General features: G+C 71.2%; 41 protein-coding genes, 1 tRNA gene and 1 pseudogene. 24 read left to right on the top strand and 19 right to left on the bottom strand.

Features of this window, described 5'->3' with window-relative positions:
- The 11 genes from VT50_RS27685 to VT50_RS27635 form a co-directional block, all read left to right on the top strand.
- Positions 1-852, top strand: an 852-nt coding sequence (locus VT50_RS27685) for a carbohydrate ABC transporter permease (protein ID WP_079343901.1), incomplete at its 5' end; no start/stop codon positions are given.
- Complete coding sequence (locus VT50_RS27680) at positions 849-2111, top strand: 6-phospho-beta-glucosidase (RefSeq protein ID WP_046088902.1); 1263 nt, start codon at positions 849-851, stop codon at positions 2109-2111. The genes VT50_RS27685 and VT50_RS27680, both read left to right, overlap by 4 nt.
- A gap of 74 nt (positions 2112-2185) precedes the next feature.
- Entirely contained in the window at positions 2186-3226 is a 1041-nt protein-coding gene (locus VT50_RS27675) for an N-acetylglucosamine kinase (protein WP_046088943.1), read from the top strand.
- A gap of 134 nt (positions 3227-3360) precedes the next feature.
- Positions 3361-4770, top strand: coding sequence for a hypothetical protein (locus VT50_RS27670; protein ID WP_046088901.1), 1410 nt, complete (start codon positions 3361-3363; stop codon positions 4768-4770).
- Positions 4771-4790: 20 nt separating this feature from the next.
- Positions 4791-5804, top strand: a complete 1014-nt coding sequence (locus VT50_RS27665) for a glutamate ABC transporter substrate-binding protein (protein WP_240529334.1) — start codon at positions 4791-4793, stop codon at positions 5802-5804.
- A gap of 172 nt (positions 5805-5976) precedes the next feature.
- Positions 5977-7302, top strand: coding sequence for a coiled-coil domain-containing protein (locus tag VT50_RS27660; protein WP_046088899.1), 1326 nt, complete (start codon positions 5977-5979; stop codon positions 7300-7302).
- Positions 7299-9875 (top strand): serine/threonine-protein kinase, encoded by a 2577-nt coding sequence (locus VT50_RS27655; RefSeq protein WP_075200480.1) that lies wholly within the window; start codon positions 7299-7301, stop codon positions 9873-9875. Before VT50_RS27660 ends, VT50_RS27655 begins: the two co-directional genes overlap by 4 nt.
- A 3-nt stretch (positions 9876-9878) precedes the next feature.
- Complete coding sequence (locus tag VT50_RS27650) at positions 9879-11393, top strand: PP2C family protein-serine/threonine phosphatase (RefSeq protein WP_046088898.1); 1515 nt, start codon at positions 9879-9881, stop codon at positions 11391-11393.
- Between the two features lie 22 nt (positions 11394-11415).
- The gene (locus VT50_RS27645) at positions 11416-12831 is read left to right on the top strand and encodes a vWA domain-containing protein (RefSeq protein ID WP_046088897.1); all 1416 of its coding nucleotides are present in this window, start codon (positions 11416-11418) and stop codon (positions 12829-12831) included.
- A 69-nt stretch (positions 12832-12900) separates the two neighbouring features.
- Complete coding sequence (locus VT50_RS27640; protein WP_046088896.1) at positions 12901-14031, top strand: FHA domain-containing protein; 1131 nt, start codon at positions 12901-12903, stop codon at positions 14029-14031.
- Between the two features lie 113 nt (positions 14032-14144).
- Positions 14145-14549: a globin gene (locus VT50_RS27635; RefSeq protein WP_046088895.1), complete on the top strand. Its 405-nt coding sequence runs from the start codon at positions 14145-14147 to the stop codon at positions 14547-14549.
- A 76-nt stretch (positions 14550-14625) separates the two neighbouring features.
- On the opposite strand, the gene VT50_RS27630 is transcribed toward VT50_RS27635, so the two are convergent.
- The 7 genes and pseudogenes from VT50_RS27630 to VT50_RS27595 all read right to left on the bottom strand — a co-directional run bounded on the left by VT50_RS27630 (position 14626) and on the right by VT50_RS27595 (position 23951).
- Positions 14626-15480 carry a DUF8185 domain-containing protein gene (locus tag VT50_RS27630; protein WP_046088894.1) on the bottom strand — a complete coding sequence of 285 codons (855 nt, stop codon included), beginning with the start codon at positions 15478-15480 and terminating at the stop codon, positions 14626-14628.
- Between the two features lie 122 nt (positions 15481-15602).
- Positions 15603-16013, bottom strand: a pseudogene (locus VT50_RS27625) (acyl-CoA thioesterase); the annotation flags it as partial.
- A gap of 4 nt (positions 16014-16017) precedes the next feature.
- Complete coding sequence (ettA, locus tag VT50_RS27620; protein WP_046088892.1) at positions 16018-17682, bottom strand: energy-dependent translational throttle protein EttA; 1665 nt, start codon at positions 17680-17682, stop codon at positions 16018-16020.
- Positions 17683-18009: 327 nt separating this feature from the next.
- A complete protein-coding gene (locus tag VT50_RS27615) occupies positions 18010-19407 on the bottom strand; it encodes an LAETG motif-containing sortase-dependent surface protein (RefSeq protein WP_046088891.1) in 1398 nt (465 codons plus the stop codon).
- 216 nt (positions 19408-19623) lie between these two features.
- Positions 19624-20094: a single-stranded DNA-binding protein gene (locus VT50_RS27610; protein WP_240529335.1), complete on the bottom strand. Its 471-nt coding sequence runs from the start codon at positions 20092-20094 to the stop codon at positions 19624-19626.
- Positions 20095-20366: 272 nt separating this feature from the next.
- The gene (locus VT50_RS27600; protein WP_046087268.1) at positions 20367-22334 is read right to left on the bottom strand and encodes a GTPase; all 1968 of its coding nucleotides are present in this window, start codon (positions 22332-22334) and stop codon (positions 20367-20369) included.
- A 6-nt stretch (positions 22335-22340) separates the two neighbouring features.
- Entirely contained in the window at positions 22341-23951 is a 1611-nt protein-coding gene (locus tag VT50_RS27595) for a dynamin family protein (protein WP_046087277.1), read from the bottom strand.
- A gap of 381 nt (positions 23952-24332) precedes the next feature.
- Here VT50_RS27595 and VT50_RS27590 point away from each other — a divergent pair.
- Both VT50_RS27590 and VT50_RS27580 read left to right on the top strand, forming a co-directional pair.
- Positions 24333-24408: transfer RNA gene (locus VT50_RS27590), tRNA-Arg, on the top strand.
- Between the two features lie 967 nt (positions 24409-25375).
- On the top strand, positions 25376-25654 hold the full coding sequence (locus VT50_RS27580) for a hypothetical protein (RefSeq protein ID WP_053048634.1): 279 nt from the start codon (positions 25376-25378) through the stop codon (positions 25652-25654).
- A 151-nt stretch (positions 25655-25805) separates the two neighbouring features.
- On the opposite strand, the gene VT50_RS27575 is transcribed toward VT50_RS27580, so the two are convergent.
- Positions 25806-26429 carry a hypothetical protein gene (locus VT50_RS27575; RefSeq protein WP_240529333.1) on the bottom strand — a complete coding sequence of 208 codons (624 nt, stop codon included), beginning with the start codon at positions 26427-26429 and terminating at the stop codon, positions 25806-25808.
- 314 nt (positions 26430-26743) lie between these two features.
- Positions 26744-28555, bottom strand: coding sequence for an aa3-type cytochrome oxidase subunit I (ctaD, locus tag VT50_RS27570; RefSeq protein WP_046087266.1), 1812 nt, complete (start codon positions 28553-28555; stop codon positions 26744-26746).
- Between the two features lie 573 nt (positions 28556-29128).
- Between ctaD and VT50_RS27565 the strand changes: the two genes are divergently transcribed.
- On the top strand, positions 29129-30151 hold the full coding sequence (locus tag VT50_RS27565; RefSeq protein WP_046087265.1) for a sporulation protein: 1023 nt from the start codon (positions 29129-29131) through the stop codon (positions 30149-30151).
- 85 nt (positions 30152-30236) lie between these two features.
- On the opposite strand, the gene VT50_RS27560 is transcribed toward VT50_RS27565, so the two are convergent.
- Both VT50_RS27560 and VT50_RS27555 read right to left on the bottom strand, forming a co-directional pair.
- The gene (locus VT50_RS27560; protein ID WP_046087264.1) at positions 30237-31508 is read right to left on the bottom strand and encodes a cation:proton antiporter; all 1272 of its coding nucleotides are present in this window, start codon (positions 31506-31508) and stop codon (positions 30237-30239) included.
- Between the two features lie 4 nt (positions 31509-31512).
- The gene (locus tag VT50_RS27555) at positions 31513-31983 is read right to left on the bottom strand and encodes a cation:proton antiporter regulatory subunit (protein ID WP_046087275.1); all 471 of its coding nucleotides are present in this window, start codon (positions 31981-31983) and stop codon (positions 31513-31515) included.
- Between the two features lie 176 nt (positions 31984-32159).
- Between VT50_RS27555 and VT50_RS27550 the strand changes: the two genes are divergently transcribed.
- Complete coding sequence (locus tag VT50_RS27550) at positions 32160-32582, top strand: hypothetical protein (RefSeq protein ID WP_046087263.1); 423 nt, start codon at positions 32160-32162, stop codon at positions 32580-32582.
- 285 nt (positions 32583-32867) lie between these two features.
- Entirely contained in the window at positions 32868-33278 is a 411-nt protein-coding gene (locus tag VT50_RS27545; protein WP_046087262.1) for a VOC family protein, read from the top strand.
- A gap of 94 nt (positions 33279-33372) precedes the next feature.
- On the opposite strand, the gene VT50_RS27540 is transcribed toward VT50_RS27545, so the two are convergent.
- Both VT50_RS27540 and VT50_RS27535 read right to left on the bottom strand, forming a co-directional pair.
- The gene (locus tag VT50_RS27540) at positions 33373-34362 is read right to left on the bottom strand and encodes a zinc-binding alcohol dehydrogenase family protein (protein WP_046087274.1); all 990 of its coding nucleotides are present in this window, start codon (positions 34360-34362) and stop codon (positions 33373-33375) included.
- A gap of 146 nt (positions 34363-34508) precedes the next feature.
- Positions 34509-34727 carry an MbtH family protein gene (locus VT50_RS27535; protein WP_046087261.1) on the bottom strand — a complete coding sequence of 73 codons (219 nt, stop codon included), beginning with the start codon at positions 34725-34727 and terminating at the stop codon, positions 34509-34511.
- Positions 34728-34915: 188 nt separating this feature from the next.
- Between VT50_RS27535 and VT50_RS27530 the strand changes: the two genes are divergently transcribed.
- From VT50_RS27530 to crcB (VT50_RS27520), 3 genes are all read left to right on the top strand, one after another.
- Positions 34916-35947 carry a polyprenyl synthetase family protein gene (locus VT50_RS27530; RefSeq protein ID WP_046087260.1) on the top strand — a complete coding sequence of 344 codons (1032 nt, stop codon included), beginning with the start codon at positions 34916-34918 and terminating at the stop codon, positions 35945-35947.
- A gap of 108 nt (positions 35948-36055) precedes the next feature.
- Positions 36056-36574 carry a fluoride efflux transporter CrcB gene (crcB, locus tag VT50_RS27525; protein ID WP_046087259.1) on the top strand — a complete coding sequence of 173 codons (519 nt, stop codon included), beginning with the start codon at positions 36056-36058 and terminating at the stop codon, positions 36572-36574.
- Positions 36571-36933 carry a fluoride efflux transporter CrcB gene (gene crcB / locus VT50_RS27520; protein WP_046087258.1) on the top strand — a complete coding sequence of 121 codons (363 nt, stop codon included), beginning with the start codon at positions 36571-36573 and terminating at the stop codon, positions 36931-36933. The genes crcB (VT50_RS27525) and crcB (VT50_RS27520) overlap by 4 nt, the downstream gene beginning before the upstream one ends.
- Before the next feature lie 123 nt (positions 36934-37056).
- Here crcB (VT50_RS27520) and VT50_RS27515 read toward each other — a convergent pair whose 3' ends face one another.
- A complete protein-coding gene (locus VT50_RS27515; protein ID WP_046087273.1) occupies positions 37057-37992 on the bottom strand; it encodes a LysR family transcriptional regulator in 936 nt (311 codons plus the stop codon).
- Between the two features lie 78 nt (positions 37993-38070).
- Positions 38071-39114 carry a sulfotransferase gene (locus VT50_RS27510; RefSeq protein ID WP_046087257.1) on the bottom strand — a complete coding sequence of 348 codons (1044 nt, stop codon included), beginning with the start codon at positions 39112-39114 and terminating at the stop codon, positions 38071-38073.
- Positions 39115-39794: 680 nt separating this feature from the next.
- Between VT50_RS27510 and VT50_RS27505 the strand changes: the two genes are divergently transcribed.
- Complete coding sequence (locus tag VT50_RS27505; RefSeq protein WP_075200398.1) at positions 39795-42596, top strand: helix-turn-helix transcriptional regulator; 2802 nt, start codon at positions 39795-39797, stop codon at positions 42594-42596.
- 38 nt (positions 42597-42634) lie between these two features.
- Positions 42635-44293, top strand: coding sequence for a flavin monoamine oxidase family protein (locus tag VT50_RS27500; protein ID WP_046087256.1), 1659 nt, complete (start codon positions 42635-42637; stop codon positions 44291-44293).
- Positions 44294-44356: 63 nt separating this feature from the next.
- Here the strand turns inward: VT50_RS27500 and VT50_RS27495 are convergent, their stop codons facing one another.
- Together VT50_RS27495 and VT50_RS27490 are read right to left on the bottom strand one after the other, a co-directional pair.
- The gene (locus tag VT50_RS27495; RefSeq protein WP_046087255.1) at positions 44357-45766 is read right to left on the bottom strand and encodes a class I adenylate-forming enzyme family protein; all 1410 of its coding nucleotides are present in this window, start codon (positions 45764-45766) and stop codon (positions 44357-44359) included.
- A gap of 57 nt (positions 45767-45823) precedes the next feature.
- Positions 45824-46480, bottom strand: coding sequence for a thioesterase II family protein (locus tag VT50_RS27490; RefSeq protein ID WP_046087254.1), 657 nt, complete (start codon positions 46478-46480; stop codon positions 45824-45826).
- A 325-nt stretch (positions 46481-46805) separates the two neighbouring features.
- On the opposite strand from VT50_RS27490, the gene VT50_RS27485 reads away from it, so the two are divergent.
- The 3 genes from VT50_RS27485 to VT50_RS27475 are packed head-to-tail and all read left to right on the top strand — an operon-like array spanning position 46806 to position 50438.
- Positions 46806-47834: an ABC transporter ATP-binding protein gene (locus VT50_RS27485; RefSeq protein ID WP_078840781.1), complete on the top strand. Its 1029-nt coding sequence runs from the start codon at positions 46806-46808 to the stop codon at positions 47832-47834.
- Positions 47831-49447, top strand: coding sequence for an ABC transporter permease (locus VT50_RS40630; protein WP_240529332.1), 1617 nt, complete (start codon positions 47831-47833; stop codon positions 49445-49447). The genes VT50_RS27485 and VT50_RS40630 overlap by 4 nt, the downstream gene beginning before the upstream one ends.
- Positions 49448-49487: 40 nt before the next feature.
- Complete coding sequence (locus tag VT50_RS27475; RefSeq protein ID WP_046087253.1) at positions 49488-50438, top strand: ACP S-malonyltransferase; 951 nt, start codon at positions 49488-49490, stop codon at positions 50436-50438.
- 11 nt (positions 50439-50449) lie between these two features.
- Here the strand turns inward: VT50_RS27475 and VT50_RS27470 are convergent, their stop codons facing one another.
- Positions 50450-51292 (bottom strand): SAM-dependent methyltransferase, encoded by an 843-nt coding sequence (locus VT50_RS27470; RefSeq protein WP_046087269.1) that lies wholly within the window; start codon positions 51290-51292, stop codon positions 50450-50452.
- A 117-nt stretch (positions 51293-51409) separates the two neighbouring features.
- Positions 51410-54991 (bottom strand): type I polyketide synthase (locus tag VT50_RS27465; protein WP_143645281.1); only part of this gene is annotated, 3582 nt, incomplete at its 5' end.

Below are 54991 nucleotides of genomic sequence, written 5' to 3'. Positions count from 1 at the left end.
GGCCGCTCCCCCGCCCCCGCCGCCCGCCGCCGCGCCGCGCTGCACTGGATCGCCGTGCACACGGTCGCCATCGCCGCCGCGCTCTTCTTCGTCCTGCCCTTCGTCTTTGTCTTCCTGACCTCGGTGATGAGCGACGACCAGGCGCTGAGCGGCGAGCTGTGGCCCACCGAATGGAACTGGTCGAATTACGCCGACGTCTTCAACACCCCGGGCTTCCTGGACTGGTGGCGCAATTCGCTGATGTACGCCGGACTCGGCACCCTCTTCACCGTCTGTTCCTCCATTCCGGTGGCCTACGCCCTCGCCAAATTCCGCTTCCGCGGCCGCCGCACCGCCATGATCCTGGTCATCTCCACGATGATGCTGCCGCCGCAGGTGATCGTGATACCGATGTATCTGGTCTGGGCCCAGCAGCTCCATCTGTCGGGTTCGCTGTGGCCGCTGATCATCCCGATGGCGTTCGGCGACGCGTACTCCATCTTCCTGCTGCGCCAGTTCCTGCTGACGATTCCCCGGGAGTACCTGGAGTCGGCGAAGGTGGACGGCAGCGGAGAACTGGGCACGCTGCTGCGCATCGTGGTCCCGATGGCCAAGCCGGGGATCGCGGCCGTGGCGCTGTTCCAGTTCTTCTACTGCTGGAACGACTACTTCGGCCCGCAGATCTACGCCGCGCAGAATCCGGGCGCCTGGACGCTCAGTTACGGCCTGGAGAGCTTCAAGAGCGCGCACAACGTCAACTGGAATCTGACGATGGCCGCGACCCTGCTCGTCATGGCCCCCGTCATCATCGTCTTCTTCTTCGCTCAGAAAGCCTTCGTCGAAGGCGTCACACTGACAGGAGTCAAGGGTTGAAGCTCGCAGTCGTGGGGGGTGGGTCCACCTACACCCCCGAACTCATCGACGGATTCGCCCGCTTGCGGGACGTCCTCCCGCTGGAGGAGCTGGTCCTGGTCGACCCGGCCGCCGAGCGGCTTGAGCTGGTCGGCGGGCTGGCGCGCAGGATCTTCGCCAAGCAGGGCCACCCGGGCACCATCTCCTGGACCGACGACCTGGACGCGGGCGTGGACGGCGCGGACGCGGTCCTGCTGCAGCTGCGCGTCGGCGGCCAGGCCGCGCGGAACCAGGACGAGACCTGGCCGCTGGAGTGCGGCTGTGTCGGCCAGGAGACCACCGGGGCGGGCGGGCTGGCCAAGGCGCTGCGCACCGTCCCGGTGGTGCTGGACATCGCCGAGCGGGTGCGCCGCCGCAATCCCGACGCCTGGATCGTGGACTTCACCAATCCGGTCGGGATCGTGACCCGGGCGCTGCTCACGGCCGGGCACCGGGCGGTCGGGCTGTGCAATGTGGCCATCGGCTTCCAGCGGAAGTTCGCCAGGCTGCTGGGCGTGGAACCCGGCCAGGTGACGCTGGAGCACATCGGCCTCAACCACCTCACCTGGGAGCGCGCGGTGCGCGTCGGCGGCACCGACGGCGAGGACGTGCTGCCCAAACTGCTCGCGGAGCACGGCGAGGCGATCGCCGAGGACCTGCGGATGCCGCGCACGCTGGTGAACCGGCTCGGCGTCGTCCCCTCCTACTACCTGCGCTACTACTACCAGCACGACGCGGTGGTGCGGGAGCTGCGCAGCAAGCCGTCCCGGGCGGCGGAGGTCGCGGCGATCGAGAGGGAGCTGCTGGAGATGTACGGCGATCCGGCGCTGGACGAGAAGCCCGAACTGCTCGGCAAGCGCGGCGGGGCGTTCTACTCGGAGGCGGCGGTCGATCTGACCTCGTCCCTGCTGGGTGACTCCGGTGAGGTGCGGATCGTCAATACGTTCAACGGGGGCACGCTGCCCTTCCTGCCGGACGACGCGGTGATCGAGGTCCCGGCGGCCGTCAACGCACAGGGCGCGAAGCCACTGCCGGTGCGCCCCCTCGAGCCCCTGTTCACCGGTCTGGTCGCGAATGTCACCGCGTACGAACACCTGGCGCTGGAGGCGGCGTTGAAGGGCGGCCGGGAGCGGGTCTTCCAGGCGCTGCTGTCCCACCCCCTCATCGGCCAGATCGAATACGCCGAGAAGCTGACCGACGACCTCATCGCGCACAACCGGGAGCATCTGGCGTGGGCCTGACCCAGTCCGTATCGACCCCTTCTCCTTCCTCTTCTTCCGCCTCGTCCTCGGCGTCCCCGCCGGACGGGTCGGTCCTGGCGATCGACGCGGGTAACACCAAGACGGATGTGGCGCTGATCGGCCAGGACGGCTCCGTGCTCGGCGCGGCCCGCGGCGGCGGCTTCCGGCCGCCCGTCGTGGGCGCCGAGCGTGCCGTCGGCTCCCTCGCGCCCCTGGTGGAGGAGGTGGCGCGGCAGGCGGGCCGGTCCGGCCCTGCGGGCGCGGGGCATGTCTCGGCCTGTCTGGCCAACGTCGATCTGCCCAGCGAGGAGGAGGAGTTGACGGGGGTCCTGGCCGGGCGCGGCTGGGGCGCCACCGTCACGGTCGCCAATGACACCTTCGCCCTGCTGCGGGCCGGGGTCGGGGACGACGGCGAGCCGACCGGCGTCTCCGTGGTCTGCGGCGCGGGCATCAACTGCGCCGGGATCGGGCACGGCGGCCGGGTGGCCCGCTTCCCCGCGATCGGCCGGATCTCCGGCGACTGGGGCGGCGGGGGCTATCTGTCGGAGGAGGCGCTGTGGTGGGCGGCGCGCGCGGAGGACGGCCGCGGCGAGCCGACCGGGCTGGCCCGCGCCCTGCCCGCGCACTTCGGCCTCACCACCATGTACGAGCTGATCGAGGCGCTGCATCTGGGCCGTCTGGAGCCGGGGCGGCGGCATGAGCTGACGCCGGTGCTCTTCGCGGTGGCCGAGGCGGGCGACGAGATCGCGCGGGCGATCGTCGACCGCCAGGCTGAGGAGGTGGTGACCATGGCCGCGGTCGCCCTCGGCCGGCTCGACCTGCTGGGCGAGGAGACCCCGGTGGTGCTGGGCGGCGGGGTGCTCGCGGCCCGCCATCCGCTGCTGGACGACCGGATCCGCGAACTGCTCGCGGAGCGCGCGCCGAAGGCCGAGCCGCGGGTGGTCACCGCACCGCCGGTGCTCGGCGCCGCGCTGCTGGGCCTGGACCGCACCGGCGCGCCGGAGTCCGCGTACGCCCGGCTGCGCGCGCACTACGCCCCGGCCGACGACACGGAAAGTCACTGCGCCCCGGCCGATGACGCGGAAAGTGGAACCGAAAGTCCTTCCGGAGCGTAATGAAAAGGGGAGGAAAGATCGCGATACGAACAAGATCCAGGCCCGACCGGTGACCTCTCCTGGCGCCGCGGTCCATACTGCTGCGACACCGACCGCGACACCAACCAGGAATCCGGGCTGAAGGGGGAGGTCTTGTGTCATACCCGCCGACCACCGGCAGAGCCGCGCCGCCGCCCGCGCCCGCGGCCCCGCCGCGTACCGCCTGGGCCGAGGGGCTCGACCGGGCGCGGGCGGCGGCGACGACCGAGCCCGGACGGCTGCGCGTCATCGGGGCGGTGCTGGCCGCGCTGGTGATCGCGTTCGGCGCGGTCACGGCCTGGCAGGTCTCCGACCGGCAGACCGCGGCGGACGCCGTGGCCGAGCGCAGCCAGCCGCTGAGCGCCGACGCGGCGCAGATCTACCGCTCTCTGGCCGACGCGGACACCACCGCCACCGGAGGCTTCCTGGCGGGCGGCCAGGAGCCTCCCCAGGTCCGGCAGCGGTTCGTCCAGGACATCGACACCGCGTCCAAGCTGCTGGTGCGGGCCGCGGCCAATACGGAGGGCTCGTCCTCCGCCCGCCATGAGATACAGAAGATCAATCAGCTGCTGCCGGTCTACACCGGTCTGATCGACTCCGCGCGCGCCAACAACCGCCAGGGGCTGCCGCTGGGCGGCGCGTATCTGCGCTATGCCAACGACACCATGCGCGACCAGCTGCTGCCCGCCGCGGGCAGGCTCTACCAGGCGGAGACCGCCCGGCTCGGGGAGGACTACGAGGACGCCGAGGCATGGCCATGGGTGGCGATCGCCACCGGGCTGGTCGCCCTGGGCGCGCTGGGCTGGGCGCAGCGCCGTGAGTTCCAGCGGACCAACCGGGTGGTCAACCGCGGTCTGCTCACCGCCACGGCCGCCTCCACGGTGGTGATGCTGTGGCTGGTGGTCGGCCACGCGGTCGCCAGCACCCGGCTCAGCGACTCCAACGACCACGGGGCGAAGTCCCTCCAGGTGCTCAACGAGGCGCGGATCGACTCCCTGCGAGCCCGGGCCGACGAGAACCTGACCCTGGTGGCGCGCGGCGCGGTCGTCGTGGACAAGGACGGGGCCAACAAGGGCAAGGACGCCTACGAGGTCAGCTATGGCTCGCGGATGTCCGCGCTCGTGGGCGAGGCGTCCGGCGACCGCCCCTCGGACGGCAGCCTGCTGGACAGGGCGAGCGCCCTCGCCGACGACGACGAGGGCCGCGAGCCGGTGGAGAAGGCCGGCGACCGGATCCACGAGTGGCAGGTGCGGCACAAGGCCGCCCGCGCCGCCGACGACGGGGGCGACTACAAGGCGGCGCTGACGAAGGTCATCGGCGCCGAGGACAGCACCGGCGAGTCCTTCGACGCGGTGGACGGCCAGCTGGCCAAGGCCCTCGACCATGAGCAGCGGGAGTTCCAGCAGGCCGCCGACGACGGACGCGGCGCGTTCACCGCCATGGCGCTGGGCGCCGGGGTGCTGACCGTGCTGGGAGCCGCGGGCGCGGTGCTGGGCATAGGCCGCAGACTGTCGGAGTACCGATGAGGACGATGGGGGGCGGAAGCATGCGATCGCTGCGATCGGCCGCCGCGGTGACGGTGTGCGCCCTGGGCGTGGCCACGGCCATCGCGGTCCCGGCGATGATGGACGACGGCGGGGGCGGCGGTGAGAGCGGTGCGCGGCAGCCGCGTACGGTGCGGGCCGGCGCCGAGGCCGCGTCGGCGGACAGCTGCCGCGATCCCGAGGCCAGCCTGCGCCCGTCCAGTGCCAGCGGCCCGGCCATCAAGCGGATCAAGAACCGTAAGGTCAATGGGCACAAGCTCAACAAGCTGATCGCGGGCGTCGACCAGAACAGCTACCGCTGGGGATACCGCGATCCGGCCACCGGCGACCTCACCGGCTTCGACATCGACCTGGTGCACGCCATCGCCGACGACATCTTCGGCGATCCGGACGCGGTCATCTTCCGCACCATACCCACCAGTCAGCGCATCAAGGCCCTGCAGCAGGGCAAGGTCGACGTCGTGGTGCGCACCATGACCATCAACTGCGACCGGATCAAGGACGTGGCGTTCTCCACCGCGTACTTCCAGGCCGGGCAGCAGGTGCTGGCCCCCGACGGCACGTCCATCACCGGCTACAACAAGACCCTGCGCGGCAAGAAGGTCTGCACCGCGCAGGGTTCCACCGCCGAGGCCGAGCTGGACAAGCCGGACACCGGGGCCGAGCATCTGGGCGCGATCAGGGTGAAGCCCGTCCCCAACCAGCTGGACTGCCTGGTCAGACTGCAGCTCGGCCAGGTGGACGCGGTGATCACCGACAATGCGCTGGCGGCCGGCCAGGCGGCCCAGGACCCCTCCGTCAAACTGGTCGGCTCACGATTCACCGATGAGTTGTACGGCGTGGCGATGAACAAGGACGACGACGACCTGGTACGCCGGGTCAACAAGGTTCTGGAGAACTACCGCCAGGGCGGGGCGGGCAGCCCTTGGATGAAGGCCTACCAGAAGTGGCTCGCCAAGGACTTCAGCACGGCGCAGGAGAACCCGGCGCCGCCCGCCCCCGAATACAAGGACTAGCGCGGACGGGAACCAGCGCGGCTGAGACCCCGCGAGCATGAGCCTGACGGACCCGGACACATCGGGTAAGAGCAAGGATCACGGACCGGCAAGGATTAGCGCCCGCCTCACACGCGTAGGGATGACGCAGCAGACGGATCACACAACGGTTACGGACATGGAGAGGTGATCGATGGGGGTCCCGGGACCCTTCCCCAGTTTCGCGGGGGCACCCGACGGCCCGGTCATGGGCCGGGAGGAGGTGGACCGCGCACTGGCGAAGCTCGCCGCCGAACACGAGGCGATCGAGTCCTCGCTGCTCGCCCTCCAGGACCACGCGGGCAGAAGGCTCCTCGAGGGCGCCGAGCTCACGGGCGTCACCAAGAGCCGCTGGTCCACCACCGAGCAGGCCATCTCTCTGCTGTGGAGCTACTTCGACGCGTACACCGAGGCCCTCACCCGGGCCCGTGAGGTGCGCTCGCGCCACCGCTGGCCGACCCAGGACGAGTTGGCCGAGCTCACCGAGTTGCTGTGCGGCACCGCGATCACCCTGCCCAGCAGCGCCACCCTCGGCGGTTCGCCCCTGCTCAGCGAGGAGTTGGGCCTGGACCGGCTGGTCGACCGGATGAACCGCTGGTACGCGGAGGCCATCGACGTCATCGTCAGCGCCGACGCCGTGTGGTCCGCGCTGCCCGCCCGGATCGACATGCTCTCCGCCGAGCTGCACCGCACCCGGTCGCTCGCCCACTCGGTGGGGGTCCGCCCCGGTGAGCACCCCTCGGGGGACGATCTGGAGCAGATCACCGCCGAGCTCACCGCGCTGCGCGCCGAAGTGGTCTCCGACCCGTTGGCCTTCTGGAAACCGGCCAGCGGCAGCTCCGCGCCCGGCGGCGGCAGTCCCGACACCGAGCGCTATGACCGCTCCGCCCGCGCCCTGGAGGATGTGCGCCGGGAGATCGAGGCGGTCCTGGATGTGCGGCAGGACGCCGAGCGGCGGCTGATGCGGCTGCGGGATGTACTCTCCCGCGCCGACCGCACCCTGGCCGAGGCGCGCCAGGCGCGCGGTGAAGTGCTCGCGAAGATCGCGGCGTCGGAGGTTCCGGCCGTCAGCGGCCCGCCGACCGCGCTGCACGAGCAGCTGGTCGCCGCCGCCGACTACCGCAGGCGCTCGCAGTGGCACCGGCTCTCGCCGCTGCTGGAGAGCCTGGAGCAGCGCGCCGACGACGAGCTGCTGCGGGCCCGCGAGTCGTTGACCGCGGTCACCGCACCGCTCGCGGTCCGCGCCGAGCTGCGCGGCCGTCTCGACGCGTACCGGGCGAAGGTCGCCCGCCATGGCATGGCGCGGGATCCGTTCCTGGTGGAGCGGTATGACGTGGCCCGCCGGATGCTGTGGAGCGCCCCATGCGATCTGCGGGCGGCCGAACAGGCCGTACTGCGCTATCAGCAGGCGGCGGCCGAGGCCCTGGTGCCACGCCAGACGGGCCCGGCCGGGCAAGGCATCGAGGGAGGCACGGAATGAATGCGGCGGTCGTCGCCTGCCAGCGGCGTGACTGCGGCGGGTCCTACGAGGACGTCGGCGGAGGCGAGCTGTACTGCGATGTCTGCGGTATGGCCCCGGTCGTCTCACCGGAGGGGATGGTGGCCTCACCGCCCACCGGGATCACCGGCCAGCCCGGGCCGGGCGGCAACTCCTCGGCGCGGAGCGGGGGGTCCTCAGCACGGAGCGGAGGGTCCTCGGCGCGGAGCGGAGGCTCCTCGGGGACCGGGCGGGACTCCTCGTCCGGCACCTCGGGCCGGTCGCGTTCGGCACGCTCCTCCACGTCCCGGCGCTCGGTGTCCGGGCGGCTGTCCCGCTCCCTGTCCGGGCGGGCCTCCTCCCGTTCGGTCTCGGTGCGCAGCTCCCGCTCCGCCACCTCGGCCTCCTCGGCGCGGAACGCCCTGGGTGCCGGTCTGGTCAGCGTCCCGGACGTACCGCGCCCCGACCCCCGTACGGCGGTGCTGGCCGACCCCGAGGTCCCCGAGCGCAAGCGGTTCTGCAGCCGCGGGGACTGCGGCGCCCCGGTGGGCCGCGCCCGCGGTGAACGGCCGGGCCGTACGGAGGGTTTCTGCACCAAATGCGGCCATCCGTACTCGTTCGTACCGAAGTTGACCCCCGGTGACATCGTCCACGGCCAGTACGAGGTCGCGGGCTGTCTGGCGCACGGCGGGCTCGGCTGGATCTATCTGGCCATCGACCGCGCGGTGTCCGACCGCTGGGTGGTCCTCAAGGGCCTGCTGGACACGGGCGATGAGGAGGCCCTGGCGGCCGCCGTCTCCGAGCGCCGCTTCCTCGCCGAGATCGAGCACTCCAACATCGTCCGGATCTACAACTTCGTCGAACACCTCGACCAGCGCACCGGCAGTCTCGACGGCTACATCGTCATGGAGTACGTGGGCGGCAAGTCCCTCAAGGACATCGCCAACGCCCGCCGCACCCCCGAGGGCCGCCGCGATCCGCTGCCGGTGGAGCAGGCGTGCGCCTACGGCATCGAGGCCCTGGAGGCCCTTGGCCATCTGCACAGCCGCAATCTGCTCTACTGCGACTTCAAGGTCGACAACGCCATTCAGCAGCAGGACCAGCTGAAACTGATCGACATGGGCGCGGTCCGGCGGATGGACGACCACGACAGCCCCATCTACGGCACGGTCGGCTACCAGGCCCCCGAGATCTCCGAGTCCGGCCCGTCGATCTCCTCCGACCTCTACACGGTGGCGCGCACCCTGGCCGTGCTCACCTTCGACTTCCAGGGCTATACAAACGTCTATGTGGACAGCCTGCCGGACCCCGAGCACATCGAGGTCTTCCGGGCGTACGAATCCTTCTACCGGCTGCTGGTGCGGGCCACCGACCCCGACCCGGGACGCCGCTTCGCCTCCGCGCGGGAGATGGCCGACCAGCTGACCGGGGTGCTGCGGGAGGTCGTGGCGCTGCAGACCGGGCGGCCCCGGCCCGCCCTGTCCACGCTCTTCGGGCCGGAACCACGCATCGTGGACACCGAGTTGTTCACCGACGACGGAAAGGATCCGTCCCTGCTGGGCGCCCGGTCCATCCGCGGCGGCGGCACCGCGCCCGTGATCCCCGCGCAGCGCCCGCCGGGCCCGCTGGCCCTGCCGCTGCCCGCCATCGCCACGCTGGACGGACGGGCCACCGCGCTGGCGCTCCCGGTGCCGCTGGTGGACCCCGACGACCCCAACGCCGGGTTCCTGGCCGGTCTGCTGGCCGCCGACCCCGCCGAGATGAGCGCCGCGCTGCGCACCGCGCCCGTGGACTCGGTCGAGCTGCGGCTGCGCCGGGTGCGCGCCCAGCTTGAGCTGGGCCAGGAGCATGACGCGGGCGTCGCGCTCACCGGTCTGGAGGCCGCCTACAGCGATGACTGGCGGATCGTCTGGTACCGGGGGCTGCACGCGCTGACCACCGGCGACCGCGAGACGGCCGCGCTCTCCTTCGACGCCGTCTACGACGCGTTCCCCGGCGAGCCCGCGCCGAAGCTGGCGCTCGGTGTCTGCGCCGAGGTGCTGGGCCAGTTGGACAACGCGGCGGAGTACTACCGGCTGGTCTGGGCCGCCGACCCCAGCTTTGTGAGCGCCGCCTTCGGCCTCGCCCGGGTCCTGCTGTGCGCCGGGGACCGCCCGGGCGCGGTGCGGGCCCTGGAGTCGGTGCCGGAGTCCTCGATCCACTACACCGCGGCGCGGGTCGCCGCGGTACGGGCCCGGCTGCGCCAGCGCGCCCCGTACGACGCCCTGCTGAGCGATCTGACGGCCTCGGCGGCCCAGGTCGAGCGGCTGGGCGAGTTCGGTCTGGACGCGGTGCGGCGCGAGCGACTGCGTACGGAGGTCCTGGGCAGCGCCCTGGATTGGGTACTGTCCGGCAGCAGCGGGGCGCCCCCGGGACACAACCGGCCGACTCTGCTCGGCAGCAGCCTGGACGAGCGCGGGCTGCGCTTCGGCTTGGAGCGCTCGTACCGTGTACTCGCCAGACTCGCGCAGCGAGGCGAGGAGAGGATCGAACTGGTGGAGCGGGCCAACCGTTTCCGCCCCAGGACGTGGGTGTGATCGATGTCGCAGATGCCGCAGCCGCCCCAGCTGTCAGCCTGCCCGACCTGTACTGAGCCGCCGCAGGCGGGGGACAGATACTGCGATCAGTGCGGTGCCGACCTGACGGTGGCCTCCGCGCTGGCGGCGGAGGCCGCACTGTCGGCGGAGGCGATCGCCGACCGGTCGGACGCGCGCGGCAACCTGCAGGAGGCGCGCGGCGACCTGCCGGAGGCACCGCGGGCGAACGGGGCGGCGTGGTCCACCCACCCGGGGCCGGAGCCGGACGGCTACGAGCCAGACGGCCACGAGCCGGACGACTACGAGTTGGCCGCCCCGGCCTCCGGCGGGTACGGCCAGGTGGCCGATCCCCGGGCCGCGGCGGCGCTCGGCGCACCCGAGGCGCCATTCGGCGCGCCCGAGGCACCCCAAGTACCCCAAGTACCCCAAGTACCCCAGGCATCGCAGGCACCGCTCGGCGCGCCCGAGCCGCCCGGCGGGACCGGCGGCCACCCGGAGACCAACGCGAGTACGCACACCAGCGCGGCGAGCAGCACCGGCAGCGGGACCGGCCCCGGCACCGGGGCGGACCCCCGGCTGCCCGGCGGCGAGCACCGCCTCCGGTGCGCCGCGTGCCAGGAGGGCACCATCGACCAGGACGGATACTGCGAGCGCTGCGGACACGCCCAGGCACGCGAACGCGACCATATGGAAAGCGAGTTGGACGGGGTCGCGGCGGCCAGCGACCGCGGGCTGCGCCACCACCGCAATGAGGACGCGTTCTCGGTGTCCGCCTCCGCGCTGCCCGACGGCGCGCCGGTCGTGGTCGCCGTGGTGTGCGACGGGGTCTCCTCGGCCACCCGCCCCGACGAGGCCTCGGCCGCCGCCGCCCTGGCCGCCAGCCAGGCGCTGGGGGCCTCGCTGCCGCGCGGCGCCCACCCCCAGCAGGCCATGAACGAGGCGATCATCGCCGCCGCAGACGCGGTCAACTCCCTGGCCCTGGACACCGGCGCGGCCGCCCCCCGCCACGAGGGGCAGCGCCATCAGAACGCACCGGCGTGCACCATCGTCAGCGCCGTCGTCACCAGCGACATCCTCACCATCGGCTGGATCGGGGACAGCCGGGCCTACTGGGTCCCCGACGACCGTACGACCCCGCCCGCGCGACTCACCGAGGACGACTCCTGGGCGGCCCAGATGGTGGCCGCGGGGCTGATGTCGGAGGCGGAGGCGTACGCGGACGAGCGCGCCCACGCCATCACCGGCTGGCTCGGGGCGGACGCCTATGAGCTGGAGCCCCACACCGCCTCGTACAAGCCGGACCGGCCGGGCGTCGTGGTGGTGTGCACCGACGGGCTGTGGAACTACGCGGAATCAGCGGAGCAGATGGCCCGCGCGGTGCCGCCGGACGCCCGCTCCCGCCCGCTGAACAGTGCGCAGGTCCTGGTCGGCCACGCCCTGGACGGCGGGGGCCACGACAACGTAACAGTGGCGATCGTGCCGTTCCCCGCTGCCCCGGGCCGGGCAGGATCCGCCTGACGGTCGCCAAGGAGCGGATGACATGGCCCACTTCTCCACGCCCGACGCGCCGCGGTTCTCGGTCGAGGTCTACCAGAACGCGTGCCTCCCCGAGGGAGGGCGCGAGGTGAACGCGATCATCACCGTCACCTCATCGGCAGGCGGCGGAGCCACGGCGGGGCCGCCGATACCCGGCCCCGCCCATGAGCCGATACCCGCGTACGAGGGCGTCCTTGGTGGGTACGAGGACGCTCCCGGCGCGTCCGGCCGGGGCTGCTCCCCCCGCGCGGCCGTGGTGATCATGGTGGACTGCTCCGGCTCGATGGACTATCCGGCGACGAAGATGCGCCACGCACGGGACGCGACCGCCGCGGCGATCGACACGGTGCGCGACGGCGTGGCCTTCTCCGTGGTGGCCGGCACCCACAAGGCGGTCGAGGTCTTCCCCGGCGACGGGCAGTTGGCCATCGCCGATCCGCTCAACCGCGCCCGGGCCAAGGAGGCGCTGCGGAGCCTGAGTCCGGGCGGCGGCACCGCGATCGGCACCTGGCTGCTCCAAGCCGACCTGCTGCTCGGCTCCACCGATGCCGCGATACGGCACGGCATCCTGCTCACCGACGGGCGGAACGAGCACGAGGAGCCACAGCGGCTGAGGGCCGTGCTCGACGCCTGCGCGGGCCGCTTCACCTGCGACGCCCGCGGGGTGGGCACGGACTGGGAGGTCGAGGAGGTCACCGGGATCGCCGCAGCCCTGCTCGGAACGGCGGACATCGTGGCCGATCCCGCCGGGCTCACCGCGGACTTCACGCGGATGATGGAGACGGCGATGGGCAAGGAGGTCGCCGACGTCAGCCTCCGGCTGTGGACCCCCAAGGGCGCCGAGGTGGCGTATGTGAAACAGGTCGCACCGACGGTGGAGGACCTGACCGCCCGGCGCGTGGAGGCCGGTCCGCGCGCGGGCGACTACCCCACCGGGTCCTGGGGCGATGAGTCCCGCGACTACCACCTCTGTGTGCGGGTTCCGGCGGCGGAGGTCGGCCAGGAAATGCTCGCGGCCAGGATCTCCCTGGTCCGGCCGGTGCCCGACGGGGTCGGCAGCCCGCCGAGTTCCCTGGCGCGGGGGCTGGTGCGCGCGGTGTGGACCAGCGATCTGGCCGCCTCCACCGCGATGAATCCGCAGGTGGCGCACTATACGGGCCAGGCCGAACTGGCACAGGCCATTAAACAGGGCATGAATGCGCGCAAATCCGGCGATACCGAACAAGCGACCGCGAAGCTGGGACGTGCCGTACAACTGGCGGCCGCATCGGGGAACGAAGACACGGCGAAACTGCTCGCGAAGGTGGTGGACGTGCTCGATGTGGCGGCAGGTACTGTGCGACTTAAGGCGAAGGTCGCGGAAGCGGACGAGATGACACTCGAAACGCGCTCCACCAAGACAGTTCGCGTCAAGAAATAGCACACAACCAGCACTCACGTAGCTCTTTCTCGGCAGAAACGCCAAGAACGCCTCAGAGGGGGATCCGACATGCCGACCTGTCCCAACGGCCACCAATCGGCGGCCGACGACTGGTGCGAGGTGTGTGGGCACCGGATGTCGGGGACACCCATGCCCTCCGGCGCCGTCCCGCCACCTCCGCCCATGCCGAACGGCCCCGGTGTTCCCGTGCCCCCGGGTGGTTACGGGAGTCCGGGGCCGGGCGGCCCACCGCCGCCCGGCGGCGCGGGCGGCTATGGCTATCCGGCACAGCAGCAGGAGCTGTGTCCGCAGTGCCGTACGCCGCGTGAGGCGCAGGCCCCGTTCTGTGAGGAGTGCCGCTTCAACTTCCAGACCCACACCCCGTCTCCGTACGGCCCGCCGCAGGGCGGTTACGCGCCGCCGCAGCAGCCGGGGCCGCCGCAGCCCGGGCACGGGGGGCCGCACGGTTCGCACCCGACGCAGGGCGGCGGTCAGCCCTCCGGCTTCGGCGGCGACAGCGACTGGACGCTGCCGCCGCCGCAGGGGGGCGCACCACACCCCGGCGGGCCCCCGCACGGCGGCCCGGGCCACGGCGCGCCCCAGCCCCCGCAGTACGGCTACGGCTACCCCCAGGCCCCGGCGCCCCCGGCCCAGCCGTACGGGAACGAGGGATACGCCCCGCCCCAGCAGCAGGGGCCGGGGCATCGGCCGCCGCAGCAGCACCCCGGCGCTCCGCAGCAGCAGCACCCCGGCGGCGCCCAGTTCGGCCAGGGCGGCGCCCCGGTACAGGCGCCCGGGAACTGGATAGCCGTCGTCGCCCCGGACCGTGAGTACTTCATGGCGATGATGAACCGCAGCGGCCCGGAGGCCGCCGGGCTGAACCTCCCGGCCTACTCCCCCGAGCAGCAGCTTCCGCTCAACGGCCACCAGATCACCATCGGCCGGCGCCGCCACAGCACCGGTGAGGCCCCCGACATCGACCTCGGGCGGCCGCCCGAGGATCCGGGCGTCTCGCACCAGCACGCGCTCCTGGTCCAGCAGGCCGACGGCGTCTGGGCGGTCGTCGACCAGGACTCGACCAACGGCACGACGATCAACGGCGGCGATGAGCCGATCCAGCCGTTCGTGCCGGTCCCGCTCCGGGAGGGCGACCGCGTCCACGTCGGCGCCTGGACGACGATCACGGTGCGCCGGGGCTGAGGCCCCGGAAGGGCTCAAGACGGCCGGGAGGGCCCAGCGGCCAGCCGTAGGGGCCCTCCAGGTCGTCCAGCCGGGCCCATTGGCACTCGCCCCGTGTCTGAGAGCATGGAGGCGTGAAAGAGATTCCGCGCGGCACACTTCAGGAGCAGACCTTCTACGAGCAGGTCGGTGGCGAGCAGACCTTCCGGCGTCTGGTCCACCGCTTCTACCAGGGGGTCGCGGAGGACCCGCTGCTCCGGCCGATGTACCCCGAGGAGGACCTGGGACCGGCCGAGGAGCGGCTCACGCTCTTCCTGATGCAGTACTGGGGCGGCCCCCGCACCTACAGCGACAACCGCGGCCACCCCCGGCTCCGCATGCGCCACTCCCCCTTCACCGTGAACCGCGCAGCCCATGACGCCTGGCTGCGTCATATGCGCGACGCGGTGGACGAGCTGGAGCTGGCCCCGGAGCTCGAGCGCCAGCTGTGGCACTACCTCACCTACGCCGCCGCCTCCATGATCAACACGGAGGGCTGACCCGGCGGGTTGGCCCGGAGGGCTGCCCTGGCGAGTTGATCTGGAGGTCTGCCCCGGAGGAGCTGACCCGGCGGGCTCAGGCGGGCGTGACGGACAGCCCGGACAGACCGCCGGACGGGCCCTGTGTACGCACCGCGATCGAGCCGTACGGCGTGCGCAACCGCAGCCAGCCGCCCGCGGCGAGCAGCGCCAGGGGCTCGGGCGACGCGGTGGCCACACCGCTCCCGTGGGCGGTGACGGCCGGTACCGCCGCCCGGACCGTTCGCAGGAAGCCCAGCGACTGCGCGGCATGCACGGCGCGCAGCGGAAGCCCGGTGTCGCCGAGGGTGCGGGACCAGATCTCATGGCCGATGCGATCGCGCTCGGCGCGCGTGCGGCTCTCCTCGGGGAGCGCCGCGTCGCGGGCCCGGAACTCGGCGACGGCGGCGGCGACCGCCCCGTGCACCTCCTGCACGCCCGGCAGCCCGTTCACCCGGCGCCAGCCGCCGCGCGGCGGCAGCACCCCGGCCCATGGCGGACCGGTGACCGCCTGCGGCACGGTGACCACCAGGCCCCGGTCACCCCGGTCGCGGCCGTCGGGCCCGTCGGCGGTCTGCGCGGCCCGCGCCGTGTCCAGCGCGTCCGCGAACTCGCCCGCCGAGACCGTCGTATCCAGCGCGCCCGGCCCGCCCGCCGCCCCGACCGGCGCGTCCGATGTCTCCGACGCGTCCGACGCCACCGCCTCGGTGCTGACGATCGCCTCGAGCCGCGCCGTACGGATGGCGAGGACCTCGAAGGAGGGCGGACGGCCGAAGACGGCGAGCACACCGCCGCCCGCCTGCAGCCGCACCGCCGCCGCCCGGTCGTAGTGGATCAGCCGGGCCAGGAAGGCGGCGAGATCGGCCGCCTCCCCGGCGTCGGCGAAGTGGAGCTCCTGGCTGGAGGCCGTCATACCGAGACGGCCCCCTCCGCCCGTTCGGCGCCATCGGCGGATCCGGCGGGCTTCGTGGACTCCTCGGATGCCTCGGGCGTCTTGGACGCCTTGGACGCCTTCTTGGCGGCGCCCTTCGTCACCGGGTCCGGCTCCAGGTACTCGGCCAGGAACTTCTCCTCCTCCGGGGTGACCCGACGCGGGCGGCCCTGGTCGAGGTCATAGGGCACGATGCGGGTGGTGGCACGCACATACAGGGCGTCCTCGTCCTTGATCTCATAGCGCAGGGTGAGATACGCGGCCCCGATCTGCGTCACCCAGGTCTCGATCGTCACCGGACGGTGCCGGTGGACCAGGGGCTTCAGGTAGTCGATCTCATGCCGGGCCACGACCACGCCGCCGGTGAACGCGTCACTCCCGCTCCCCGGCGCCAGCCGCCACATGAAGTCGACCCGGGCCTCCTCCAGATAGCGGAGGAAGGTCACGTTGTTGACGTGGCCGAACGCGTCCATATCGGACCAGCGCAGGGGACAGGAGTAGATATGGCGTGCCATCCACTCAGCCCCGGGTCAGCTTCTTGTAGGTGGCGCGGTGCGGACGGGCCGCGTCCGGGCCGAGCCGCTCGACCTTGTTCTTCTCGTACGACTCGAAGTTGCCCTCGAACCAGAACCACTTGGAGTCGCCCTCGTACGCCAGGATGTGGGTGGCGACGCGGTCGAGGAACCATCGGTCGTGGGAGACGACCACGGCGCAGCCGGGGAAGTCGAGCAGCGCGTTCTCCAGCGAGGAGAGGGTTTCCACGTCGAGGTCGTTGGTGGGCTCGTCGAGGAGCAGCAGATTGCCGCCCTGCTTGAGGGTGAGCGCGAGGTTGAGGCGGTTGCGCTCACCGCCCGAGAGCACCCCGGCCGGCTTCTGCTGGTCCGGGCCCTTGAAGCCGAAGGCGGAGACATAGGCGCGGGAGGGCATCTCGACCTGGCCGACGTTGATGTAGTCGAGCTCGTCGGAGACGACCGCCCACAGCGTCTTCTTGGGGTCGATATTGGCGCGGCTCTGGTCGACGTAGGAGATCTTGACGGTCTCGCCGACCTTGATGGAGCCCGCGTCGGCGGTCTCCAGGCCCTGGATCATCTTGAAGAGCGTGGTCTTACCGGCGCCGTTGGGGCCGATGACGCCGACGATGCCGTTCCGCGGGAGGGTGAAGGAGAGGTCGTCGATCAGGACCTTCTCACCGAACGCCTTGGAGAGGTTCTTCACCTCGACCACGACATTGCCCAGCCGCGGGCCCGGCGGGATCTGGATCTCCTCGAAGTCCAGCTTCCGGGTCTTCTCGGCCTCGGCGGCCATCTCCTCGTAACGGGTCAGCCGGGCCCGGGACTTGGCCTGGCGGCCCTTGGCGTTGGAGCGGACCCAGTCCAGCTCGTCCTTGAGCCGCTTGGCGCGCTTGGCGTCCTTCTGGCCCTCGACCTTCAGCCGGGCCTGCTTCTTCTCCAGGTAGGTGGAGTAGTTGCCCTCGTAGCCGATGGCACGGCCGCGGTCGAGCTCCAGGATCCACTCGGCGACGTTGTCCAGGAAGTACCGGTCGTGGGTGATGGCCACGACGGTGCCCGCGTACTTGGCGAGGTGCTGCTCCAGCCAGTTGACGGACTCGGCGTCGAGGTGGTTGGTGGGCTCGTCCAGCAGCAGCAGGTCGGGCGCCTCCAGCAGCAGCTTGCAGAGCGCGACACGGCGCTTCTCCCCGCCGGAGAGGGTGGTGACCGGCCAGTCGCCGGGCGGGCAGCCGAGGGCGTCCATGGCCTGCTCGAGCTGGGCGTCCAGGTCCCAGGCGCCCGAGTGGTCCAGGTCCTCCTGGAGCTTGCCCATCTCCTCCAGCAGCTCGTCGCTGTAGTCGGTCGCCATCTGCTCGGCGATCTCGTTGAAGCGGTCCAGCTTGCCCTTGGTGACCGCCACGCCGTCCTGGACGTTCTCCAGCACGGTCTTGGACTCGTCCAGCGGGGGCTCCTGGAGCAGGATGCCGACGCTGTAGCCGGGCGAGAGGAAGGCGTCACCATTGGACGGCTGCTCCAGACCGGCCATGATCTTCAGCACCGTCGACTTACCGGCGCCGTTGGGGCCCACGACACCGATTTTCGCGCCGGGCAGAAAGCTCAGCGTGACATCGTCGAGGATCACCTTGTCGCCGTGCGCCTTGCGCGTCTTGCGCATGGTGTAGATGAACTCAGCCAAGAGAAACCGTCCGGCAATCTGGTAGGTATCGAGGTGCGGCTCCGCCGCGGTATCCGTATCCGTGGCGGCTCCACCGCGTGAGGGCAGATACAGCCATCTTGCCGTACGCCGCGCCCGAGGCGGAAACCCGTTTTGATCCGGCGCGCGGCCCGGGTCCGGCATGCGCCGTCCCCCGCAACGCGCTATGCGCCGTCCCCCGCGACGCGAAGGGCCGGAGCCTCCACGAGGCTCCGGCCCTCCATCACCGCGTTCTTCGATGATCACCACATCCGGTGACCGTCGCTTCACTCAGCGATCACTGCTGCCCTGGCGTCGCCGCCCTGGGGTTCACTCGCCCGCGGGAGCCTTCTTCTTGCGGACGAAGAAGACCGCGCCGCCGCCGACCACGACCAGCGCCGCGGCGATGCCCGCGATCATCGGGGTGTTGCTGCTGCTACCGGTCTCGGCGAGGTCGCCACCGGAGGTGTCACCGCCGGTGCTGCCCCCGGCCGACGCGGGGCTCGGCTGCGAGGAGGGAGTGTCGCTGCCGCCGCTGCTGGAGGTCTTGCAGTCGAGAACGCCGGAGAAGGTCGTCTTGAAGCCGTTCGCACCGGTGATGGTGAACTTGTAGCTCTCGTCCTCCTTCACCGGGGCGGTCACGGTCTTCGACTGACCCGCCTCGACGGTGTACTTCTTGCCCAGCAGCTCGAAGGTGAACGCCTCGTCGCCCTTGTTGGCTGCCGTGATGTCCACGCCGCCCTTGGCGCAGTCCTTCTCGGCGGAGACCGCCGGGACGGCACCCTTCTTCGCCCAGTTCGCGGTAGCGGTGGCGGAGACGGTGCTCTCGCTGGACCCGGCCAGGATCTGCGTCTGGCTCTTGGTGGCGCTGGCGAACGCGCGGCCCACCGGAACCTTGGTGGCGGCCTGGGCGGTCAGCGTGGCGGAGCCGTCCGACGCGCCCTCCGGGACGTCGAAGTACACCTCGCCGCCGTCGGCGGCGCTGGTGATGGTCTTGCCGGTCTTGTCCACGAGCTTGACGCCACTGCCCGCGGAGTCGGTGCCCGGGGCCAGGGTGACGCTGTCGGCGTTGGTGTGGACCTTGACCGGGCCGAGCCGCTCACCGGCCTTGCCGGAGACGGCCGGCGGGTCCAGGCTCAGCGACGCCTTGGGCTCCTGGAGGTTCTGCGCGCTCTTCTCCAGGTAGTCGGCCAGCTTCTCGGCCTGCGGGTTGGCCGCGTCGACCTTCGCGTTGTCGGAGAAGCGCCAGATGGCGACCTGCGTGCCCGCGGCGGCGGTCTTCTCGGTGAGGGCGCCGTCGACGCCCGCCTTCTTCGCCAGCGCGCCGAGGTCGTTCACCTGCGGGTAGGAGTTCTGCAGAACCCAGTTGATCTTGCCCGCGTTGGGGTTGTTGGCCAGGGACGTCTCGGCCCAGGACTTCTCCTCGTACTTCGCCTTGCTCTGCGTCGGGTTGTGCAGATCAATGCAGTACGTCTGGATGGAACCGCCATTGTCGACCGACATCTCGAAGAGACCGGCGCCGACCTGCTGGTCCTTGCCGTTGTCGTGAATGATGGCCTTGTCGAACGTCTTGAGACCGCCCAGCGTGGCGGTCGCGCCACCCCGGCTCGGCGGCGCGTCATCGGCGGCGGCGGTACCGGCGGTGACCATCGCACCCGCCGCGACCAGGCCGGACGCCAGAACGGCGGCCGCAAGGCGGGCAGCGCCCCGCCTCCTTACAGAAATCATGGTTTTCCCTCCGGGCGAGCGCCAGTCAGTTGGTGCGCCTCGCCAGCGAACTCAAAACTCAGGAACCCCCGTTGGGCACGCAGGGATCCTAGGGAGAAAGGAACCGCACACTCCCCCTGAATACCTAGACCCAACCGATCCGAATCGGAATCGTTATCTAAGCCCAGATCTCATATGACCTGGGATTATCGACAAATCACCCGTGGGCGCGGCCATTCACGGGGAAGTTGCCCTGGTCGGTGTGTTTAGAAGCGGTTTGGCCTGTGAAACCCGACGAAATGCTGATGTACCTCGCGCGAGATCGTGTCCGACCGCCAGCGCGTCGATCTCCGCGGTGACCCAGCGCCTGGGCTGATGCGCCCCGCCACCGGGGTCCCCACCCGGGGCCGGAGGGGCGCCCGCCCCTCCCCCTTCCCCATCTCCCTGAAGCGGCCGGTCCCGCTCCCATTCGCGCTCCCGCACCCGCAGCGTCCCGTGAACGACGAGCGGTTCACCGAGCGAGACCGACCCGGCGACATTCGCGGCCAGCGACCGCCACGTCCAGACCGTGTAGAAGCTCGTGTACGCGTCCGCCCACGCGTCCCGCCCGCGGTCCCAGCGGCGCACCGTCGCCGCCAGTCGGAACCGGGCCACCGCGACACCCGCCGCCGTCTCCCAGAAGTCCGGCCGCGTCGCGGCATTCCCCACCACGGTCACCCAGCTCTCGTTCACCGGCTACGCCTCCCCCATCACTTCGCGGCTCTGTCATGCCGTTCGAGGACCATGCTGCCCGGCATCACAAAACCCCGCCGGGGCCTGTGCACGACCCCGCAATTGTGGACAACTCGGCCACCCGGACGAGTGACCCCCCGTCACGCCCCAGCCCCGACACCCCACACCCCGCACCCGGCACCCGGCACCCGGCACCCGGCACCCGGCACCCGGCACCCGACACGCACCCGACACGCCGAGCGGGCCCGTCACGTCCCGCCCGCCGCGGCCACGTACTGCGCCCGTACCTCCCCGTACCGCGCCAGCTCCGCCTCCACCGGCTCCAGCACCCGCCTGCGCCCGCACTCGGCCGCCACCTCCCGCAGACGGCCCTCCACCGACCGGCCGTGGCGCCGGGCGGGCCCGCGCGCGGCTGCCCGGGAGCCCCACGCCAGTGCCGGGCCGACCGCCGCGCCGCCGACCACCACCAGCACCGGCATCCACCGCTCCGGCCCGCCGAACACCCCGGCCATGGCGCCCAACAGCCACAGCACCCCCATCACTTGCACCAGCAGCACGGTCACCTGAGCCGCCGTCACCATCGACCACCACACGGGCCGGACCGCCCGCCGGTGCGCCGTCTCGGCCGCCACCGCCTCGTCGACCGCCTCCGCCAGCCCCCTGCCGCCCCACCCCGCCGCCTCCCGGACCGCCTGGGCCCACGGGCCGGGCAGCCCGGCCGTCGCCTCGTCCCCGATCGTGCGTACCGCCTCCTCCACCGCGGGGCGCGCGGTGACCGCTTCCACCGCCATCGATCGCGCCCGCGCGCCCGGGATCTCCGTCCACTCCCCGGCCCCGGAGGCTCGCGACCCCCGGGAGCCGCCCCGAGAACTCCCTGGGGGGCGGCCTTTCCTCGCCCGCAGCCGCCCCCAGGGCGTTCCGCACGCCCACTCCGCGTCCCTCAGCCAGGTGCGCTCGGCCGCCTTCCCGGCCGCCCCCGCGCCCGCCGCCTCGGCCAGCCGGTCCTCGAACTCCGCCCGTGCCCGCTCGGTGAGCCCGACCGGCCCGCCGTCCGCCACATACTGCGGCCGCAGCCGCGTCATCGTTCCGTCCACGTCCGCCGACAGCCGGCGCTCGGCCGCCCCGCACTCGGCCGTGAGCCGCCCGAGCATCTCCCGGAGCTCGCCGACGCCCTCCCCGGTCAGCGCGGACAGCGCGAGCACGGTGGCCCCCGGCTCCCCGTGCTCCCCGAGCGCGAGCCCGTCCTCGTCCAGCAACCGCCGCAGATCGTCCAGCACCTGGTCCGCGGCCTCGCCCGGGAGCCGGTCCACCTGGTTGAGCACGACGAAGGTCACCTCGGCGTATCCGGCCAGTGGCCGCAGATAGCGCTCATGGAGGACCGCGTCCGCGTACTTCTCGGGGTCCACCACCCACACCACGGCGTCCACGAGGCCCAGCAGCCGGTCCACCCGCTCCCGGTGGCCCGGGGCGGCCGAGTCGTGGTCGGGCAGGTCGAGCAGGACCAGGCCGCGCAGCGCGGGGTCGTACGGATAGCCCGGGTTGCGCCGGTCCACCGCGGGGATGCCGAGCCGGTCCAGCAGGCCGTCGGCGTGGTCGGTCCACGCGCAGGCGAGGGGCATGGCGGTGGTCGGGCGGCGGATGCCGGTCTCGGAGAGGTGGGCTCCGGCGAGGGTGTTGAACAGTGTCGACTTACCGCTTCCGGTGGCCCCGGCGACGGCGACCACGGTGTGCCCGTAAGGATGCCGCCCCCGCGCGTCCGCCTCGTCGAGCACCCGCGCGGCCCCGGCGAGCATGCGCCCCTCGAGCCGGGACCGGGACAGCCCGACCAGCTGGCGCAGGGCCTCCAGACGGGGCCGGAGGGTGCCCGTGGCGAAGCTGCGGAGGCCTGCCTGGTACACGGCGTACGGAGGGCCGCCGAAGGACCGCCGTTCGGCCTCCTCCTCCCCCGGGAAGTAGCCCGCCGTGGCGCCGGGGATGTCCGGTGCCGCCTCCTCCGCCGCCCGCTGGTCCACCGCACGGGCCTGGCGGCCCGCGACACGTCCGGCGACCCGGCGGTGGGCGCGCCGGGCGATCAGGCCGTCGTCCCAGGTGTGGCGGCCCGCCGCGACCCGGTCTTCACCGCATCCCGCGCGGCCGTCGCCGCCGCCCTCATTGCCGCCGTAGCCCTCGTCGCAGCCGTTGCCCTCATCGCCGCCGTTGTCCTCCGTGGCCGTCACCTGCGGTCACCTCTCCTTCTGCAGTACGGACAGCGCGGCGATCAGCTCGACCTGGTGTTCCGGGGACATGTCCAGGGCGTCCAGAGGGGCGAGCCTGCGGTCGCGCTCCGCCCGCATGGCGCGGGTGACACAGCCGTCGAGCAGCCGTCCGCCGCGGTCGCCCAGGCGCAGTGCCGCTTGCGCGCCCAGGGTCTCGGCGAGCTTCTCGCCCGCCTTACGGGCGCGGCGTCCGCCCAGGAGGGACGCGGCGAGCAGCGCGGCGATCTCCTCGGGGACGCAGCTGCCACCGCATTCGGCGATCCGGGCCCGGGCCTCCTCCTCGGCCAGCTCCTCGACGCAGCGCCGCCAGTGCCGTACGGCCACGCCGATCCGCTCGGCGGCGCCCCGCGCGTCGCACGGGGCGAGCCCGGCCCGCGCGGCCGGGTCCTGCCTCCCGGCCTCCGCGACCCGTTCGTCAGCCGTGGCGGCCGCGCCGCGCAGCAGGGTGGCCAGGGAGTCGGTCAGAGCGTTAAGGAGCTCATCGGGGGCGCTGCCGTGCGGCAGGCCGTGCCAGTGGGTGAGCGCACCGCCCGCGAGCGCCGCCCCCTGCGCGATCTCGCGCCGCACCCGTTCCCCGGCCTCCCCGTACGCGCCCTCGACCCGCTGGACCAGCCGCACCGCGGCCGCGTGCTGTGCCGCCGCGGCCCCGGCCAGCGCGGGCATCCGGGCGCGCAGCGAGGCGAGCGTCCCGGCGGCCGTACGGGCGGCAGCGGCGGTGCGGGCGTACGGATCCTGTGCGTGCTGGGTGAGCCAGGTGCGCAGGGCGGCGACGGCGGTGGCCGGGAGCAGCCCACTGCCGCCGCCCGCGGATTCGGGGAGCTCCGGGATGGTGAAGCGCGGGACATCGCCGAGCCCGGCCGCCGTAAGGAGCCCGGCGTACTGCCGTGAGACCTCGGCGGCCAGCTGGTGCGGCACCCGGTCCAGAACGGTGACGAGGGTGACGTCGTACTCCTTGGCGGTCCGCAGTAGATGCCAGGGGACGGCGTCGCCGTAGCGGGTGGCGGTGGTGACGAGCACCCAGATGTCGGCGGCGCAGATCAGCTCCGCTGCCAGATCGCGGTTCCGCGCGACCAGCGAGTCGATGTCGGGCGCGTCGAGCAGCGCGAGCCCCCGCGCCAGCCCCGCGTCGGTCTCCACCCGCAGCGCCGCGGGCCCCTCCTGCGCCCGCCCCTCCTCGTCGTACGCGCTCTCCGCGCGCTCCCCCTGCGCCGGGACCCACACCCGGGTGAGCCGCGGCAGCACCCGCTGCCCGGCGAACCAGGGGTGGTCGTCGGGGTGACACACCAGCACCGGCGTACGCGTTGTGGGCCGCAACACACCGGCCTCGGTGACGCGTCGGCCGACCAGCGAATTGACGAGGGTGGATTTGCCCGCCCCCGTCGATCCCCCGATTACCGCGAGCAGGGGCGCTTCGGGGGCGCGCAACCGGGGCACGAGGTAGTCGTCCAGTTGAGCGAGCAGCTCGGCGCGGCTACGGCGAGCGCGGTCGGCGCCGGGAAGGGGGAGCGGAAACCGAGCGGCGTCGACACGGTCACGCAGTGAGGTCAGCGCGTCGAGCAGCCGGGGCCGTACGTCCAAGATCGCCACGTGATGAAGAATGCCCGCTTTTGATGTCTTTTTGAAGCGTATGCTCATTCGTGTGCGTCAAAGAGACCCACCCGGATCACCCCAAAAGGAGCACGAGGCGGACGTGACGACAGAGGCGCGGGCATAACGAGTACACAACACCCGTTCCTTGAGGCGTGAAAAACGATGCAAGTTTCGGACCTGCCTGCGATTATCAGACCGCTTCACCGAACCTCCACAACGTGCCACGGAGGTGAAGCAACCGGGGCGAGGTGCAAGGAGCCCTATCCTTGTCCCGGCAAGGTCACGGTCCGTCGAGCCCGGCCACCCGCACCACGGCCGCCCCGCCGACCCCGCAGGCACCGGGGCTCACCCGCTCCATGACCACCACCGGCCCCCGTAGCTCAGTGGATAGAGCAGGCGCCTTCTAAGCGCTTGGCCGCAGGTTCGAGTCCTGCCGGGGGCGCCACGCAGAAGGGTGGCGAGGGGGGACATCACGTCCTGTCTCCTTGTCACACTCCTTCTCATTCCGAGAAGCGGGAATGTGTTTCACCGGGACCACAGCCGCTCCCAGGACATGGCGCCGGATCCGCTGGTACGCGCTCGGCGGAGTCGACGGCCGTGCGATGACCGTGCCGTGCTTGTGGCGATTGTCTTCGTCGCCGTCTCCGGTTGCGCCTAGCGGCAGCCTGCCGCCGGTTTTGGGCGCTTCCTGGCAGACGGTGCACCAACGCTTTACGGACTGGTCCGAGGCCCGGGTGCGGGCCAGATGGGCTGGTCGCGTTGCGCGATCGACTCGGTCAGTGTCCGCGCGGTCAAAGGGGGCCTTCGACGGGGCCGAACCCGATCGATCGCGGCAAGTTGGAGGCGAAGGTCCACCTCGTCGGTGACCACCTGACATGACACCTCAGCTGAGGTACTTCCGGCGCAGTCCCGTTCCGGTCGTGGAGTTCGGGACCAGGACGTACTCCTTTCCATTCTGGGCACAGGCATAGATCTTCGATCGCCAACTATCGCCTCGAGGACTCTCCTCGTGAGGTCTTCCCTCATCGGTGCGCCGTGCAGACTCCAGAGCTTCCCGCCGCTTGGCCGCCCTGCCCTTCTGGCCCCGAGCCCGGCCGCGACGCTGCTTCTTATCGCCCATGCTTCGAGAACGTACGAGGTCAGCTCTTATACGTACAGGCCATCGCGTTCAAAGCAGCCCCGTCGTTTCCATGACGAATGGTCAGGCGGCTTCAACGAGCACCAATCAGGATGGCCGCAATTTGCCCTCTATGGTGTGCTCCGAAGCCAATGATAGGAAGGGCCGCATGAGTTGGGATGTTCACGTAGCACGCCTGCCAGAGGGCATCGCCTCGATAGACGACCTACCGGATGACTATCAGAGCCCGCCAATCAGGTCGCTTGGCTATGTACGGGAGACGATACGAAGGGTAATGCCCGACGTCGACCTGTCGAACCCGCCATGGGGGATCCTGAACGGCCCCACCTGGTCGATCGAGCTGCTTGTCGGCCGGGACGACCCGGTCGGTTCGCTCCTTCTGGAGGTCCGCGGCAGCGGTGACGATGTCATGGAACCGATCTTCCTGCTGGCTGAGGCGTTCGGCTGCGAGGTCTACGACACCGCTCAGGGCGCCTTCCTGGCTGGGCGGCAGGACACCGACGGCTGGCGCCTGTTCCAGCGCAGCCGGGACTGGGCAGCCAACCAGTTCTGACGTCCCTCAGCTTGTTCTTCATCGTCTGGCCCTGGTCGCGCCGAGATCGAAGCGCTGTGAATTCTGGCTCACGGGCGAAGAAATCGATGTCGATGACGATGCTCGTCGGCTGCTGGTAAAAAGGTGCGCTCCGCGAGGTGCTGACCCCAGATCAGCGGTTGACCTCGTCGCTGTCGGCCCACACCGGATCGGTCACCTCGGCCCGCACGGCCTCCAGACGCTCATCCGACAGCAGGGCGGCGACGAGCGCCGCCGGGCCACCGAGATAGGTGGAGTCGAGGTCGGTGTCCGTCGCGACACACCAGGTCCGTTCGTCGGGCCAGAACAGGTTGGGCGACTGCGGAAAGAGTGACATCGCCAGTTCCCCCGCGGCGTCGAGCGGACCATCGAGCAGGAGATAGCTGCGTTTCGGCAGCTCCACTCGAGGGCCATTGACGATGTCTGGCGGAAACTCCGGTGGAAGCAGATCCGGCTCCGGCTGCCCACTTTCCTCCTCCGACGTGAAAGTGGACGTGAAAGTGATGGTCCCGCGGCCGTCTGATGTGGACTCGTAGCCGTCCCAGACGCAGAACCAGCAGCGGTCAGCTGACGTGGTGTGCCGGGCCAGGACGTCGCACAGCGCCGTGAGCGCGGTAGGGGGCAGCGTGCCGGGTTCGGGCTCCTCCTCCCAGGGCTTCGCCGCTCGCACATCCGACGCGGGAGTGGCGAGCGCCCGGAACTGTGCCCGCGGATGCATCACCCTGCCCGACCACGCGGCCACCTCCGCCCATGTCACGGGGGTGCCGTCAGACGCCGACGCCGGATGCGGAATCCGCGCGTACGCCTCGAATCCGTGCGGTACGAGAGAGCCCACTCCGGACCCGAACGGCCCGGTCCCCGCAACCACCCAATCGGCCGCCGCCACATCCCCAACCGGCCGCAGCCGTGAACGCCGAGCCATGGTCCGCACCTCCCGCAATCGCCACCCGGCCTGGTTCGAAGCCATCACCGGCTAGAACGCCTCCGCCGGCAGCGGGTCCGCTGAGGCCTTCGCCCGCGGATAAACCTACCTACGAGGCGACGGTCTCATCAGCCGCCCACCGGCGAGGGTCAGCCCTCGCGGCCCTCGGTGTCGTCGCCCGTTTCGGGGCCCGGCCCGCCGCCGGTGTGGCCGTGCCCGCCGGTACGGCCATCCCCTCCGCTGCGGTCGTCCTCGGTGCCGAGGTCAACCGGGGCGCCCATGGCCTCGGAGAGGGGCGGTCGGTTGGTGGTGGGGACCTCGTGGGGGACGACCTCGGGGTGGTGGAGGTCGAAGGCGGGGGATTCGGAGCGGATCTTCGGCAGGGTGAGGAAATTGTGCCGGGGCGGCGGGCACGAGGTGGCCCATTCCAGGGAGCGGCCCCATCCCCAGGGGTCGTCGAGCTCGACCCGCTTCCCGTACTTCCCGGTTCTCCACACGTTGTAGAGGAACGGCAGCGTGGACAGGCCCAGGAGGAACGAGCCGATGGTGGAGACCGTGTTCAGCGTGGTGAAACCGTCGGCGGCCAGATAGTCGACATAGCGGCGCGGCATGCCGATGACGCCGAGCCAGTGGTGAACCAGGAAGGTGGTGTGGAAGCCGACGAACAGGGTCCAGAAGTGGATCTGGCCGAGGCGTTCGTCGAGCATTTTGCCGGTGAACTTGGGCCACCAGAAATAGAATCCGGCGAACATCGCGAAGACCACCGTACCGAAGACCACGTAGTGGAAGTGGGCGACGACGAAATAGCTGTCATGGACCTCGAAATCCAACGGAGGCGAGGCCAGGATCACCCCGGTCAGCCCGCCGAAGAGAAAGGTGACCAGGAAGCCGACGGACCACAGCATCGGCGTCTCGAAGGAGAGGGAGCCGCGCCACATGGTTCCGATCCAGTTGAAGAACTTCACCCCGGTCGGCACCGCGATGAGGAACGTCATAAAGGAGAAGAACGGCAGGAGCACGGCTCCGGTGGCGAACATGTGGTGGGCCCATACCGTCGCGGAGAGGCCGGTGATGCTGATAGTGGCCCCCACCAGACCCATATAGCCGAAGACCACCTTGCGGGAGAACACCGGGATGATTTCGGTGATGATGCCGAAGAACGGCAGGGCGATGATGTAGACCTCGGGGTGGCCGAAGAACCAGAAGAGGTGCTGCCACAGCAACGGACCGCCGTTGGCCCCCTCGAAGACGACCGCGCCGAATTTGCGGTCCGCCTCCAGCACCAGCAGGGCGGCCGCCAGGGTGGGAAAGGCGAGCAGCACCAGGATCGAGGTGAAGAGGATGTTCCAGGTGAAGATGGGCATCCGGAACATCGTCATTCCCGGGGCGCGCATGCACACGATGGTCGTGATGAAGTTGACGGCGCCCAGGATCGTCCCGAAGCCGGAGAGGGCGAGGCCCATCACCCACATGTCGCCGCCCACACCCGGGGTCCGCGCCTTGCTGCTGAGCGGCGTGTAGGCCGTCCAGCCGAAGTCCGACGCGCCGCCGGGGGTGAGCAGACCGCCGATCACGATCAACCCGCCGAAGAGGAAGAGCCAGTACGCGAGCATATTCAGCCGGGGAAAGGCGACATCCGGGGCGCCGATCTGGAGCGGCATGATCTCGTTGGCGAATCCGGCGAATACCGGCGTGGCGAAGAGCAGCAGCATCAGCGTGCCGTGCAGGGTGAAAGCCTGGTTGTACTGCTCCGGGCTGACCAATTGCAGTCCCGGCCGGGCGAGTTCGGCCCGCATGATCATGGCCAGAAGGCCGCCGATCAGAAAGAAACCGAACGCGGTCACCAAGTACAGGTGTCCGATTTTCTTGTGGTCCGTGGTGGTGAGCCAGTCGACCACGAGGCTGCCGAGTCTGGTGGGTTCGGCGGGAGCTTCATATTCGGGCTTGGTTGTCGTCGCCATGTCCGTGTCCGCTCCTCGGCCGTCTGCAGGGGTGGGCGGCCGGCGGCACCGGCCGACGAATTCGCTGTATCGATTCGCCCACCATTACCCGAAGCGGAATGGCGATTCGGACCCGACTCGCCGTAAGGCCCGGTCATTCACCGGCGTCAAGGGTCGGGGCATTCCGTGGTGTCAAGGGTCGGGGCATTCATGGCGTCAAGCCGGTTCAGTTACCGGCGTCCTGGGCGCGGCCGCGGGCCTTCCTGTGCCGCCATCGCCGGATTCCCGCGCTCACGACGATCGCCACGACGCTCAGCAGCGCCGATCTCATCCGTCGCACACGTGACATCGGTTTCTCCCGTCCTCGCGCCCACACTTCGCGGATGTGGCGATCAACCGATCATGGACCACCGGACACCCCAGTGGCCGGAACCGCACCGTCTCTGGCCGGTTTTGCCACCCCAGGACGCGTACATGGGAATCCCTTTACCATCCCGTTCGTTCCACGCATGCCCCCCACGGAAGCCAGGAACGAACGCCCCCCCACACGGAACAGAGAATGATCACCGTGACAGTGAAGGAGTGAACGCCGCGATGGTGTTCAAACGAGTGCTCGGCTCGCTCGGTGTCGGTGGGCCCGTGGTGGACACGATCCTGGACCGGGAGCCGGTGCGCCCCGGTGGGGTGGTGCGGGGGCATGTGCGGCTCCGGGGCGGAGCCAGCGCCTGCGATCTCGAGCACCTCGCGCTGGAGCTGGTCGCCGGAGTCGGAGTCGGGGCCAGGGCCGGGTACGGCGGCGAGGGGCACGAGGACGGTGTGGTCTTCGACCGTCTCCGGCTCGGCGGCGGGTTCCGGCTCGACGCGAGACGGCACAGAGATATTCCGTTCAGCGTTCACCTGCCGTGGGAAACGCCGCTCACCGAGGTCTCCGGGCAGCCGCTGGGTGTCGTCCTGGGCATCCGGGTCGAACTCGCGGCGGCGGGCGCCAGGGGCCACGACGACCCGGAGCCGCTGATCGTGCGCCCGCTGCCGGTCCAGGAGGCCGTGCTGGGGGCGCTGGGGCGGCTCGGCTTCGGCCTCGTCGCCGCCGATCTGCGGCTCGCCCATATAGCGGGCACCGGGCAGCGGCTCCCGTTCCACCAGGAGATCGAGCTCACCCCGGCCCCTCAGTACCTCCACGACGTGAACGAGATCACGCTGACCCTCCTCACCGGGCCCGACGGCATGGAGGTCGTCCTGGAGGCCGACAAGCGCGGCGGTGGGTCTGGCGACGTCCAGGGCCGCCACACCGTGCACCATGAAGACCACGAGGGCTACGAGGGCCACGAGGGCCACGAGCCCTACGAGGGTCATGAGGGCTTTGAGCAGCGCGACTGGACCGGTGAGATCGACTCCTGGATCCGGGCGCTCATCGAAGCCCGCGCCCGCTATGGCCGCACCAGTGCGGCCATAGCGCGTACCGCGGGCATCGCGGGTACCGCGGGCGTCACGGCCGGTACGGCGGCGGGGGCCGTGGGCGGCGGCATGGTCGCGGCCGGGCTGGGCGACGCGTTGCGGAACCTGGCGGGCTTAGATGACCCAGGACTCTCGGGGTCCGAGGAAGAGAACCAGGGCTGATCCGCGGAGCGCCGCAGAGGGCCCGCGGAGCACCGCAGAGGGCCGCGGATCGCCCCGCGGCCCTCCCCATACGCACCCCGAACCGCTAGGAGCGGCGCCCCACCGCGTCCGGGTCGTCCACCGCCTCCCGCGGCTCCGCCGCCCCACCATCGCCCCCGCCCTCGACCGCCGCAGCGGCGGCGGACTCGCGGCGCGCCGCCAGCCGGGTCGTGACCTGCCGGGCGACGGGCTCGGTCCAGCGGGCCGTGAGCGGCCCCAGGACGACCAGGATCAGGACGTACGCCGTGGCCAGCGGGCCGAGCGACGGTTCGATGCCAGCCGTGACGGCGAGCCCCGCGATGACGATCGAGAACTCGCCCCGTGCCACCAGCGTGCCGCCCGCCCGCCAGCGGCCCCGGGTCGAGATCCCGGCCTGCCGCGCCGCCCAGTAACCGGTGGCGATCTTCGTACCGGCGGTGAGGACGGCCAGCAGCATGGCGGGCAGCAGCACCGGCGGAATGCTGGCCGGATCCGTGTGCAGGCCGAAGAAGACGAAGAACACGGCGGCGAACAGATCCCGCAGCGGGCTGAGCAGATGGTGGGTACCCTTGGCGACCTCCCCGGACAGGGCGATGCCCACCAGGAACGCGCCGACGGCCGCCGACACCTGGAGTTGCTGGGCGATCCCGGCCACCAGCAGCGTCAGCCCGAGCACCACCAGCAGCAGCTTCTCGGGGTCGTCGCTGGAGACGAAGCGGGAGATGTGCCGTCCGTAGCGAACGGCCAGGAAGAGCACCAGACCGGCCACGCCCAGGGCGATGGCCAGGGTGAGGCTGCCCGCCGCCAGGCCCGCGCCCGCCAGCAGGGCGGTGACGATCGGCAGATAGACGGCCATCGCCAGGTCCTCGAGGACGAGGATGCTGAGGATCACCGGGGTCTCGCGGTTGCCGAGCCGACCCAGATCGCCGAGCACCTTGGCGATGACGCCGGAGGAGGAGATCCAGGTGACACCGGCCAGCACCACGGCGGCCACCGGCCCCCACCCCAGCAGCAGGGCCATGACGGCGCCGGGCAGTGCGTTGAGCACCGCGTCCACGAGCCCGGACCGGTACTGGGTCTTGAGATTGCTGACCAGGTCGGTGGCGGTGTACTCCAGCCCGAGCATCAGCAGCAGCAGGATGACGCCGATCTCGGCGCCGGTCGCGACGAACTCCTCGCTGGCCCCCAGCGGCAGCAGCCCGCCCTCGCCGAAGGCCAGTCCGGCCAGCAGATACAGCGGGATCGGGGAGAACTGGAACCGCCCGGCGAGCCGCCCCAGCAGCCCGAGCCCCAGGATGACCGCACCGAACTCGATCAGAAAGACGGCAGACGCATGCATGGGCTCACTCCCGCCCGAGTATCGCCGCGGCCGTCTCCACGCCCTCGCGGGTGCCGATTATGATCAGCTCGTCCCCACCGGCCAGCCGGAAGTCGGGGGTCGGGGAGGGGATCGCCTCCGCCCTGCGGAGCACGGCCACGATCGAGGCGCCGGTATCCGTCCGCATCCGCGTCTCGCCCAGCACCCGCCCGTTCCAGTACGACGTGGACGACAGCTCGATCCGCTCGGCCACCAGCCCCAGCTCGGTGGTGGAGAGCAGGTTCGGGCTGTGATGACTGGGCATCAAAACCCCGATCAGCGCCTCCGCTTCCGCTGGGGTCAGCCTGGTGGACAGGGCACACTCATCGGGATCCTCCTTCCGGTACGCACTCAGCGTCCGGCCGCCATCGCGATGTGCGATGACCGAAAGCTGCTTGCTCTCTCGTGTCGTCAAGTCGTAGCGAACCCCGATACCGGGCAATGGCGTACTGCTCATGCGCGGAGCGCCCACAATCATCCCTCTCGTCGCTAGATTTTCTGTGCCACCCTACCCAATGGCAAAGAATTGGTAATGACGGCAGGTGCGCGAGGGTGTGATGGAACGATGCCGACCGCGTATGGGTGGGCTGGCCATCGAGCTGTGAGGATGGTGCCCGGAGGAGGGTGGTGCCCATGATCGAGTGGAGGCGGCTCAGCACCGGGATCAGGCCGGTTCCCGACCCGGTCGCCACTCCCGTCATCTGGGGCGGGGCCTTCCTCGGCGCTCTGGTGCTGGTGGCGGCCATGAACTTCCTCGGCGGCCACGGCCGCCCGATGTTCGCTCTGGTCGCGCTCTCGCTGCTGGCCGCGCTGCTGGGGCTGTGCGCACGCTTTGTCGCGGCGCCCGGTACGGCGGGGCTGTGCTGGCTTTTCCTCAACGGCTTCGCCATTCCGCCCGCGGGCCAGCTCTCCTGGGCGGGCGGCCGCGACGCCCGCTGGCTCGCCTGTCTCCTGGCGGCGGCCGTCGCGGGCACGGCGCTCGCCCGCGTCGTCAACGCCCGCGCGGGATACCGCCGCATCAGCCCGCTCGGCCGCCGTCCGGGGTCGCCGGAGTGAGGTCCCTGGTGCGCGGTCCCTGGCGCGCGGTCCCTGGTGTGCGGTCACCGGAGTGACGTCCCCGGTGTGAGGTCACCGGTGGGCGAAGGACATGTGACCGTACGCGAGTGGGGTGACCGGTCCTCGGTCGTAGGTCCCATGGCCGGGGGAAGGCCCGGCGAGCGGCCGATGCCCGGCGGCGGGCCCGTCCCTAGGCTCGGGGCGCGGCCCGGTGGGTGATCACCGGGCCCCTGAGGCTCCGCCCCGACGAAGCCGACGCGTTCCGCCACGACGAAGGAGGCGCCCATGCCCGCCGACGGTCAGAGCCACATCCGCATCGCCCGCCCCTCGCGCGACCTCGCGGCGGCGGAGCGCTTCTGGTGTGCGGGGCTGGGGCTGAGCGTGGCGTACCGGGCCGAGGGCGGCGACCGGGCCGGGGAGCACGATCTGCTGATGGTCGGCTGGCCGGACGCCTCCTGGCATCTGGAGCTCGTGTACGAGGCGGCCCACCCCGTGGAGCCCCGGCCGACCGAGGAGGATCTGCTGGTGATCTACCTCGACGGACCGGTCCCCGAGGAGCTGATGGGCCGCCTGACCCAGCACGGCGGCACCCGCGTCACCTCCCCCAATCCGTACTGGAACGAATGGGGCGTCACCATCGAGGACCCGGACGGCTACCGCCTGGTGCTGTGCCGCCGCGGCTGGTCGAACTCCTGAGGCACCGGGGCTTCCCGGGGCCGGAGCCCTGCCACGTGGTGGAGCCGCATATCGATGCCGCGGCAAGGCGCGGGGAGGCGGCCGTCGGACATCTCTAGCGCGGCATCGTCAGGACCGCCACCCCGTTGACGCGGTCGGCGGCGAGGTCGTCGAGGGCGGCGTCCGCCCGGTCGAAGGGGTACGGCGTGACCGTGGCGCCGATGCGGTGCTCGGCGGCGGCGGCGAGGAATTCGCGGCCGTCCTCGCGGGTGTTGGCGGTGACGCTGCGGACCGTGCGCTCACGGAAGAGATGCCGCTCGTAGCCGAGCGACGGGATGTCGGTGAGGTAGATACCGGCGATGCTCAGCGTGCCGCCCGCGTCCAGAGACTCCAGGGCGACCGGGACCAGTTCGCCCACCGGGGCGAAGAGGATGGCGGCGTCGAGCGGTTCGGGCGGACGGTCGTAGGCGTCGTTCGCGGAGGCGGCGCCGAGGTCCAGGGCGAGCGCGCGGGCGGCGGACGAGCGGGTCAGGACGTGGACGACGGCGCCCTGCGCGATGGCGACCTGGGCGGTGAGGTGTGCCGAGCCGCCGAAGCCGTAGATGCCGAGCCGCCCGCCCGGCGGGAGCTCGGCCCGGCGCAGCGCGCGGTAGCCGATGATCCCGGCGCACAGCAGCGGGGCGAGCTCCTCGTCGCGGTAGCCGGAGGGCAGCTCATAGGCGTGGGCCGCCGGTACGGTGACGTACTCGGCGTAGCCGCCGTCCGCGTCCCAGCCGGTGTACTCGGAGAACGGGCACAGGTTCTCCTGGCCCCGGAGGCAGTACCGGCAGCGGCCGCAGGTGCGCCGCAGCCAGGGGACGCCGAGCCGGACTCCCGGGCCCGGGACGCGCGCCCGCGGGCCCGCCGCGACGACCTCGCCGACCGCCTCGTGACCGGGGACGACGGGACTGCGGTGCGGGGGCAGATCGCCGTCGCGTACATGCAGATCGGTGCGGCAGACGCCACAGGCCCGGACCCGGACCAGCAGCTCGTCCTCGGCGGGTCGCGGAACCGGCAGCTCCACCTGCTCGATCCGGCCCGGGGTGGGGACCACCCATGCCCGCATGGTCGCCGGAAGGCCGGCGTTCGCGTCCGTCACCTCGCCAACGTAACGCCGTGAGCACCATGGCGACCGTAAGGCACGCGTTACGGCCATGCGGCGCCAAGAGGGAAGAGATACGACCGGAAACTGCCAACCGCGTGCGGATGCGCTCAGGCCGAGGCGTTGTCCATCGCGTTGACCAGGCTCGCCGGGCGCATATCGGTCCAGTGCTCATTGACGTAGTCCAGGCACTCCTGGCGGCCGTCCTCGCCATGGGCGACCGTCCAGCCCGCCGGGACCTCCGCGAAGGCGGGCCACAGGGAGTGCTGCCCCTCCTCGTTGACGAGCACGAGATAGCGGCCGTCGGGGTTCTCGAAGGGGTTGCTCATCGCTGTTCTCCTCACTCGTGGTCGGCGTCGACGGGCCTGACGGTACCTGCAGGGTGGCGGTCACCCGCCGAGGGGTTCCCGGGCCGCGTACGGGCCTGCGGGCCTGCGGAAAGGCCTGGGATACGGAAAATGGCACCTTCCTGACGGAATCAGGGGTTCCGGGGTGCCGCTCGCCTACGGTCCGCGGCATGGTCGCGTCCGTCAGAACCGAGCCCAGGGGCTCCATAGCCATGGAGCTCACCATCGGCGACCCCGCGCTCACGGCCCGGCTGGAACGCGGAATGGACGCCTCGGAGGAGCGGCTGCGCGCTCTCGCCGCCGAGGCCCGGGACCCTTGTATCGCCGAGGTCGCCGGACATCTCTTCGGCCCCGGTGGCAAGCGGCTGCGCCCGCTCCTGGCGCTGGTGGGCGCGGAGTTCGGCGAGTACGACCCGTCCTCCGCCGCGGAGGCCGCCGCCCTGGCCGAGCTGGTGCATGTCGCCTCGCTCTACCACGACGACGTGATGGACCAGGCGCGCACCCGGCGCGGAGTCCCCAGCGTCAACGCCCGCTGGGGCAACACCACCGCCGTCCTCGCGGGCAACTGGCTGCTGTCGAAGGCGGCGCAGCTCGCCGCCGAACTCGGCCCGGAGGCCATACGGTTGCAGTCCAAGGTCACCAATCGGCTGATCATGGGCCAGATACGGGAACTCATCGGCCCCTCGGACGACGACGATCCGCTCTCCCACTACTTCACCGTGGTGGCCGGGAAGTCGGCCGCGCTCATCGCCATGGCGCTGCAGCTCGGGGCGGTCCGGACAGGCGCCCCCGAGCGCGCCGTCCAGGCGCTCGCCGAATACGGAGAACATCTGGGCATCGCGTTCCAGATATCCGACGACATCCTCGACATCACCTCCACCTCCGAGGTCTCCGGCAAGGAGCAGGGCAAGGATCTCGCAATCGGGGTCGCCAGCCTCCCGGTGCTGCTCGCCCTCGCCGACGAGCGGCCGGAGACGGGTGAGTTGCGCACCCTGCTGACCGCCGCCACCGCGGGCCCGGAGGGCGTCGGGCTGCCGAGGGCCGTGGCGCTGCTGCACCGCTGCGGGGCGCTGGCGGAGGCGCGCACGGTGATGCACGCCCGGCTGCTGCGCGCCCGGACCGCGGCGAACGGGCTGCCGGACGGCCCGGCGACCCGGGTGCTGCACGCGCTGTGCGACTTCGTGGCGCGCCGGGACCACTGACCCGCTGCCGGGGTCCCTCCGTACGGCGCCCGTACGGCGCTCATGAAGCACCCGTATGGAGCCCTGCCCGGTCGGCCGGTGTCCACGTCACGACGTAATCTGAGCCCCATGGGCAGCTCACGGTCAGATGTGGTGGACGAGCCCATCGACCCCGATACCGGCCCGGCCCCGTCCGCCGGGCCGAGCCCATGGCGGGGGCAGGGCCCGGTGGTGGGTGTGGTGGCGGCGGGCGGTGCGCTCGGGGCGACGGCCCGCTACGGTGCGTCGCTGCTGTGGCCGACCCCGCCCAGCGCCTTCCCCTGGACGATCCTGCTGGTCAACGCCGTCGGCTGCGCGATCATCGGCGTCTTTCTGGCACTGGTCACCGAGGTGTGGACGGCCCACCGGCTGGTGCGGCCCTTCTTCGGCACCGGTGTGCTCGGCGGCTTCACCACCTTCTCGACGTACGCCGTGGACTTCACCCGGCTGGTGCAGGACGGCCGCATCGCGATCGCCTTCGGCTATCTGATGGGGACCCTCGTGGTCGCGATGGCGGCCGTATGGGCGGCCGTGACGGCGACCCGGCGGGCCCTCGGCACGTACGGCGGCGGTGCGTACGGCGGCCCCGGCGGGAGGGCGGCCCGGTGAACTGGCTGCTGGTGATCGCGGGCGGGATGCTCGGCGCCCCGCTGCGCTATCTGACCGACCGGGCGGTGCAGACGCGGCACGACTCGGTGTTCCCCTGGGGCACGTTCCTGGTCAACATGGGGGGCTGTCTGATGCTGGGCCTGCTGACCGGGGCGGCGGCGGGCCAGCGGCTGCAACTGCTGCTGGGCATGGGGCTGTGTGGGGCGCTGACGACGTATTCGACGTTCTCGTACGAGACCCTGCGGCTGGCCGAGGAGGGCGCCCGGCTCTTCGCCGTGGCCAATGTGGTGCTGAGCCTGGTGGTCGGGGTGGGAGCCACCTTCGCGGGTGTGGGGCTGGCCCACGCGATCTGGGGCTGACCGCCAGCCCCCGGCGGCCTTACGGCAACCGGCCACCCCCACCCGGCGGCCTTACGGCTGCCACCACCCCCTCAGCGGCCTTACGGCAACCGGCACCCCGCTGTGCCAGGCCACCGCCGCCCGCTACGGCAGCAGTCGCGTGGTGGTCGGCGGCAGGCCGAACTCCCCCGTGGCCGCCGTCCGCAGATGCTCGAGCATCACCCGGCGCAGCTCCCGCGCGGCCCTGGGCGGCGCGACGTCCTTACGGTGCGCGACGGCGATGGTGCGCTGCATGTCGTGGCCGGCGAACGGCGTGATCCGCAGCCCGGACCGGGCGGCCACCATCCCCGGCAGTACGGCGATGCCGAGCCCGGCCCGTACGAAGCCCAGCACCGCGTCCATCTCGCCGCCCTCGACCGTGAAGGACGGCTCGAAACCGGCGGCCCGGCAGGCGGCGGTGGTGAATTCCCGCAGGTCGTAGCCGCGCCGGAACATCACCATCGGCCGGTCCCGCAGCTCATCGACCTGGATCCGCCGACGTCGGGTGGGCGGCGGGGACGCGGGCGAGGAGGCCACCACCAGCTCCTCCCGCAACAGCTCGGTGGCGGCGAGGGCGGGAGCCTGGCCGAGCACCGGGGTGATGATCAGCGCGAGGTCCAGCTCGCCCGCGGAGAGCGTGCGGACCAGGTCCTGGGAACCGCCCTCGTCCACGATCAGCTCGATGCCCGGGAACTCGTCGTGGAAGCGGCGCAGCACATCGGGGACGAAGCTGGCGCACAGGCTGGGTGTGGCCCCCAGCCGCACCCGGCCGCGCCGCAGCTGGGCGACCTCCTGGACCTCGCGGTGCGCGGTCTCGGTGTCGGCGAGGATCTGGCGGGCCAGTGGCAGCAGTGCCTCTCCCGCGTCGGTGAGGGCGATATTGCCGCGCACCCGGTGGAAGAGATCGGCTCCCAGCTCCCGTTCGAGGGTGCGGATCTGCTGGGACAGCGAGGGCTGGGCGACATGCAGGAGCTCCGCGGCGCGGGTGAAGTGCCGGGTCTCCGCGACGGTGGCGAAATAACGCAGCTGTTGCAACTGCACACCACGATGATAGGCACCGGGCGCCACCCGGCGACCGGCCTCCAGGAGGGCGGCCGCCACCGGATGACGACATGCGCCCTACTGATGGGCGGCGAGCGCCCGCATCCCCGGGCTACAGGATTCCAGCAGCGTGGTGAGCTCATCCCCGGCCAGCTTGCTGGCCGCGCCGGGCCGGCCGCCGTCGAGGTGGGCGATGGACGCGTCCAGCCAGTCGCGGCGCGGTTCCACCCCGATGAACTCGGCGAGCCGGATCAGCTCCTTCTCCGGCTCCTCCAGCAGGGTCTCGTACGACAGCGCGGTGCGCTGCTCGGCCGGGACCCGGTCCAGCTTCCGCAGGCCGTCGACGATCGTCTCGGACCACAGGGTGCCGAAGGTGTCGATCGGGATGGGGCGTTCCCACACCAGCGCCGGGTCGTACCGGTCGCTCAGCAGCGGGGCGAGGTCGGGCGGGAGCTGGGCCGCGTGTTCCGGCGTCAGTTGCGACGGGCTCTCGAGACCGCAGCGGTCGGCCATCTCCCACAGCATCGGGATCATCCGGAAGCTGAAGTGGCGGCTCATCGAGACGGCACAGTCGGGGCCCTGGCGGTAGAGGTGCACAAAGCGGGCCTCGGGGAAGGCGCGGCGCATATCGGGCACCCGGCCGATGGAGAGGCCGGTGCGTTCGACGACGGCTCCGGGGTTGCCGAGCCGTGCGCCGAGGGTGGCGAAGAGGGCCCTCCAGTGGTCCGCCGGAGGACGGGTGGGCCAGGTGGTGACCTCGGCCGCCAACTCGTCGAAGAGCGCGTCGGGGTCGTCGGTCAGATGGGGCAGCACCATGACGCTGACGGCCGGGACACCGGTGGTCTCCGCGTCGAACCGCCGCTTGGGCATTCTGTGATACAGGAACTCGGGCGGGATGGCGCCATTCTTGATCATGCTATTGGTGACCACATTGGGCCGGGACAGAAATCCCCAGAAATCCGAACCGCTCAGCGGGGCCTCGTCCAGCACCTCCGCATCGGGAATGCTGGCAAACAATTCATTGACGCTGAGAACATCCGGATGAATATTAATGATCTGAGACAGGGCCGTCGAACCGCACCGACCGGTGCCGACGACAAATGTCAACTTCTGGTAGACCACGCGCACTTCCTCCCGTTTCTCGCTCGGACCACTATCCGACAACTAGTGGTTTCCCTAGTAGCCGTTCCCATAGTGGCCCATGACACACCGCGGGCGAATCGGTGGCCGCGGCGATGCTAATGGATGCCTGGGGCGACGATGACGCCGACCATCGAACAGGGGAAACACACACAACGGGATGCGGGAGGACGAACTCAAGGTTCAGTTGTTTCCTACACTTTTGCGCAACTTTCACATCTGACAGGGGCGTTACCTCCAGGAACCCCCCAACCACCTGCGACGAAGCCCGATCTGAGAGTCGACTCCGAACTTCACAACTCGGCTCCAGGGACGAGACCGTAATCGAACACTTTCTCCCGTGACGAGACGGTCATCTTTTCGTACCAACAGCACTGCTAGAGTGCGCATCCACCCCATACCCGTGATCCCGGTCGGCATGCCCAACCCGGCCGGGCGGGGTGGGGAACACGCGACATGACACAGAGCAGCGATGCCGCCGCACAGCGTGCGGCAACGGAAGGTGATAGGGGACCCGAACGGAAGGGATAGGGGACCCGAACAGCGGCACGGTATTTTCAACTCTCGGGGGACGATGCATTACCAGGTGCGCCATGCACGGTGATTCGCTTTCAACACCCCTGCGCACACGGAAACTCGGGGAAGGTGTTTCGTACGTGTTGGTGGAGCGCGATCAGGAGATAGCCCGGCTCAATCGGCTCCTCTTCGAGGGCGCCCGCGAGGGAAGCCGGCTCGCCGTCATCAGCGGCGCGGTGACATCGGGCAAGACCGCACTTCTGCACACCGTGACGGATACGGCGGGCGGACGCGGCGTCCGGGTGCTGCCCGCGGTCGCCTCCGCCTCGGAGCAGAAGTTCCCCTACGCCGTGCTCGAGCAGCTCTACCAGGGCATGCCGCCCCATGTGCGGCCCTCCCGGCCGCGCCCCGGCCTCGAGGCGCTGCGCGACCCGAACGGCCCGGCACAGGCCGAGCTCCCGCTGCTCCAGGACTTCCACCGCACCCTCGACCAACTGACCGGCGACGCCCCCCTGTTGATCGCCATCGACGATGTGCAGTTCGCCGATCTGCCGTCGCTGCGCTGCCTGGCGTACGGCATCCGCCGCTGCCGCTCGGGGGCGCTGTCCGTCGTGGTGAGCCGCGGGGCGCTGACGGGCCCCGCCGCCACCGCCCTGGACGAGCTGCTGCACGAGCCGAAGGTGTGCCACGTCCGGCTCGCCCCGCTCACCGTCTCGGGCGTCTCCACACTGCTGGCCGGGGAGCTGGGCACCGAGGACGCCGGGCGCCACGCCGCCGCGTACCACGAGCTGACCGGCGGCAATCTGCTGCTGCTGCGCGGGCTGCTGGACGACCGGTTCTCCCGTCTCACCCGCGGCCCCCTCGACCCCGCGCCCGGTACGGACGCCCCGGTGGCCGGTGAGCTGTTCCGGCAGGCGGCGCTGTCCTGCGTCTACCGCGGCGGACCGGCCCACCGCCGGGTGGCCCACGGAGTCGCGCTGCTGGGTGACGCCACGTCCGTTCCCCTGCTGAGCAGGCTGATCGAGGTCGAGGAGCGGCTGGTCCGGCAGTCCGTCGCGCTGCTCACCGAGGTCGGGATCCTGCACGGCGGGCGGTTCCGCAGCGACGCGGTGCGCACGGTGCTCCTGGACGACCTGGAGCTGCACGAGCTCGGCCCGCTGCACCACCGCGCCGCCCGGCTGCTGTACGAGGAGGGCGCCGACCCCATCGACGTGGCCCGCCATCTGCTCGCCCACGAGGCGCCCGGGCCGGTCGAGGACTGGATCACGCAGGCGCTGTGCGACGCCGCCGTGCACGCCATCGCCGCGGACCACAGAGAACTGGCGATGAACTGCCTCCAGATGGCCGACCGCTACACCACCGACGAGCGCGAGGCGCTTCAGCTCCAGGCCACGATGGTGCAGGCCATGTGGCCGTTCAACCCGCTCTCCCAGATGCGGCGGCTGCAGTCGCTGGCCGGTCCCGCGGGCAGCGGGCTGCTGCCCGCCCCCGAGACCATCCCGGTCGTCATCGGGCTGCTGGGCCTCGGCCGGATGGACGAGGCCGCCGCCGCGCTCGAGCAGGTCAGCCGGGCCGCCGCCGAACACCCCGGCACCGGGCTGGACACCGGGCTGCGCGCCATCCGGCTCGCGCTGTCCTCCACCTACCCCGACCACCCCGAGCTGCGGCCCTTCCTGGACCAGGAGGAGGACGACGGCCCGTGGGACGTCCCGCTGTCGCCGGACCAGACCCCGGAGTCGCCCCATCTGACCGCGTTCCGCGCGCTGCGGACCGTGCTGAGCCGGGGAGTCGACGAGCGCGCCGTACGGGCGGCGGAGCGGGTGCTGGAGACCGTACGGCTCTCCGACCGTACGATGCTGACGGTGCACGCCGCGCTCCAGACGCTGGTGTACGCCGACCGCCACGCCACCGCCACCACCTGGTGCGACCGGCTGATCGAGGAGACCTCCGAGCGCGGCGCCAAGGCGCTGCTGGCCTACTTCTGCGTGCTGCGGGCCCAGATCGCGCTGCGCGTGGGACGGCTGCGGGACACCGTCCGGTACGCGGAGCGGGCGCTTGAGGAGCTTCCGGCGCGCGGCTGGGGCGTCACCGTCGGCATGCCGCTGGGGATGCTGATCAACGCCCACACCGCGATGGGCAACCATGACGCGGCGGCCGAACTGCTCGCCCGCCCGGTGCCGGACGGGATGTACCGCAACCGCTTCGGGCTGCACTACCTCTACGCACGGGCCCGGCACCAGCTGGCCACCGGCCGTCAGCACGCGGCCCTCACCGACTTCCGCGCCTGCGGCGAGAAGATGGCCGCATGGGGTCTGGACTCCCCCGCCACCCTGACCTGGCGGCTCGGCGCCGCCGAGACCTGGCTGACGCTCGGCGGCCAGGAGCGGGCGGCGCGGCTGGCGGAGGAGCAGCTGGAACTGGCCGGGGAGTCCTCCTCGCGCACCCGGGGCGCCGCGCTGCGGGTCCTGGCCGCCACCCGGCCGCGGCACGAGCGCGTCGCGCTGCTGCAGCAGGCGGTGGGGGTGCTCCAGGCGAGCGGCGGCTGGTACGAGATGGCGCGGGCGCTCGCGGACCTCGCGGAGGCGCACAAGCAGCTCGGCGATCTGGACACCAGCCGACTGATGACCCGTCGGGCCCTGCGGCTCGCGGACAGCTGCGGCGCCGATGAGCTGTCCCGCTCATTGCAGCGCACTCCGGCCCGTTCGGCCCTGTCGGAGGCGGCCCGTACCGGAGAGGATACCGCCGCCTTTTCCGAACTCTCTGACGCAGAAAGTCGAGTGGCAGCACTAGCAGCTTCCGGCTACACCAACCGTGAGATCGCCGCTAAGCTTTTCATCACGATCTCCACGGTGGAACAACACTTGACCCGTGTCTACCGGAAGATCAACATCAGCCAGCGCCGAGAACTGCCCGCGAGCCTGGATTTCGATGTCGCTTATACCGCCTGATCCCCGCGAAGCCACTCGGCCCCAACGAGGTTGATGCCATGACGTGCGCCACCGCGTCCGCCACGACGATGCTCGTGCCGGATTTCCCCTTTTCCTACGACAGATGGCTGTCCCATCCGGCAGGTCTGGGCGCCCTGCCCGCAGCGATGCACGGGACCGAAGTCGCCGTCATCGGCGGCGGGATGTCGGGTCTTACCGCGGCCTATGAGCTTCTACGACTAGGGCTTTCCCCAGTTCTTTATGAGGCGGAGCAACTGGGCGGCCGGATGCGTTCCACGCCCTTCCCCGGTAATCCGGAATACAAGGCGGAGATGGGTGCCATGCGCTTTCCCGTCGCCGCCCGGTCGCTGTTCCACTACATCGATTTGCTGGGGCTGTCCACTCGTCCTTTCCCTAATCCCTTGGCACCGGCCACCGCGAGCACGCTGATCGATCTGAACGGCGGTCAGGACCGGGCGCGCACCGCCGGTGAGCTACCGGAGGTGTACCAGGAGGTCGCCGACGCCTGGGACAAGGCGCTCCAGGAGCGGGCCGACCTGGCCACGCTGCGGGACGCCATCCAGCGGCGGGACGTCAGCACGCTGAAGACCGTATGGAACTCGCTGGTCAGGGAGTTCGACGACCAGTCCTTCTACGGCTTCCTCGCCACCTCCTCCACCTTCCAGTCGTTCCGCCACCGGGAGATCTTCGGCCAGGTGGGCTTCGGCACCGGCGGCTGGGACACCGACTTCCCCAACTCGGTGCTGGAGATCCTGCGCGTCGTGGTCACCGAGGCCGACGACAACCAGGTCGGCATAGTCGGCGGCTCCTCCCAGGTGCCCAACGGGCTGTGGGAGCACCGGCCCGATGGGCTCGCCCACTGGCCGCGGGGCACCTCGCTGGCCTCGCTGCACGACGGCCGGCCCCGGCCCGCGGTCACCCGGCTGCGGCGGACCGCCGACGGCATCCGGGTGACGGACGAGAGCGGCGCGGAGCGCACGTTCCCCGCGGTGGTCTACAGCCCGCATGTGTGGACGCTGCTGAACCGGGTCGACTGCGATCCGACGCTGCTGTCCACCCCGCGGTGGACCGCTGTGGAGCGCACCCACTACATGGGCGCGTCCAAGCTGTTCGTCCTGGTCGACCGGCCGTTCTGGCGGGACACCGACCCGGCGACCGGCCAGGACGCGATGAGCATGACGCTCACCGACCGGATGCCGCGCGGGGTCTACCTGTTCGACGACGGGCCCGGCCAGCCCGGGGTGATGTGCCTGTCGTACACCTGGAACGACGACTCGCTGAAGGTCGCCACGCTCTCGGCCGAGGAGCGGCTGGAGACGCTGCTGGCCAAGCTGGCCGTGATCTATCCGGACGTGGACATCCGGTCGCACATCATCGCGGGGCCGCTGACCGTCACCTGGGAGACCGAGCCCCGCTTCATGGGCGCCTTCAAGAACAATCTGCCCGGCCACTACCGCTATCAGCGGCGGCTGTTCACCCAGTTCATGCAGGACGGGATGGATCCGGGGCAGCAGGGCTTCTTCCTGTGCGGGGACGATGTCTCCTGGACGGCCGGGTTCGCCGAGGGCGCGGTGACCACGGCGCTGAACGCGGTGTGGGGCGTGCTGCGCCACCTCGGCGGCACCACCCACCCGGACAACCCCGGCCCCGGTGACCTCTTCGACACCTTCGCGCCGCTGGAGCTTCCGTACGACTGACGCCTGCGGGGTCACGCAGGACGGGGGAGCCGGCGGCTCCCCCGTCCTGTGTCACGTCATGTCTCAGCCCCGGGCGAGCTCTTCGAGGCGGCGCTTGTCCGGCTTGCCGTTGCGGTTGAGCGGGAAGTTCTCCAGCACCTCGACCCGGTTGGGCTGTTCGTAGACCGGGAGCACCTGGCAAAGCCGCTCCCGCCAGTGCTTGGCGTCCCGCAGCTCCTCGTCCTCCACGAAGAAGACCAGCTGCTCGTCACCGGCGCGGCGCTCGTCGGGGAGCGGCACGATCCGGGTGGAGATCCCGGCGAGCGCCGCCTTACGCTCGATCAGCTCGGGGTAGAGCGTGTAGCCGGAGCGGTGCACCGCGAACTTCCGCCCCAGGACGAAGAGGTTGTCCCGTCCGTCGAGGTAGCCGAGGTCGCCGGTGGACTGCCAGCCGGTGGGCACGGCGTCGATGGTGCCGTCCTCGGCGAGGTGGCCCTCGAGCGCGTCCGGGGTGTCGACCTCGATCTCACCGGCCTGGCCGGGGGCGGCCGGGTGGCCGTCCTCGCCGATGACCCGCAGCTTGATGCCGTCCATGGCCCGGCCGCAGGAGACCGGGTTCTCCAGGGTGGCGAAGGCGATGTTGCCCAGCTCGGTGCTGCCGTAGCTGTCCAGCAGCGGCAGTCCGAATTCGGCCACATAGCGCTCGGAGAGCGCGCCGTCCAACGGCGCGGCGCCCGAGCAGAACATCCGGACGCCCGCCAACTGGGCCCGCAGCGACGGCTTGCGGCCGACCAGGTTGAGCATGGTGCGGTAGCTGGACGGGGTGGCGTCGATCACCGTGGCGCCGGTCCGTCCGGCCATCTGGACGGCCCGGTCCAGGCGCTTGTACGGGGCGATCACCAGGGAACAGCGGGTGAGCCAGGCGATGAGCACCATGGACAGCCCGTACTGGTGGGCGAAGGGCAGCAGCGGCAGCAGCACATCGTCCGGCCGGTGCCCGACCTGGGCGGCGTTGCGCTCCAGGTTGATGAGGAACTTACGGCCGGACTTGACGGCGCCCTTGGGCTCGCCGGTGGAGCCCGAGGTCCACATGATCAGGCCGTCGCGCCGGTCGGCCCAGGCGTCGAAGGACAGCTCCCGCTGGCTGAGCGGGCGCCCGGCGGCCGGGGCGATCAGCTCGTAGAGGTTCACCGTACGGATGTCGTCGTGGATCGGGGCGTCGTCGTCCACCAGGGCGATCGCGGCGCCGGTGCGCCCCGCTATCCGCCGGGTCTCGTCCGGGTGCTCCTGCTGGTCGACCAGGACGATGGAGGCGCCCACGTGCATGAGCGCGAACAGCACGCTCACATAGGCGGCGGAGTTGCCCGCCTTGAAGATGACGCGGTCGCCGTGGGTCACCCCGTGCTCGCGGATCACATCGGCGACGCGCAGCGCGTCCAGCTCGAAGTCGGCCAGGGTCTGCACCGAGTCGAGCGCGTAGATCTTCGCGGTCATCGAACGTACTCTTTTCCTTTTCGCTCAGGAGTACGGGCAGCCCTGGGCGGGTCCCCCCTAGGCTCCCTGGTCTTCGGCGCCGGCCTCCCACTCGGCGTCGACGGGGACTTGGGAGAGCAGCTGGTCGTGCACCAGGTTGACGACCTCTCTCCGGCTCGAGTCGAGGTAGTAGCGGGAACCGGGAAACACCTCGAGGTCGAATCGTCCGCTGGTCCGCCGCCGCCAGGCCCGTACGCCGCGCAGCGGGGTCTTGGGATCGCCCTCACCGGCGAGGGCGACGATCCGGCAGCCGAGCGCCGGGGGCCCCAGGGTCATGCCCCAGTGCGCGGTCCGGCCGGAGACGAACAGGGTCAGCAGCGGGGTCCCGGTCTCCCGCTCCAGGCGCTCGGCGACGCGGTAGGCGAGGTCGGCGCCGGCCCGGTGGCCGAAGAAGGCCAGCGGGCGGTCCATCCACTCCCCCAGCGCACCGAAGATCCGGTCCGCGAGGTCGGCGGAGTCGGTCAGCGGCTCATCGTCCTCGAGCCCGGCGTAGAGGGGGTACTGGATCGCCAACACCTCCACCGTGGGCAGCAGGAGCTCGGACAGTGAGAGGTAGTACGCGGTGGAGTGGGCGGATTCCGGGAAACAGATCAGCCGGAAACTGCTTGGAGTTTCCGTTTGCAATATCCGAATAAGGCCCACATCATCGGGCTTGATCTGGCTCAAGGAGTACATCCCCGCGATTGCACTGAGGGGCCGGGCATGAGTGCACGGTGGGGCGCGTCGACCACGCTCGTCCGAGATGCTGACTCCGTGAGGCTATGAGCCCTTCTCCGGGGCCACAACCCCTAGTAACCGCTATTCGTGGTACGCGCTATATGCGGGTACCACGCCCGTCCCGACGTGGCGCTGGACACAGGCGGGCGCCCCCTAAGGCCCCCTCACCCGTGCCACTACCCCCTAATCTGGGGGCAGTTAGGGGCCAGGAGTCAAGCCGTCGTGTTAAACATGTGCAAAGTAATGGTCTCCTCAAGCCAATTAAATCGGTGCGACGACAGCGATGAACACAACACGTCCTATTGATTTCGCCGTCGTTGTCGACGGCTTGATCAAGAAGTACCCCGGCCGGCCCGTTCCGGCTGTCGACAATCTCAGCTTCACCGTCAGGCACGGTGAGGTCTTCGGCTTCCTCGGGCCCAACGGAGCGGGTAAGACGACCACCATCGGTATCCTGACCACCCGGGTCGCTCCGAGCGGCGGACGCGCCTTCGTGCAGGGCGTCGACGTGGTGGCCAGGCCGGCGGTGGCTCGGCAGTCCTTCGCCGTCGTGCCGCAGCGCAACAATCTGGACCGGTCGCTGACGATCCGCCAGAACCTGACCTTCCACGCCGGTTACCACGGTCTTCCGCGCTCGGAGCGCAATCGCCTCGCGGACGAGAGCCTGGACTGGGTCGGCCTCTCCGACCACGCCAAGGCCCGGGCGGACCAGGTCTCCGGCGGTCAGGCCCAGCGCGTGATGATCGCGCGGGCCCTGATGCACCGCCCCCGGGTGCTGTTCCTGGACGAGCCCGCCACCGGACTCGACCCGCAGTCCCAGATCTTCGTCCGCGACCGGGTCGCGGAACTGAAGACCCGTGGCGTCACGGTGGTGATCACCACCCACGACATGGAGGAGGCGTCCAAGCTCTGTGACCGGATCGGCATCGTCGACCACGGCAAGCTGCTCGCCCTGGACACCCCCGAGGCGCTGACCAGCCGGATGAGCAACACCGCGCTGACCGTCTCGGTGCGCCCGCCGTACTCCGGCATGAACGGCGTGGTCCACACGGTGCAGAACCTCGGGGTCGCCGAGCGGGTCGAGGTGCTGCAGGCCGAGGACGAGATGGCCGCCCTGATGCAGGGCGGGACCGGGGCCGTCGACGACGGCACCTTCCGGATGAAGGTCTACAGCAACGCGCCGTCCTCCGTGCTTCTGCCCACGGTCATCAAGGCCCTGACCGACACCGAGTGCGAAATCAAGGACCTGAATGTGAGCAAGGCGAGCCTGGAAGACGTCTTTGTCGACCTGACGGGGAAGGAGATGCGATGAGCTCCTCCTCACGACCCACGTCATCGACGGACGGGACCCCCGGCGGCGAGTCGGCCGAGGAGAGGCCCGCGACGGGCGGGGCAGCGAAACCCCCGCACCAGCACCAGGGCGGTGGCCAGGGCTCCAGCGGCCGGGGCTCCGCCGGTCAGGGGCCCGCGGGGCATGGATCCGCGGGTCAGGGATCCGCGGGTCAGGGATCCGCGGGTCAGGGATCCGCGGGTCAGGGCCCCGCCGCCCGGGGCGGTGAGCGGTCCCCCGCCGAACGCGGGCCCGCCGACGCCAGGCCGGACGGTTCCGGGGCCGCCGATCCGCGGGGCGCCGACACCGCGTCCGCCGAGGACGACGGCTTCGAGGACACCCGGACCGTGCTCGTACGGTCCAAGCCGTCCGCCCCGCGCTCCGGTTCCGCGCCCCAACGCCCCGGTTCGGCGACCCCGCGTCCGGGCGGCGAGGTTCCGCGCCCCGGTCCCGAGGCCTCGCACCCGGGCGCCGAGGCCCGGAAGGCCGCCCCGAACGCGCCGGTCAAGCACGAGACCAGGCCGCACGACCCACGGCACCACGACTCCAGGCCGCAGGAGCACCGGCACCACGACGCCGGGGGCATGGCCGCCCCGCACGGCAGCGGGGACATCGGGGACACCCTGACCCTGGTCATCAAGCCCATACCGGCCCCGTCGGCCTCCCAGGCCGCGCAGGACGCCAAGGCCGCGCTGAACGCCATCATCGCGGCGGCCGACGCCCGTTCGCCCCTCGTGGAGCCCGAGCCACAGCCCGAGGTCGAGCTCGAGCTGCCCGACGCCAAGCGCCGCGGCGGACGTCACCGGCGCCGCGCCAACCGGTGGCGGACGTTCTTCTTCATCCTGTGGCGCGACATCTTCGTCACCGGCCGCGAGATGGGCCCCTTCCTGGGCCAGGTCATCGTGGAACCGTTCTTCATGCTGTTCGTCTTCGGCAAGGTGCTCGGCGAGATCGGCTTCACCCAGCCCGGCTTCCAACAGGTGCTGCTGCCCGGTGTGGTGGCGCTCAACAGCTTCCTGGTCGCCCTGCAGAACACCGCGCTGCCGCTGGCCATCGACTTCTCCTGGACCAAGGAGATCGAGGACCGATTGCTCGCGCCCATCCCGGTGGGCCTGGTGGCGGTGGAGAAGGCGGTCTTCGGCGCGATGCGCGGTCTGATCGGCTCGCTGGTCATGATCCCGATCGGTCTGGCGCTGCTGGACGACGTCTCCTGGCCGCTCGCCAAGATGCCGGAGACGCTGGGCATCCTCAGCCTCGGCGGACTCGTCGGCGGCTGCGTCGGCCTCACCCTGGGCACCCTGGCGCCCGCGCGTCACATCTCCATCGTCTTCGCCATGACGCTCACCCCGATCATGTTCACCGGGGCCACGCAGTTCCCGTGGCGGAGCCTGGACGGCGTCCGCTGGTTCCAGGTCCTGTGCACCTTCAACCCGCTGACCTACATCACCGAGGCGATGCGCGGACTGCTGCTGACCCCCGGGCCCAAGACGCCGGAGTCGATCCCGCTGTGGATCTGCTTCTCCGCCATCGGAGCGGCCATCGTGATCTACGGATTCATCGGCATCCGGGGCTTCAACCGCCGGGCGCAGGACTGAGCCACAGCAGGACTTGAGAGTAAGGCACGGGCACCACACCATGACGGCATCCGAGCAGACGCAGACGACGTCGCAGACGGCCATCGTTTTCCCGGGCATGGGACCCTCCGGCTTCTCCGAAGTGGGCAGGTTCCTCACGCTCGACCCGTTCGCCCGGAAGCGGCTCGCCGAGGCCGACGAGGCGCTGGGCTACTCGGTCTTCGACCGGCTCCGCGACTCCGAGGACGACTACTCCGAAGCCACCCAGATCGCCTTCCTGGTGAACTCGATGGCCTCGGCGGACCGGGCCGAGCAGGAGCACGGACTGGTCCCCGACCTGTGCGTGGGCCCCAGCTTCGGGCAGAAGGCGGCCACGGCCTACGTCAGCTCGCTGCCGTTCCCCGAGGTGGTGCGGCTCACCGCGGAGCTGGCCCGGTGTGAGCACGCGTACTTCGCCGAGGAGTACCAGGACGCGGTCACCCACACCTTCGTCCGCACTCCGCAGGAGAAGCTGACGGAGATCCTGAGCGAGCTCGGTGAGCGCGGTGAGTGGTACGACTACTCCGGCTATCTCGACGACGGCTTCTTCATGGTGTCGCTGCGCGAGCCGGAGCTGGAGTGGTTCAAGAAGGCGATCAGCCAGGCCGGTGGCTACTCCATGTACTCCATGTACCCGGCGGTGCACGCGCCCGCGTTCGCGGAGCTGCGCCGTCGGGCCGCGGAGGAGATCCTGCCCCGGTACGACATCCTCGACCCGAAGCTGCCCGTGGTCACCGACCAGGACGGCACCGTCGTGACCACGGCCGACGGGCTGCGCACGATGCTGCTGGACACCTTCGATCTGCCGATCCACTGGCCGAAGGTGGTGGACACCCTGAAGGGCGCCGGGGTGTCGAAGATGTACATCACCGGGCCGGACAACCTCTTCCACCGGCTGGACCGCACGAAGTCCAACTTCGAGGTGGTGACGGTGGGTCCGGGCAAGCGGTCGCGGCCCCCGCGCAAGCGCTGACGGAGCGCGTTTCAGGGTTTGTAGGCGATGCCGCCGTACATGGCGATGTCCTGGTCGGCGATGGCGGCGATCTCGGCGGGGTCGCGGCGCCACTTGTGCATCTGGACCACGCCGGGTTCTTCGAGTTCAAGCCCGTCGAAGAAGCGTTCGGCCTCGGCCTTCGTCCGCCACACCAGCGGCTCACCGTGATCGGCGTACTGCTGCGCGACCTCGGTAAGGATCTCGGGTGCGAACTCGTCGGTGGCCACCGTCAGGGCGACCCAACTGCCGGAGGGAAGGACATCGACGAGCTGCCTGACGACACGGTAGGCCTCGTCGGCGTCGAGGATGAAGTGGACCACGGAGATGATGGTCAGCGCGATGGGCTGGGTGAGGTCGAGCGTATCGACCAGCTCTGGTGAGTTGATGATGCGCTCGGGGTCCCGCATGTCCGCGTCGAGGTAGCTGATCTTACCGTCCGGGCTGCCTTGCATCAGTGCGCGGGCGTGGGCGAGGACGATGGGGTCGTTGTCGACGTAGACGATGCGTGAGGCGGGGGCGACCGCCTGGACCGTTTCATGGAGGTTGGGGGAGGTGGGGAGGCCGGTACCGATGTCGAGGAACTGCCGTATGCCCTTTTCGGCGGCCAGATACCGTGCGGATCGGTGCATAAAAGCGCGTCCTTCACGCATGTGAACGCGCAGGGCGGGCCAGATCTGCAGGGAGGCATCGCCGACCTCGCGGTCGACGACGTAGTTGTCCTTGCCGCCGAGGATGTAGTCGTAGACCCGGGCTCCGTGAGCCTTGTGGGTTTGCAGGCGGTCCGCGATACCGCTGCTCAGTGGGTCCCACTGCTGACTGAATCCGTTCCCCATCTCGGCCACGGCGTTTCCTCCCACGTCACCCAGGCTCCATCAACTCTTTTCAACATCCTAGTACTTGAACCGCGTCCCTCCATTTGCCCCCGGTTCGTGGTCCCGGGCCCGCGACCGTCAGGCCGACAGCCAGCCTTCCACGGCTCGTGCCGTTGTTCCGGCGTGCTCTTCCATCATCGTGAAGTGGTTTCCCGGTACGTCGAGCGCGGTGTGCGGGAGCTGCCAGTACGCGCGCCAGTCGCCGTCGCGGGACCAGTCGAAGAGGCGGTCGCCCGCGCGGACCAGCAGGGTGGGGGTCTTGACCTCCTTGGGGCGCCACTCGCCGAACAGCCGGAAGTACGCGCCCATGGCGAGCAGCCGGGTGTCGTCCACCGGTACCTGGGCCGCGCTCCGTTCGTCCATTCCGGCGCTCAGGCCGGGCTGGAGGGCGACGGCCGCGTCCCGGTCGTGGGAGTAGATGTCGAGCAGGACGACCGCGTCCGGGAAGACCCCGGTGCTCTCCAGCCTCGCGGCCACCTCATGGGCGAGCAGCCCGCCCGAGGAGTGGCCCAGCAGGACGAACGGCGCGCCGTCGGTCTCCCCCAGGACCGCCTCGGCCTGTGCCTCGATCACCGCCTCCGGGTTGGCCGGAAGCCGCTCCCCGGCGACGAAACCGGGGTTGCCCAGCGCCCAGACGTTCCGGTGGCCACGGAATCCGGCGGCGAACCGGGCGTACTGGTGGGGGCCGCCGATCGACAGGATCGAGGAGAAGCACACCAGCCCGGGGCCGGTCTCGCCGCGCGAGAGCCGTACCAGCGCGGGTGCCCGGTCCAGCTCGGCGGGGCTGGCGAACGAGGGCCGGAAGCGCGAGAGGTCCATCAGCAGGCGGGTGAACTCCTCCTGCTGACCGGACCGTCCGGCCTCCCGCAGCATCGCGCCGAACACCGCCGACGGCTCCGCGCCCGCCGCCCCGTCCCGCGCCGCGTCCGACACCGCACCGCCCTCGGCGGCCACCGCACCGGCCAGCTGCGCGAGCAGCTGCCGGGCGACCAGTTCGGGCGTCGGATGGTCGAACAGCAGCGTCGGGGGCAGCCGCAGTCCGCTCGCGGCGCCCAGCCGGTTGCGCAGCTCCACGGCGGTCAGCGAGTCGAAGCCCTGCTCCAGGAAGCCCCGCGCGGCCCCCACCGCCTCCGGGTCCGCGAAGCCGAGGACCGCGGCGGCCTGGCCGAGTACCAGGTCCAGCACGGCCTTCTCGCGCTCCGGCTCGGCCAGCCCGGCCAGCCGCCGCGCCAGCGAGGGGCCGGTGTCGGCCGCCCCCGCGGAGACGGTACGGCGCCGGGCCGGGGCCCGGACGAGACCGCGGAAGACGGCGGGCAGCGCACCCTCGGCGGCCTGCTCGCGCAGCGGCGCGACGTCCAGGTGCAGCGGTACGAGCACCGCCTCGCCGGCCACCGAGCCCGCCGTGTCGAACAGCTCCAGACCGTCCCGCGAGGTCAGCGGCGCCATCCCGGAGCGCTCCATGCGGGCCACATCCGCGTCCGCCATGCCGCCGGTCATCGCGCTGCGCTGCTCCCACAGGCCCCAGGCCAGCGAGAGCGCGGGCAGCCCGGCGGAGCGGCGGTGCGCGGCAAGGGCGTCAAGGAAGGTGTTGGCCGCCGCGTAGTTGGCCTGGCCCGGCGCGCCGAAGGTACCGGCGGCGGACGAGAACAGCACGAACGCCCTCAGGCCCAGATCGGCCGTCAGCTCGTGCAGATTGAGCGCCGCGTCCACCTTCGGCCGGAAGACCGTATCGATACGCTCCGGGGTGAGCGCGGGCAGCAGCCCGTCGTCCAGCACCCCCGCGGTGTGGATGACGGCGGCGAGCGGATGCTCCGGGTCCACCTCGGCCAGCAGCAGCGACAGCGCGGAGCGGTCGGCCACATCGCAGGCCGCGACGCTCACCTCGGCGCCCAGCGCGGTCAGTTCGTCGACCAGCTCGGGCATCCCCTGGGCGCGCTGCCCGCGGCGGCTGTTGAGCAGCAGATGCCGCACACCCCGCTCGGCCACCAGATGGCGGGCGAGCTGTCCGCCGAGGACACCGGTGGCTCCGGTGATCAGGACCGTGCCGTCCGGGTCGAACTCCGGCAGCCCCTGCGGAGTCTGGTCCTCCCCCTGGGTGGCGACCCGGGCCAGCCGGGGCGCGTGGAGGGCGCCCGCGCGGACGGCGAGCTGCGGCTCACCTCCGGCCGCCGCCGCCATGAGCGCGCCGGCCGGGGCCCCCTCGCCGTCCAGGTCGAGCAGCAGGAAGCGGTCCGGGTTCTCGGTCTGGGCGGTACGGATCAGCCCCCATACGGGCGCGTGCGGCAGGTCGGCCACCGCCGCGTCCGGGGAGGTGGCGACCGCCCCGCGGGTGACGAACGCCAGCCGCGCCCCGGCAAGGCCCTCCTCCGCGAGCCACGACTGGGCGGTGTCCAGCGCTTCGTGGGCGGCCAGCCGTGCGTCCTCCGCCACATGGCCGTCACCGGTGGGGCCGGTGAGCGGGAGCAGCACGACATCCGGCCGGGGGCTGCCCGAGGCCACCACGGCCGCGAGCCCGCTCAGATCGGGGAAGACGGCGCACTCGGCGCCGATGGACTCCAGCGCGTCGACCAGCCCGAAGGCGTCCCTGCCGGTCGCGGCGGCCTGCTCGCCGACCACGGCCCAGCGGACGGCCGCCGGGGCCGCCGAGGGCGAGGGCACCGGCGCCCACTCCAGCCGGAACAGCGAGTCGTGGTAGGTCAGCTGGGCCGCGCGCAGCTGCTCCGGGGCGATCCGCCGCAGCACCAGGGAGTCCACCGACGCGACCGCGCCGCCGTTCTCGTCCGCGACGGTCAGCGCCACCGCCTCCGGCCCGGCCGGGGCGATCCGTACGCGCAGCGCCGTGGCACCCGCCGCGTGGAGGGTGACCCCGCTCCAGGAGAACGGCAGCCGGATCCCCTCGGCCCCGGCGCCCAGGAAGTCGCCGAGCGCGACCCCGTGCAGCGCGGCGTCAAGCAGCGCCGGATGCAGTCCGAACAGCGCGGCGTCGCGGTGCTGCCGCTGGTCCAGGCGCAGTTCGGCGAAGACCTCCGCACCGCGCCGCCAGGCGGCCGTCAGGCCCTGGAACGCCGGGCCGTAGCCGAAGCCGCCCGCCGCGAACCGCTCGTAGAGACCGTCCACCTCGAGGGCGGCGGCCTCCGCGGGCGGCCATGCGGACAGGTCCGCCCCGCTGTCGGCGGCGTCGCCGGGGGCCAGCACACCGCTGGCGTGGCGGCTCCAGGACCCGTCCGGGGCGTCGCCCCGGTCCGCGTCCGGCTCCGGGCGGGAGTAGACCTCCAGCGCCCGGCGGCCACTCGCATCGGGCGCGCCCACGGTCAACCGCAGCTGGATCCCGCCCCGGGCGGGCAGGATCAGCGGCGCCTCCAGGGTCAGCTCGTCCAGCAGATCGCAGCCGACCTGGTCACCGGCGCGGACCGCCAGCTCCACGAAGGCCGTTCCCGGCAGCAGTACGGTGCCGGACACGGCGTGGTCGGCGAGCCAGGGGTGGGTCTGCAGGGAGAGCCGCCCGGTGAGCAGGAAGCCGTCGGAGTCGGGGAGTTCGACGGCGGCGCCCAGCAGCGGATGCCCGGCGGCGCCGAGACCGGCGGAGGCGACGTCGCCCACCGAGAGCGGCACGTCGATCCAGTAGCGCTGGTGCTGGAAGGCGTACGTGGGCAGCTCGAC

The sequence above is a fragment of the Streptomyces antioxidans genome (assembly GCF_000968685.2).
GTDB lineage: Bacteria > Actinomycetota > Actinomycetes > Streptomycetales > Streptomycetaceae > Streptomyces > Streptomyces antioxidans.
This window is presented reverse-complemented; position numbering and strand designations above follow the sequence as displayed.

What these genes read in the sequence shown, in the direction of transcription:
- VT50_RS27655 (WP_075200480.1), top strand. Translation starts at nt 7,299, where the DNA reads ATGAATGCGGCGGTCGTCGCCTGCCAGCGGCGTGACTGCGGCGGGTCC.
- VT50_RS27565 (WP_046087265.1), top strand. Translation starts at nt 29,129, where the DNA reads ATGGTGTTCAAACGAGTGCTCGGCTCGCTCGGTGTCGGTGGGCCCGTG.
- ctaD (WP_046087266.1), bottom strand. Translation starts at nt 28,555, where the DNA reads ATGGCGACGACAACCAAGCCCGAATATGAAGCTCCCGCCGAACCCACC.
- VT50_RS27650 (WP_046088898.1), top strand. Translation starts at nt 9,879, where the DNA reads ATGTCGCAGATGCCGCAGCCGCCCCAGCTGTCAGCCTGCCCGACCTGT.
- VT50_RS27555 (WP_046087275.1), bottom strand. Translation starts at nt 31,983, where the DNA reads ATGAGCAGTACGCCATTGCCCGGTATCGGGGTTCGCTACGACTTGACG.
- VT50_RS27545 (WP_046087262.1), top strand. Translation starts at nt 32,868, where the DNA reads ATGCCCGCCGACGGTCAGAGCCACATCCGCATCGCCCGCCCCTCGCGC.
- crcB (WP_046087259.1), top strand. Translation starts at nt 36,056, where the DNA reads ATGGGCAGCTCACGGTCAGATGTGGTGGACGAGCCCATCGACCCCGAT.
- VT50_RS27665 (WP_240529334.1), top strand. Translation starts at nt 4,791, where the DNA reads ATGCGATCGCTGCGATCGGCCGCCGCGGTGACGGTGTGCGCCCTGGGC.
- VT50_RS40630 (WP_240529332.1), top strand. Translation starts at nt 47,831, where the DNA reads ATGAGCTCCTCCTCACGACCCACGTCATCGACGGACGGGACCCCCGGC.
- VT50_RS27475 (WP_046087253.1), top strand. Translation starts at nt 49,488, where the DNA reads ATGACGGCATCCGAGCAGACGCAGACGACGTCGCAGACGGCCATCGTT.
- VT50_RS27550 (WP_046087263.1), top strand. Translation starts at nt 32,160, where the DNA reads ATGATCGAGTGGAGGCGGCTCAGCACCGGGATCAGGCCGGTTCCCGAC.
- VT50_RS27580 (WP_053048634.1), top strand. Translation starts at nt 25,376, where the DNA reads ATGCCCGACGTCGACCTGTCGAACCCGCCATGGGGGATCCTGAACGGC.
- VT50_RS27470 (WP_046087269.1), bottom strand. Translation starts at nt 51,292, where the DNA reads ATGGGGAACGGATTCAGTCAGCAGTGGGACCCACTGAGCAGCGGTATC.
- VT50_RS27535 (WP_046087261.1), bottom strand. Translation starts at nt 34,727, where the DNA reads ATGAGCAACCCCTTCGAGAACCCCGACGGCCGCTATCTCGTGCTCGTC.
- VT50_RS27540 (WP_046087274.1), bottom strand. Translation starts at nt 34,362, where the DNA reads ATGCGGGCATGGGTGGTCCCCACCCCGGGCCGGATCGAGCAGGTGGAG.
- VT50_RS27500 (WP_046087256.1), top strand. Translation starts at nt 42,635, where the DNA reads ATGACGTGCGCCACCGCGTCCGCCACGACGATGCTCGTGCCGGATTTC.
- VT50_RS27640 (WP_046088896.1), top strand. Translation starts at nt 12,901, where the DNA reads ATGCCGACCTGTCCCAACGGCCACCAATCGGCGGCCGACGACTGGTGC.
- VT50_RS27530 (WP_046087260.1), top strand. Translation starts at nt 34,916, where the DNA reads ATGGTCGCGTCCGTCAGAACCGAGCCCAGGGGCTCCATAGCCATGGAG.
- VT50_RS27615 (WP_046088891.1), bottom strand. Translation starts at nt 19,407, where the DNA reads ATGATTTCTGTAAGGAGGCGGGGCGCTGCCCGCCTTGCGGCCGCCGTT.
- VT50_RS27495 (WP_046087255.1), bottom strand. Translation starts at nt 45,766, where the DNA reads ATGACCGCGAAGATCTACGCGCTCGACTCGGTGCAGACCCTGGCCGAC.
- VT50_RS27490 (WP_046087254.1), bottom strand. Translation starts at nt 46,480, where the DNA reads ATGTACTCCTTGAGCCAGATCAAGCCCGATGATGTGGGCCTTATTCGG.
- VT50_RS27485 (WP_078840781.1), top strand. Translation starts at nt 46,806, where the DNA reads ATGAACACAACACGTCCTATTGATTTCGCCGTCGTTGTCGACGGCTTG.
- VT50_RS27660 (WP_046088899.1), top strand. Translation starts at nt 5,977, where the DNA reads ATGGGGGTCCCGGGACCCTTCCCCAGTTTCGCGGGGGCACCCGACGGC.
- VT50_RS27645 (WP_046088897.1), top strand. Translation starts at nt 11,416, where the DNA reads ATGGCCCACTTCTCCACGCCCGACGCGCCGCGGTTCTCGGTCGAGGTC.
- VT50_RS27630 (WP_046088894.1), bottom strand. Translation starts at nt 15,480, where the DNA reads ATGACGGCCTCCAGCCAGGAGCTCCACTTCGCCGACGCCGGGGAGGCG.
- VT50_RS27560 (WP_046087264.1), bottom strand. Translation starts at nt 31,508, where the DNA reads ATGCATGCGTCTGCCGTCTTTCTGATCGAGTTCGGTGCGGTCATCCTG.